This is a genomic window from Acinetobacter sp. SA01 (assembly GCF_011319235.1).
GTDB lineage: Bacteria > Pseudomonadota > Gammaproteobacteria > Pseudomonadales > Moraxellaceae > Acinetobacter.
The window spans coordinates 115,344-173,014 of the sequence record NZ_WXXM01000005.1 but is presented as its reverse complement, the minus strand read 5'-3'; the positions used below and the strand labels follow the sequence as shown (position 1 = coordinate 173,014).

At 43.1% G+C, this 57,671-nt stretch carries 45 protein-coding genes and 1 pseudogene (2 of these 46 cut by a window edge); 25 read left to right on the top strand and 21 right to left on the bottom strand.

Annotated features, from left to right (window positions below; translation table 11 throughout):
• Both pheT and pheS read right to left on the bottom strand, forming a co-directional pair.
• Positions 1-2,248: the 5' portion of a phenylalanine--tRNA ligase subunit beta gene (gene pheT, locus GTU69_RS07210; RefSeq protein WP_166169368.1), read on the bottom strand. Its footprint begins 134 nt before the window's first position; the window shows 2,248 of its 2,382 coding nt (coding positions 1-2,248); the start codon lies at positions 2,246-2,248; its stop codon lies off the left edge, out of view.
• A 124-nt stretch (positions 2,249-2,372) separates the two neighbouring features.
• Complete coding sequence (pheS, locus tag GTU69_RS07205) at positions 2,373-3,353, bottom strand: phenylalanine--tRNA ligase subunit alpha (protein ID WP_166169366.1); 981 nt, start codon at positions 3,351-3,353, stop codon at positions 2,373-2,375.
• 157 nt (positions 3,354-3,510) lie between these two features.
• Between pheS and GTU69_RS07200 the strand changes: the two genes are divergently transcribed.
• The gene (locus GTU69_RS07200; protein WP_166169364.1) at positions 3,511-4,554 is read left to right on the top strand and encodes a hypothetical protein; all 1,044 of its coding nucleotides are present in this window, start codon (positions 3,511-3,513) and stop codon (positions 4,552-4,554) included.
• 90 nt (positions 4,555-4,644) lie between these two features.
• Here the strand turns inward: GTU69_RS07200 and GTU69_RS07195 are convergent, their stop codons facing one another.
• Positions 4,645-5,421, bottom strand: coding sequence for a tRNA threonylcarbamoyladenosine dehydratase (locus GTU69_RS07195; RefSeq protein WP_166169362.1), 777 nt, complete (start codon positions 5,419-5,421; stop codon positions 4,645-4,647).
• A 148-nt stretch (positions 5,422-5,569) separates the two neighbouring features.
• Positions 5,570-6,124 carry an oligoribonuclease gene (orn, locus tag GTU69_RS07190; protein WP_166169360.1) on the bottom strand — a complete coding sequence of 185 codons (555 nt, stop codon included), beginning with the start codon at positions 6,122-6,124 and terminating at the stop codon, positions 5,570-5,572.
• Between the two features lie 125 nt (positions 6,125-6,249).
• On the opposite strand from orn, the gene rsgA reads away from it, so the two are divergent.
• The 4 genes from rsgA (at position 6,250) to secB (ending at position 8,578) form a co-directional block, all read left to right on the top strand.
• Entirely contained in the window at positions 6,250-7,308 is a 1,059-nt protein-coding gene (gene rsgA / locus GTU69_RS07185; RefSeq protein WP_166169358.1) for a small ribosomal subunit biogenesis GTPase RsgA, read from the top strand.
• Between the two features lie 94 nt (positions 7,309-7,402).
• Positions 7,403-7,810: a rhodanese-like domain-containing protein gene (locus tag GTU69_RS07180; protein WP_166169356.1), complete on the top strand. Its 408-nt coding sequence runs from the start codon at positions 7,403-7,405 to the stop codon at positions 7,808-7,810.
• Positions 7,811-7,828: 18 nt separating this feature from the next.
• Complete coding sequence (gene grxC, locus GTU69_RS07175; protein WP_086197473.1) at positions 7,829-8,083, top strand: glutaredoxin 3; 255 nt, start codon at positions 7,829-7,831, stop codon at positions 8,081-8,083.
• A gap of 39 nt (positions 8,084-8,122) precedes the next feature.
• The gene (gene secB, locus GTU69_RS07170) at positions 8,123-8,578 is read left to right on the top strand and encodes a protein-export chaperone SecB (RefSeq protein WP_166169354.1); all 456 of its coding nucleotides are present in this window, start codon (positions 8,123-8,125) and stop codon (positions 8,576-8,578) included.
• 153 nt (positions 8,579-8,731) lie between these two features.
• Here secB and GTU69_RS07165 read toward each other — a convergent pair whose 3' ends face one another.
• The 10 genes from GTU69_RS07165 to GTU69_RS07120 all read right to left on the bottom strand — a co-directional run bounded on the left by GTU69_RS07165 (position 8,732) and on the right by GTU69_RS07120 (position 25,216).
• The gene (locus GTU69_RS07165) at positions 8,732-9,538 is read right to left on the bottom strand and encodes an enoyl-ACP reductase (RefSeq protein WP_086197475.1); all 807 of its coding nucleotides are present in this window, start codon (positions 9,536-9,538) and stop codon (positions 8,732-8,734) included.
• Positions 9,539-9,711: 173 nt separating this feature from the next.
• Positions 9,712-10,446, bottom strand: a complete 735-nt coding sequence (locus GTU69_RS07160) for a Bax inhibitor-1/YccA family protein (RefSeq protein ID WP_166169352.1) — start codon at positions 10,444-10,446, stop codon at positions 9,712-9,714.
• A 174-nt stretch (positions 10,447-10,620) separates the two neighbouring features.
• The gene (locus GTU69_RS07155) at positions 10,621-11,442 is read right to left on the bottom strand and encodes a TatD family hydrolase (protein WP_166169350.1); all 822 of its coding nucleotides are present in this window, start codon (positions 11,440-11,442) and stop codon (positions 10,621-10,623) included.
• On the bottom strand, positions 11,442-12,437 hold the full coding sequence (locus GTU69_RS07150; RefSeq protein WP_166169348.1) for an RsiV family protein: 996 nt from the start codon (positions 12,435-12,437) through the stop codon (positions 11,442-11,444). The genes GTU69_RS07155 and GTU69_RS07150 overlap by 1 nt, the downstream gene beginning before the upstream one ends.
• A 67-nt stretch (positions 12,438-12,504) precedes the next feature.
• A complete protein-coding gene (locus tag GTU69_RS07145; RefSeq protein ID WP_166169346.1) occupies positions 12,505-13,329 on the bottom strand; it encodes a hypothetical protein in 825 nt (274 codons plus the stop codon).
• Between the two features lie 153 nt (positions 13,330-13,482).
• On the bottom strand, positions 13,483-15,072 hold the full coding sequence (locus GTU69_RS07140; RefSeq protein WP_166169344.1) for a peptide chain release factor 3: 1,590 nt from the start codon (positions 15,070-15,072) through the stop codon (positions 13,483-13,485).
• Between the two features lie 351 nt (positions 15,073-15,423).
• Positions 15,424-15,966: an OmpA family protein gene (locus GTU69_RS07135; protein WP_166169342.1), complete on the bottom strand. Its 543-nt coding sequence runs from the start codon at positions 15,964-15,966 to the stop codon at positions 15,424-15,426.
• A gap of 74 nt (positions 15,967-16,040) precedes the next feature.
• Positions 16,041-19,826 (bottom strand): autotransporter outer membrane beta-barrel domain-containing protein, encoded by a 3,786-nt coding sequence (locus tag GTU69_RS07130; RefSeq protein WP_166169398.1) that lies wholly within the window; start codon positions 19,824-19,826, stop codon positions 16,041-16,043.
• Positions 19,827-20,590: 764 nt separating this feature from the next.
• Positions 20,591-22,660: an EAL domain-containing protein gene (locus GTU69_RS07125; protein WP_166169340.1), complete on the bottom strand. Its 2,070-nt coding sequence runs from the start codon at positions 22,658-22,660 to the stop codon at positions 20,591-20,593.
• Positions 22,661-23,017: 357 nt separating this feature from the next.
• Positions 23,018-25,216, bottom strand: coding sequence for a carboxy terminal-processing peptidase (locus GTU69_RS07120; RefSeq protein ID WP_166169338.1), 2,199 nt, complete (start codon positions 25,214-25,216; stop codon positions 23,018-23,020).
• A gap of 199 nt (positions 25,217-25,415) precedes the next feature.
• On the opposite strand from GTU69_RS07120, the gene nagZ reads away from it, so the two are divergent.
• Positions 25,416-26,438 carry a beta-N-acetylhexosaminidase gene (nagZ, locus tag GTU69_RS07115; protein WP_166169336.1) on the top strand — a complete coding sequence of 341 codons (1,023 nt, stop codon included), beginning with the start codon at positions 25,416-25,418 and terminating at the stop codon, positions 26,436-26,438.
• A gap of 184 nt (positions 26,439-26,622) precedes the next feature.
• A complete protein-coding gene (locus GTU69_RS07110; RefSeq protein ID WP_166169334.1) occupies positions 26,623-27,483 on the top strand; it encodes a class I SAM-dependent methyltransferase in 861 nt (286 codons plus the stop codon).
• A 29-nt stretch (positions 27,484-27,512) separates the two neighbouring features.
• On the opposite strand, the gene GTU69_RS07105 is transcribed toward GTU69_RS07110, so the two are convergent.
• Positions 27,513-28,844 (bottom strand): alpha/beta hydrolase, encoded by a 1,332-nt coding sequence (locus tag GTU69_RS07105; RefSeq protein WP_166169332.1) that lies wholly within the window; start codon positions 28,842-28,844, stop codon positions 27,513-27,515.
• 303 nt (positions 28,845-29,147) lie between these two features.
• Here GTU69_RS07105 and GTU69_RS07100 point away from each other — a divergent pair, with 303 nt between their 5' ends.
• From GTU69_RS07100 to pta, 4 genes are all read left to right on the top strand, one after another.
• The gene (locus GTU69_RS07100; RefSeq protein WP_086197488.1) at positions 29,148-30,413 is read left to right on the top strand and encodes a glutamate-5-semialdehyde dehydrogenase; all 1,266 of its coding nucleotides are present in this window, start codon (positions 29,148-29,150) and stop codon (positions 30,411-30,413) included.
• Between the two features lie 126 nt (positions 30,414-30,539).
• On the top strand, positions 30,540-30,947 hold the full coding sequence (locus tag GTU69_RS07095) for a hypothetical protein (protein ID WP_166169330.1): 408 nt from the start codon (positions 30,540-30,542) through the stop codon (positions 30,945-30,947).
• A gap of 297 nt (positions 30,948-31,244) precedes the next feature.
• On the top strand, positions 31,245-32,468 hold the full coding sequence (locus GTU69_RS07090; protein ID WP_166169328.1) for an acetate kinase: 1,224 nt from the start codon (positions 31,245-31,247) through the stop codon (positions 32,466-32,468).
• Between the two features lie 55 nt (positions 32,469-32,523).
• Complete coding sequence (pta, locus tag GTU69_RS07085; RefSeq protein ID WP_086197490.1) at positions 32,524-34,665, top strand: phosphate acetyltransferase; 2,142 nt, start codon at positions 32,524-32,526, stop codon at positions 34,663-34,665.
• A 112-nt stretch (positions 34,666-34,777) separates the two neighbouring features.
• Here the strand turns inward: pta and GTU69_RS07080 are convergent, their stop codons facing one another.
• Positions 34,778-35,389, bottom strand: a complete 612-nt coding sequence (locus GTU69_RS07080; protein ID WP_166169326.1) for a class I SAM-dependent methyltransferase — start codon at positions 35,387-35,389, stop codon at positions 34,778-34,780.
• Positions 35,390-36,011: 622 nt separating this feature from the next.
• On the opposite strand from GTU69_RS07080, the gene GTU69_RS07075 reads away from it, so the two are divergent.
• Positions 36,012-37,538 (top strand): fumarate hydratase, encoded by a 1,527-nt coding sequence (locus GTU69_RS07075; protein WP_166169324.1) that lies wholly within the window; start codon positions 36,012-36,014, stop codon positions 37,536-37,538.
• A gap of 54 nt (positions 37,539-37,592) precedes the next feature.
• Here the strand turns inward: GTU69_RS07075 and GTU69_RS07070 are convergent, their stop codons facing one another.
• From GTU69_RS07070 to tig, 4 genes are all read right to left on the bottom strand, one after another.
• Positions 37,593-38,306 (bottom strand): DUF2846 domain-containing protein, encoded by a 714-nt coding sequence (locus GTU69_RS07070; protein WP_166169322.1) that lies wholly within the window; start codon positions 38,304-38,306, stop codon positions 37,593-37,595.
• Between the two features lie 186 nt (positions 38,307-38,492).
• Positions 38,493-39,803 carry an ATP-dependent protease ATP-binding subunit ClpX gene (gene clpX, locus GTU69_RS07065; protein ID WP_166169320.1) on the bottom strand — a complete coding sequence of 437 codons (1,311 nt, stop codon included), beginning with the start codon at positions 39,801-39,803 and terminating at the stop codon, positions 38,493-38,495.
• A 27-nt stretch (positions 39,804-39,830) separates the two neighbouring features.
• Positions 39,831-40,436, bottom strand: coding sequence for an ATP-dependent Clp endopeptidase proteolytic subunit ClpP (clpP, locus tag GTU69_RS07060; protein ID WP_086175809.1), 606 nt, complete (start codon positions 40,434-40,436; stop codon positions 39,831-39,833).
• Positions 40,437-40,627: 191 nt separating this feature from the next.
• Positions 40,628-41,959, bottom strand: a complete 1,332-nt coding sequence (gene tig, locus GTU69_RS07055; RefSeq protein WP_166169318.1) for a trigger factor — start codon at positions 41,957-41,959, stop codon at positions 40,628-40,630.
• A 720-nt stretch (positions 41,960-42,679) separates the two neighbouring features.
• Here tig and GTU69_RS07050 point away from each other — a divergent pair.
• The 10 genes from GTU69_RS07050 to rdgB all read left to right on the top strand — a co-directional run bounded on the left by GTU69_RS07050 (position 42,680) and on the right by rdgB (position 55,356).
• A complete protein-coding gene (locus GTU69_RS07050; protein WP_166169316.1) occupies positions 42,680-44,941 on the top strand; it encodes a TonB-dependent siderophore receptor in 2,262 nt (753 codons plus the stop codon).
• Between the two features lie 107 nt (positions 44,942-45,048).
• Positions 45,049-45,732 (top strand): Fe2+-dependent dioxygenase, encoded by a 684-nt coding sequence (locus tag GTU69_RS07045; RefSeq protein WP_166169314.1) that lies wholly within the window; start codon positions 45,049-45,051, stop codon positions 45,730-45,732.
• Between the two features lie 354 nt (positions 45,733-46,086).
• On the top strand, positions 46,087-48,336 hold the full coding sequence (locus tag GTU69_RS07040) for a catecholate siderophore receptor Fiu (RefSeq protein WP_166169312.1): 2,250 nt from the start codon (positions 46,087-46,089) through the stop codon (positions 48,334-48,336).
• 109 nt (positions 48,337-48,445) lie between these two features.
• Positions 48,446-49,129, top strand: a complete 684-nt coding sequence (locus GTU69_RS07035) for a Fe2+-dependent dioxygenase (protein ID WP_166169396.1) — start codon at positions 48,446-48,448, stop codon at positions 49,127-49,129.
• The gene (locus GTU69_RS07030; RefSeq protein ID WP_166169310.1) at positions 49,126-50,229 is read left to right on the top strand and encodes an alpha-hydroxy acid oxidase; all 1,104 of its coding nucleotides are present in this window, start codon (positions 49,126-49,128) and stop codon (positions 50,227-50,229) included. The genes GTU69_RS07035 and GTU69_RS07030 overlap by 4 nt, the downstream gene beginning before the upstream one ends.
• Before the next feature lie 269 nt (positions 50,230-50,498).
• Positions 50,499-52,196 carry a 2-isopropylmalate synthase gene (gene leuA, locus GTU69_RS07025; protein ID WP_166169308.1) on the top strand — a complete coding sequence of 566 codons (1,698 nt, stop codon included), beginning with the start codon at positions 50,499-50,501 and terminating at the stop codon, positions 52,194-52,196.
• A gap of 88 nt (positions 52,197-52,284) precedes the next feature.
• A complete protein-coding gene (locus GTU69_RS07020) occupies positions 52,285-53,445 on the top strand; it encodes a homoserine O-acetyltransferase (protein WP_166169306.1) in 1,161 nt (386 codons plus the stop codon).
• Positions 53,445-54,038 carry a methionine biosynthesis protein MetW gene (metW, locus tag GTU69_RS07015; RefSeq protein ID WP_166169304.1) on the top strand — a complete coding sequence of 198 codons (594 nt, stop codon included), beginning with the start codon at positions 53,445-53,447 and terminating at the stop codon, positions 54,036-54,038. The genes GTU69_RS07020 and metW overlap by 1 nt, the downstream gene beginning before the upstream one ends.
• On the top strand, positions 54,035-54,622 hold the full coding sequence (locus tag GTU69_RS07010; protein ID WP_086195405.1) for a tetratricopeptide repeat protein: 588 nt from the start codon (positions 54,035-54,037) through the stop codon (positions 54,620-54,622). Before metW ends, GTU69_RS07010 begins: the two co-directional genes overlap by 4 nt.
• Positions 54,623-54,729: 107 nt before the next feature.
• Entirely contained in the window at positions 54,730-55,356 is a 627-nt protein-coding gene (gene rdgB, locus GTU69_RS07005) for an RdgB/HAM1 family non-canonical purine NTP pyrophosphatase (protein WP_166169302.1), read from the top strand.
• Between the two features lie 174 nt (positions 55,357-55,530).
• Here the strand turns inward: rdgB and GTU69_RS07000 are convergent, their stop codons facing one another.
• Complete coding sequence (locus tag GTU69_RS07000; protein WP_166169300.1) at positions 55,531-56,412, bottom strand: permease; 882 nt, start codon at positions 56,410-56,412, stop codon at positions 55,531-55,533.
• A 192-nt stretch (positions 56,413-56,604) separates the two neighbouring features.
• Here GTU69_RS07000 and tatA point away from each other — a divergent pair, with 192 nt between their 5' ends.
• The 3 genes and pseudogenes from tatA to tatC all read left to right on the top strand — a co-directional run.
• Positions 56,605-56,838, top strand: coding sequence for a twin-arginine translocase TatA/TatE family subunit (gene tatA, locus GTU69_RS06995; protein ID WP_086195402.1), 234 nt, complete (start codon positions 56,605-56,607; stop codon positions 56,836-56,838).
• A gap of 6 nt (positions 56,839-56,844) precedes the next feature.
• A pseudogene (gene tatB, locus GTU69_RS06990) lies at positions 56,845-57,102 on the top strand (Sec-independent protein translocase protein TatB); the annotation flags it as partial.
• A 203-nt stretch (positions 57,103-57,305) separates the two neighbouring features.
• Positions 57,306-57,671: the start of a twin-arginine translocase subunit TatC gene (gene tatC, locus GTU69_RS06985; RefSeq protein ID WP_086195401.1), read on the top strand. It continues 414 nt past the right edge of the window; only the first 366 of its 780 coding nucleotides appear in the window; the start codon lies at positions 57,306-57,308; its stop codon lies off the right edge, out of view.

Genomic DNA, 57,671 nt, shown 5'->3' with positions numbered 1-57,671 from the left:
TCCCTTCTTCTACCCCTTGTCCAGTATACACATCGAATAACCATGTCGAGTCTAGCAGCTCTCCACCTGTTTTTTCGATAAGTCCCTGAATTTCTCTAACATTAATCTTATCACTAATTAAAAGCGCAATATCACGTCTTACTGATGGAAAACGTGATAATTCTGTAAAATTAGATACATAAGTTTGCAAAACAGCCTTTTGATCAAGTTCGGCAACCCAAGTCATGCCCAAATCAAGTTCGTCTTCCAAAGAGGGATGTAAACGACCCAGATAACCAACAGACTGACCATCAACCAGAATTTCAGCTGATTGTCCAGGATGCAACCAGCTACGCTCTGAACGAACATATTCCACTTGAACCCGTCCAGCTGCCAGAATTTCCTCAACTTCACCTTTTAAGTCAAAGAAATCCATCGGTAGAGCCTTGCCATGCCAAGATTCAGTTGTTTTAGCACCGACTGCAATTAAAGCCAAAGTCGGAATCTGTTTTAGATCATGAATGCTTTGTGCATCCTGATAATCAAAACGTAAACCCAGTTCAAAGAAACGTACGCGGTTTTGCTGACGGTTAATATTGTATTGCACACATGGAATCAAGCTGGATAACAAAGTCGAACGCATTGCAGCCAGTTCGCTTGAAATCGGGTTGGCCAACATCAACGGATTGACCGCAGGATTCAACTGTTTTTCAAGTTTAGCATCGGCAAAGCTAAAGCTAATCGCTTCCTGATAACCTAAAGTCACCAGGGTTTGACGAAGTTGTGGCAATTCAAACTGATCTTGATGTTTGGCAAGTTTGACATCAATCACTGGTAAGCTAATCTGAATGTTGTCATAACCATGAATACGGGCAACTTCTTCAATCAGGTCTTGATAGATTGCCATATCATAGCGATGTGATGGAGGAACTACAGACCATTGACCCTCTGCTTTTACAGTCACCACACAAGCTAAGCGTTGCAGTGCATCGGTAATAAAGTCAGATTCAACTTTGTAACCCAATAACTGATCCACTTGAGCTTGATTCAGCTCAATCGCTTCACGTTTTGGTAAAAGCTCAGTTTTTTCTGCAACAGTAATTGGACCAAACTCACCACCAGCAAGATCAGCAATCAGCTGTGATGCGCGGTGCATGGCAATAAGTGGTAATTCAAAGTCTACGCCACGTTCATAGCGCTGAGATGCATCGGTATGTAAACCAAAGCTACGTGCACGACCCGCAATATGTAAAGGTGCAAAGAAAGCAGATTCCAGGAAGATTTCCGTGGTTTCATCGGTAACAGAAGAAGATAAACCACCCATGATGCCGGCAATTGCCAATGCTTTCACATCATCAGCAATCACCATTACATCATCAAATAACTCAACTTCTTGTTCATTGAGCAACACCAGTTTTTCAGCAGCAGTGGCTTGACGTACATGCACTGAACCTTGAACCTTACCACCATCAAATGCGTGTAATGGTTGACCCAATTCAATTAAGACATAGTTGGTGATATCGACCAAAATGCTGTGCTGACGGATACCTGAACGAGCAAGTGCACGTTCCATCCATACCGGGGTCGCGGCTTTGGTATTGACGTTTTTAATCACACGACCCAAGTAACGTGGGCAGCCTTCAGTTTCTACAACTACTTGCTTCTCATCAGCAATAGTCGCAGCTACTTCCTTGATTTCCGGTGCAGTCACAGCAAGCTGGTTAATGACACCAATTTCACGTGCGATACCACGAATACTGAAACAGTCACCACGATTAGGCGTGATACTGATATCAATGACATTGTCATCAAGGTCTAGATATTCACGGATATTCATGCCCACCGATGCATCCGCAGGTAGTTCTAGAAGGCCATCAATTTTATCTTCAAGGTCAATTTCAGAAGCACCACACAGCATACCTTGGGATTCGATGCCACGAAGCTTACCTTTCTTGATTTTGAAATCACCCGGTAAAACTGCACCAATGGTGGCTACAGGTGCTTTCATGCCTGCACGTACATTCGGTGCACCGCAGACAATCTGTAAAGGCTCACCTGAACCGATGTTGACTGTAGTCACACGTAAACGGTCTGCATCCGGATGCTGTTCTACAGTGAGTACTTCACCAACAACCACACCTGTAAATGGTTTTGCCGCTGACGCAAGTTCATCCACTTCCAAACCGAGCATGGTGAGTTGGTCAGATAAGGTATCGCTGTCAATTGCTGGGTTGACCCAGGTGCGTAACCAATTTTCGCTAATTTTCATTTCTATAAAAACCTATAAATCTAATTTTTTGAATCCCTCTCTAACTCCAATCATTTCACGGAGTTCTCTCCTTTTTTAAAGGAGATGAGAAGCACTGCTTCGCAAGAGAGGTTAATAAATTCGTTTAAGCAAATTGGCGTAAGAAACGCACATCATTCTGGTAGAACATACGCAAATCATTAATGCCATAACGCAGCATGGCAAAACGCTCTACACCTAAACCAAACGCAAAACCTTTATATTTTTCAGGATCAATACCTGCTGCCTGAAGCACATTCGGATGCACCATACCGCAGCCTAAAACTTCTAGCCAACGACCACGTTCATCCATGATATCCACTTCAGCACTTGGTTCAGTGAATGGAAAATAAGATGGACGGAAACGAACAGTTAAATCCTTTTCAAAGAATTCGTTCAGCAAGTTCACCAGCAAACCTTTCAGTTCAGCGAAGCTGGTATTTTCAGCCACGTATAAACCTTCAATTTGATGGAACATTGGCGAATGCGTCTGATCCGAGTCACAGCGATATACGCGACCCGGGCAGACAATACGAATTGGCGGCTGATTCTTTTCCATAGTACGCACTTGCACACCTGAAGTGTGGGTACGAAGCAAGTGGTTGGCATCAAAATAGAAAGTATCATGCATTGCACGTGCAGGGTGATGACCCGGAATATTCAACGCTTCAAAGTTGTGATAATCATCTTCAACTTCAGGGCCTGTCGCAACAGTGAAACCGGCTTTGGTAAAGAACTGGCAAATACGTTCTTGCACTTGAGTCACAGGATGAATACTGCCTACGCTTTGACCACGACCCGGCAAGGTAATATCAATCGTTTCGCTGGCAAGTTTTTGTTCTAGTGCAGCTTTTTGTAATTCGGCCTGGCGTGTGGTTAATGCACCAGTGATGGCTTCACGCACAGCATGAATTTTTGCCCCGAAAACTTTACGTTCTTCAGGGGCCATTTTACCCAGTGCCTTGGATTGTTCCGCGAGCTGGCTTTTCTTCCCTGTAAATTGCACTCGTACTTGATCGAGTGTAGCAAGGTCCTCTGCTGCTGCAATCGCAGCGAGCGCTTCAGTGGTCAGGGCTTCCAGTGACATAGTAACTCTCAAAGCAACAATTTAAAAATATAATAAAACCCCATATTCTAACAGTTTTTAAGCGCATTGATGAAGTTCCCTGTAGAGGAAAAATTAGATTGGCAACCATATTTAGAAAAAGTATAAGATAAAGCCAATATTTATGAGATCAATAACAATGGCACTCGATCAGATTTGGAAACAGCAGCTTACTTTGGTGACCTATGGCAATGAATATCTCAGCCAGAATCTGAGCTTTAATCATTGGGTACAACATGCCATTTTTAACCAGCACAATTTGCGTTTCCGAGATCTGCTGTCACAACATTTATTGGCACAACATTTTCAAATCTGGTTGGAAGGTCTAAAAAAACAGGGAACGCTGCGCATCAGCCTGCACAGTTCCAGCCTGCTCAATGATGAACAGAATCCAAATGCCAATGTTGAACTGCTGGCCATTCCGCATTTTATTGTCAGCCATGAACAAAATAAGAAAACGGCCTGGATTTTCGGCAAGGAATTGGCGGAATGGTATAATGCAGATCATGACTATGCAGCGCCCAAGCCACAACAGGAACAGTGTCGTCAGGAAACCTTCTGGCGTTTCGAGCTGAATTCAAAACTGGCAAAGCGTATCGATGCCGATCTGCAACAGCCGAAGTGGGATGACATTCAGGTTTATACCAACAACGAATTATTTGACAGCAAGTTTGCCCAAGGCTTTGTCGAGCCTGCCAATCGTGATTTTCCATATTATGGAATGCCGCAAACTGCAACGGGAAATGCCGATGGCTCCCCATTATCCGAGAGTAAATATCTGCCTTTACTGCCAAGCGATTATCAGGCGGATTATACGCATACCACACTGCATCGTTTAGAAGCACTAGCTAGTTATATTCAGCAAAAACAGCAACATCCATATCATTCGGATGGCAGTGAACTGACAGCAGAAGAGCAGCTGAATCTACGCCATTTCTCGCAAAAACTGGATGATTTAACCGCAAAATTTATAGTTAAAGTTGCCAATCATTATCAATCCGCACGGTTAACCAAAGTTGAAGTCGCCAATCCTCTGGATGATGCACCCAGCACTCCACATAGCACCCCACAGGTAAAAAGCCATCCTGCGCATGCCTCGCACAAGGTCGGGACATCAGGCGTGATTAAACTGATTCTGCTGACCATTGTGATTTGTGTATTGGCTTATTATTTTGGACTTTAATTTTTATAAGGTTTCAAAATCTGGATGAACCCGATCACATCACATCGGATTCATCCTTTTTATAAGCTTCTAATTTTTATCGTGATGAGGTCATTGCAATTTTTTAGGCTTTTTTAGTACCAGTTTTTTTAACACTTCTGATACCGCTACCATAGCAAAACTTGAGGTCACTACCACTGCCGAGCCATAACCACCACAGCGCAGGCCGGCACTGGCACAAACTTCTGCGCCAGAGAACGGATTATCTATCGAATAGACGCAGGTAATACCAAATTTTTCTTTTGGCTTTTTGCAAATGCCTTTGGCTCGTAGCTGGCTACGCAGTTTCGCCAGCATCGGGTCCTGTTCAGTTTTAGATAAATCGGCAACACGGATTTTTAAAGGATCTAATTTTCCACCTGCTCCACCCGACACAATCAGCGGAATTTTATTAAAACGGCAATGCAGCATTAAGGCCAGTTTGGCTTTGACATCATCAATACAGTCCAGAACGACATCAGGGGTATTTTCTAACAGTTCTTTGACATTGTCTGGGGTTAGATAATCATCTACCAGATTGATCTTGATCCGTGGATTAATTGAATAACAGCGCTCAGCCATCACTTCTATTTTTTCCCGGCCCAAGGTTGAACTCATGGCCGGTAACTGACGGTTAATATTCGATGCAGCGACCACATCCATATCAATCAGGGTCAGTTCAGCAATGCCGGTACGTGCCAAGGCTTCAACTGCCCAGGAACCCACGCCGCCAATGCCGATGACCATCACATGGCTGTGTTCGTAGTGACGAAATGCCTCATCTCCATAAATTTTTTCTACCCCGGCAAAGCGGCGCTCATATTCATCATCTTCAGGAAGATCAGTCATTCATTATCTAACAGCTAAAAAACACCGACGCATTTTATCAAATTCCGGCTCAATTCGATAATCTATCTCTTTCGCATCATTCAATAACTGTAGCAGACATAAAAAAAAGAGGCTTTCGCCCCTTTTCTATTCATCTATCAATACTGCTTTATTTATTCATGATAAAGAAATATTCACGATAATATTTCAGTTCGGCAATCGAATCACGGATGTCATCCATCGCCAAATGTGAGGCATTTTTCTTCAAGCCACTCATAATTTCCGGACGCCAGCGTTTTGCCAGCTCTTTCACTGAAGATACATCCAGATTACGGTAATGGAAGTACTGTTCCATTTCCGGCATTAAACGGTGCAAGAAACGGCGATCCTGACAAATGGAGTTACCACACATCGGGGATGATTTTGGATTGACCCATTTTTTCAGGAATTCCAGGGTTTGCTGTTCGGCATCTCGTGCAGTCAATTTACTGCGGCGTACCCGTTCGATCAGCCCCGATTGACCATGCTGACGCGTATTCCATTCATCCATCGCATTCAGTACGCGATCCGACTGATGCACAGCCAGCACTGGACCTTCCGCCAGAATATTCAGGTTATCGTCAGTCACAATCGTTGCAACTTCAATAATTTGATCGTTATCCGTATCCAGACCTGTCATTTCAAGGTCAATCCAAATCAGGCGGGTATCAGGGGTGCTGCTCATAAATGTGCAATCTTATTGGGCTTAAAAACCGCTATAGTAGCAAATTTATTGCAACTTGGCTGTAACTCCTACCCCGCTTCATGCTATTTTTGCCATTCTTAGTCCATGCTTTTTTTAGGATATGAATGGCTTTAATTCGTAAACGTCGTTTAACTGAACAGCAGCAACGTCGCATTCAGAAACAACATCAAACACGTCAAGAAGAACCCGACACTTCAAATGATTTAGAAGGCCTGGTGGTTCAACATTATGGCCGTCAACTTGAAGTGCAAGCCTTATCAACGCCCGAAAATCACCCGAGTAAACCTGTCGTTGCAGCAGGTGAACCCGAACCGTTCTGGAAGCCGATTGAAGTCGGCAGTGTATGGCGCTGTCATACCCGAACCAATCTGGAAGCACTGGTCACAGGTGACCGGGTCAAATGGCAGGCCGATCCGAATACCGGACTTGGTATTATTACCGCCATTCATCCACGTAAATCGCTGCTAACCCGTCCCGACCGTTATCACAAGGTCAAACCGGTAGCTGCCAATGTCAGCCTGATTGTGATTGTGTTTGCCTCTTTTCCGGAAGTTTCCCCCAGCCTGATTGACCGTTATCTGGTGGCCTGTGCCGATGCCGATATTCCAGCTTTACTGGTACTAAATAAAGCAGATTTACTGCTGGAAAATGACCCGATTCTAGACTTGGTCAAAGAATATCAGGCCTTGGGTTATGAAGTGATGCAAACTCAATCTGATGGCGATTTAACTGAACTGGCAAAACGCCTAGCAGGTGAAACGGTCGCTTTTGTCGGTCAGTCTGGTGTCGGCAAAAGCTCGCTGATTAATGCTATGGTTCCTGAAGCGGCGCAAAAAACCAATATCATTTCGGAAAACTCGGCGCTGGGTCAGCACACCACCACCTCTACCCGTTTAATTGCCTTTGGTGAAGGCGCTGCACTGATTGACTCTCCGGGAATCCGTGAATTTGGTTTATGGCATCTGGACCTGGCCAAAGTGCAGCATGGCTTTCCTGAAATTGAAAACCTGCTGGGACATTGCCAGTTCCGTAACTGTACCCATAAGCATGAAAAGCAATGTGCTTTGCGTCAGGCTGTGGAATCTGGTGAAATCTTGCAACGCCGTTTAGACAGTTATTTGCGTTTAATCGATGAAATTACTGAAGCGCAGCAAAAAAATTAATTTTTCTTAACCCTTAGCCCTTGAAGCAGTGATTTTGATCGCCATATTTATAGGCTATACTCTACGCAATTTTGAAATTGTAATTAGGTGACTTGTGGAACGTTGGTTCGAATTTATGGGGAATCACCCCTTCTTGTTTGGAACACTCGGGGTGTTGGTTGTTTTGTTCTTTATTTTAGAAGGACAACGCAATGGCCGTAAAATTTCACCACAATCTTTAGGTATTTTAGTCAAAGCTAAAAATGCCATGCTGATTGATTTACGTGATGCTAAAGATTTCCGTGAAGGTCATATCAGCGGTAGCCGTAATATTCCCTATAGCCAGATTACCAGTCATATTGAAGAGTTAAAATCTGCCGATCGACCACTGGTGTTTATTTGTAACCTGGGTCAAATTGCAGGTTCAGCATTACAACAAGTGGGACATGCCGACAGTTACCGTCTAGACGGTGGAATCAACAACTGGAAAGTGCAAGGCTTACCCCTGATTAAAAGCAAATAATACTCTTGGAGATTTTAAATGGCTGAAGTAATTATTTATTCCACCACCGTATGCCCATATTGCATTCGCGCAAAACAACTTCTTGAGCGTAAAGGCGTGGCTTATAAAGAAATTAACTTATCTAACGAAGCGCCTGAAGTACGTGTGGAACTGATGCAACGCACCAATCATCGTACTGTTCCACAAATTTTTATTAACGACCAGTTTATTGGTGGTTTTGATCAACTTTATGCTTTAGAGCGTGAAGGAAAACTAAACGAACTATTGGCTTAACCCTATATTAAGTCAGCTCTTCATATTAAGGATTAAAGAATGAGTGAACAACAAGCTCAACCACAATTAGCACTAGAACGTATTTACACTAAAGATATTTCTTTTGAAGTACCTGGGGCGCAAGTATTTACTAAAGAATGGCAGCCTGAATTAAATATCAACCTGTCTTCTTCTGCAGAAAAAATTGATGCGACGCATTACGAAGTGTCATTACAAGTCGTGGTTCAAGCGAACAATGCAGGTGATACTGCATTTATCGTGGATGTAACTCAAGCCGGTATTTTCCTGATTGACGGTGTTGAAGAAGAACGCCTGCCATATATTCTGGGTGCTTATTGTCCAAATATCCTGTTCCCGTTCTTACGCGAAGCAGTCAATGACATGGTCACCAAAGGAAGCTTCCCGCAATTGCTGCTTACACCAATTAACTTCGATGCTGAATTCGAAGCAAATATGCAACGTGCGCAAGCAGCCGCTGCTGAAGGCCAAGCTTAATTGTTTAAGCCAACCTGATATAAAAAAGACCGCATATGCGGTCTTTTTTATTGCCATATTTCTCCTTCTCCCTTTGGGAGAAGGTCGGGATGAGAGGAAAAAGCAATCCCTCACCCTAGCCCTCTCCCACAGGGAGAGGGAATTGACAGATGATTATTCACCATCCATCATTAAATCGGCGCTCATACCCACAGTATTAAAGCCGGCATCAACATACATAATTTCGCCAGTAATACCATTAGCCCAAGGTGAGCACAGGAACAATGCCGCATTACCGACATCTTCAATGGTCACATTACGTTTCAGTGGCGCAACTTTTTCATTCAGGTCGAGCATTTTACGGAAAGACTTGATACCTGAAGCTGCAAGAGTACGGATTGGACCTGCTGAAATGGCATTCACGCGAATGCCTTCTGCGCCAAGGCTTGATGCCAAATAACGTACACCCGCTTCCAATGATGCCTTCGCCATACCCATAACGTTGTAATTTGGCATTACACGTTCAGAACCCTGATAAGTCAAAGTCAGTAAGCAGCCTTGGCGAACTTTTAATAAAGGTTTTGCAGCACGTGCCATGGCAATAAAACTGTATGCACTGATGTCGTGGGCAATGTTAAAACCTTCACGGTCGGTAACATCGGTAAAGTCACCATCTAAAGTATGTGCTGGTGCAAAACCGATTGAATGAACCACGCCATCCAGACCATCCCAATGTTTTGCCAATTCTGCAAAAGCCTGGTCAATTTCAGCATCTACCGCCACGTCACAAGGGAAAACCAGTGTTGAACCGAATTGTGCAGCAAACTCATCAACACGCTTTTTTAATTTTTCATTCGGATAGGTAAATGCCAGTTCAGCACCTTCACGATGCAAGGCTTGAGCAATACCAAATGCAATGGATAATTTACTTGCAATACCTGCGATGAGAAAACGCTTACCCGCCAATAGTCCTTGTGCCATGTGAATCTCACTCAAAATAATTTAGCAGCATAATGCCAAGTCTGAAGCATTTGCGAAATTGCATAATGCGCCTTTTTTTAACATGTTGTGTAAAAATCAAAAAAAATGCTCCGCCATTGCGGAGCATTTCTGAACTGATCGTGCTATCTAGCTCGCTGTCCTGGTTAAAAGGATTAATCATCCCCTTGTAATAAACCCAGCAAGCGCAGGAAGGAATAATACATCCAGACCAAGGTCGCCAACAAGGCAATACCACACAACCATTCCATCGCTTTTGGCGCATACTGTGCAGCAGATGATTCGATCAGGTCAAAATCGAGTATCAGGTTTAAAGAAGCAATGACTGCGACAAATGCAGCAAAGCCAATCCCCAGCCAGTTGCTTTCAAAAATATAGGGAATACTAGAACCAAAAGCCAAGCCCATAACCATTTGCACTACAAATACAATGGCAATGGCAATCGAAGCGGACATCACTACAGCTTTAAATTTTTCTGTGGCACGAATAATCTGGAAGCGGTATAAGCCAAACATGACCAGTATGGTAACAAAGGTTGCCAGCAAGGCTTGTAAAGGTACACCTGGAAATTTCAGCTGAAATACAACCGAAATTCCCCCTAAAAATGCCCCTTCAAACAGTGCATAAGGAATGGCCAATGTGGGGGCGGTATTCGGCTTGAATGTGACGATGAGTGCCAGGATAAATCCACCAATCGCTCCCACCATTGCGGCAGCATAGGCCATTGATATATTCAGGGTCAGAAAACTATATAAAAAGAGTGATATACCGACTACAGCAGCAATTACTGTCAATATCACCGACTTTTGGATGGCACCTTGCACCGTCATGGCATGGTTAAAATCACTCTGGGTTTCGACCCGGGTTAAAATAGGATTATTACTTTGCATAATTCCCTCATTATTGTCATTTAGATTTTTGAATTAGTATAAAACGCATTTAAGAACAGAAAATGAATCTTTGCAACTTTGCATAAAATATCGCTCAGACAAGCAAGCTGATTCATGGCACAACATACCCTAAAAACCCATATTGATGGATAAAATATGATTTTACAATGTTTTTCAAGATGCCAACTTTAAAGCATCCAGAGAGTTTTGCCAGAGTTGTGCGGCAAGAAAAGCCTGATCCAGATTCAGCGATTGTGCCAATCCATCCAGAACATAAGGTAAATTGACTGGCGTATTGCGGGTTCGATGTTCAGTGGAACTTTGACAGCATAAGGGTGTCATATCCGGACAATCGGTTTCCAGGACTAGATGTTCAGCACCTATAGCCTGAACCACGCGATGCAGTTTTTTGGCATTGGGATTGGTAATTTGCCCAGTGACGCCAATTTTAAAGCCCAGTTGAATAAAGGCCTTGGCCTCTTCTATCCCGCCACTAAAGGCATGGGCAATTCCCCCCAAGCTAAATTGCTGCTGTTTTAATATAGCCAGCGTTTCTGCATGTGATTTGCGGATATGCAATAACACCGGCTTATCAAACTGTTGCGCCAATTCCAGTTGTGCAGCAAAAAAATCTTTTTGCTTCTGAAACATGTCTGGCTGCTTGTGCTGTGTTAAAAAAGTATCCAGGCCAATTTCACCCACTGCAACACAATCTTCATTTTTCAATAATGATTCTAAATCGGCCAAATGTGCATTTTGATGCTGTTCAATATAAACAGGATGCAATCCCGGAGCCAAATAGCTTTGAGGAGCACCCTTTAACTGATTGAGAAAATGCTGCGTGTAGAGCAGATCCTGAAAACGCGGCTGAACAAAACCTATCAGAATCAAGCGTTCTACTCCAACTGCTTTGGCCGCATGCGCCAGTTGCTCCCGATCTGCATCGAAATCGGGAACATCAAAATGGGTATGGGTATCAAACAGTGAATAAGACATTAAGATTGAGCTTTATTTGCAATAGGTGTACTTGCCGATGCAGCATCATTTTTGACTTCAGCCTGAGGCAAGTACTCTTTCTTCAGTACAGTTTGCAACTGCTCATAAGGAATGGTCAAACGTGGCAATCCCACCACATAAGGCCCAATTTCATATTCGCCATATTGCAAAATCAGACCTTGAGTGGATAGGTAGAAATTGTCCGATAAAGTAAATTTCCACGCCTGTTCGTATTCTTCAACGCTATTTGCCAACTTGGAATCAATGACCCAACGTTTAAACTCTTCATGGGCTTTCTGTTCCAGTACAGCTTTCTGCTTGGGCGCCAGAATATCATCCAACTCGACCAATTTTTTCTTTTTCAAATCAAAGTTATAATAATACTGTGAGGATGAACCATGTGCGCCACCCAGATAACTGCTGGAATTTAACACCACAGTTGCCAAAGGTTGGCCTGCATTGAGAATCTTCGGCTTGATCATCAGGCTGATCTGATGATTGGCACTTAACGCTTTCAGTTCTTTATCCAGCGATAAAAAGGTCTGTAGATAAGGCGCCACCTGTTTTTCCAGTTTCTGTTTCGGCGTTTCAATAGTTTCCGATGCAGCAGCTTCAGATGCCTGAGCTGGATTTAAATCTTTCGAATTTCCGCTTGCTGTAGTCGCCTGCTGCTCTGTCTTCAACAATTTCGGCGAAATATCTAAAATTTGATCCAGCTGCTTTAAAACTTGTTGATCAATAAATTCATCAATAAATGCCTGGTTACTGGAAAGACGCTCGACATTTATTTCAGGACAACTATTCCCATCACATTCAGGCAAATTTAAAGTCAGCTTTTCCGTGTCGCCTGCCAATGTTAAAGCTTCGGCTTGAGCAGCTTGCGATTGGGCTACTTTGTCTTCTTTTTTAGGCTCAGGCTGTTTAGGTTGGCATGCACTCAAGGCAATTGCCGCCGCAACAACACTGAGAGTAAAGATCGTTTTATTTTTTAGCATCATCTGACCTATAAACTTAAATCTGGTAAATGGACGTCCACTCAATGTCTGAATTGATTACCTATAACTAAAACATATGCTGATAAGCATCAGCTTTCAATATCTGCTTGGTTTGTTCTTTGGTTAAATAAATATCCAGCTGGGCACCATCTTTAACAATTTCATGGGTACGATAATGCAAACCGATCCCTTCCTGATCAAAGAACCAGTCTGCCTGTCCCCAATACAGTTTCTTTGGCGCTTTCTGTCTGACTTCAGCCTTTTGTTGCTTTAACCATTTTTGATAAGCCTGCTGCACAATACTATTCATGGCGGTTTGCTGTTTCGGCTCAATCACATCTAATACAGTCAGCGCTTTCTGTGTTTTACGGTCAGCTACAAAGAAATAATATCGCTCTTTCACTTTTATTTCTTCTTGCATCGTGTCAACGCCTAATTGCATCAGCACATATTGATTACGCTGATAGGCAATTCGGGTATACATTGACAGTTCATAGGGCTTATTTTTGGCAAATTTTGCCTGCCAGGCATCCGACTTTTTCACATAGGCATTTACGGCCTGCTGCAGGCTCATGTTCTGTTTTAAACCGATTTGATCTTGAATAACCTTGGCTTGACTCTTGGCAATCCAGTCATTTAACCAGGCATCTTCGGTATGTACCGTTTGAATACTCAGGTCTATACAGTTCTTGGTTTCGCAAAAAGGCAAGGCAATTTTTGCCGGCTGTTCCTGAATATTTAAATACGGCAAGACATCCGCCTGCTCGGTTTTAAATACCGAAGTTGGCGACTGTTCCTGATCTGGTTGTTTGGATTCTTGTTTTGAAGCATCACAGGCACTGAGCATCAGCCCCATGACGATTACCGATGCAGCCCCGAGTTTCCCGTTCATGCTGACCACTCTTTTTCTCAAGTAATTCATCTATCTTTATGATTCTAATAGGGCAGTTGACACTTCATCTATGTTTGCGACGATACATATTGATGAAATGTCATCAACTCCCTAAAAAAACAGCTTCATAAAGAAGCTGTTTTATTGGTTGTCTTAGTGTTCACGGGTATTACGGAACACGATATCCGGATAACGCTCCTGCATCAGCTGCAAATTCACCCGGCTTGGTGCAAGATAAGTCAAGTGACCGCCCCCATCAACTGACAACTGATCATGGGCTTTTTTCTTGAATTCGTTGAATTTCTTCTCATCTTCACAAGATACCCAACGAACGGTATTGATGCTGACCGGCTCATAGACACAGTCCACTTTATACTCTTCTTTCAGACGGTACGCGACCACTTCAAACTGCAGCACACCGACTGCACCCACAATCAGGTCATTGCTGTTTTGCGGCATGAACACCTGAGTTGCACCTTCTTCTGAAAGCTCTTTCAGACCTTTTTGCAGCTGTTTCGATTTCAATGGATCTTTTAGACGCACACGGCGGAACATTTCCGGTGCAAAGTGTGGAATACCGGTAAACTGCAGTTTTTCCCCTGAAGTAAAGGTGTCGCCAATCTGGATGGTGCCGTGGTTGTGTAAACCGATAATATCGCCCGGCCATGCTTCTTCCAGGTGCTGACGGTCACCGGCCAGGAAAGTCAAGGCATCACTGATGCGCACGTCTTTATCAATACGTACATGCTTCATTTTCATGCCTTTTTCGTACTTGCCTGAACAGATTCGCATGAAAGCAATACGGTCACGGTGTTTCGGATCCATATTGGCCTGAATCTTGAAGACAAAACCGGTAAAACCTTCTTCAGTGGCATCTACTTTACGGTCTTGGGTCGGATGGGCTTTAGGTTCAGGTGCATAGTTACTGAAAGCCTCCAGTACATGATCTACACCAAAGTTACCCAGCGCCGTACCAAATAAAACAGGTGTTTGACGACCCGCCAGGAATTCTTCACGGTCTAATGGATCATTGGCCATTTGTACCAGTTCCAGCGATTCTTCAAATGCAGCCCAAGCCAGTTCCCCGACTTTCTCACGCAGATCAGCATGATCATAGCCATCACGCACTTCGATATCGGTAATCACTGAACCAAAACCGGCTTTATAAACGTAGAATTTTTCTTCCAGAAGATTATAAACACCGGCAAAATCACGGCCGGTACCGAGTGGCCAGGTTAATGGCACACATTTGATTTTCAGGACGTTTTCAATTTCATCCAGCAGCTCTAAAGGCTCACGGATTTCACGGTCCATTTTGTTGACGAAAGAAATGATCGGCGTGTCACGCATACGACACACCTCCATCAATTTAATGGTACGGTCCTCAACCCCTTTTGCACCATCAATTACCATCAGTGCTGAGTCGACCGCGGTCAAGGTCCGGTAGGTATCTTCCGAAAAGTCTTCGTGTCCCGGAGTGTCCAGCAGGTTGATCATTTTGTCTTTGAACGGGAACTGCATCACCGAGGTGGTGATCGAAATCCCACGCTCTTTTTCCATTTCCATCCAGTCAGAGGTGGCGGCACGGTCCGATTTACGGCTTTTCACCATCCCTGCAACCTGAATCGCCTGACCCCATAACAGCAGCTTTTCTGTCATGGTAGTTTTACCGGCATCGGGGTGGGAAATAATGGCGAACGTCCTGCGAGTCGCGACTTCTCTAGCGAGTTGCTCTTTAAACATAGGGAAAATCTTCAATATGTACACCGTTTTGTACACACGTATCAATGTGTATCAAGCCAGTGAAGTGATAACTTAAAATTGGCGCAATTGTAGCAGATTTATAGTTATTGTATCGGGGTGTTCACGATTAAAGCACTTTGATCCCCACTGATAGACGGTTCATATCTCTAGATAGCATCATTCTATCCCCTAGCTATCTATTCGGTGAAAATTAAGAAAAATTGCTGTAGGAGTAAAACTGCTGTTCATACATGAACATCATCAGCATGAGGGAATGATTCTACACAACAATAAAAGCTGTAGATAAACAAAAGCCCGGATGATTTCATCCGGGCCCAATTAACACTTAAATTATTCTGCTTTCTTCACACCAGTGACATCAACTTCTACCCGGCGATCCGGCTGCAAACAGGCAATCAGTGTTGCAGTTGCCTTATTGCCCACACAATTGGTGGTTTTAGGCTGACTTTCACCGGCACTTGCCACTTCCATCGCCACATTCACGCCTTGGCTCATCAGATAATCCTTGACCGTGGTTGCCCGGGCTAGACCCAGACGCTGGTTGTAGCTTTCCGAACCGAGACGGTCAGTATGACCGGTAATGCGAATCTGTTCAATCCGCACATAGCCATTACTGATGCGGCTGGCCAGTTCATCCAGCTGACGGCGTCCTTCAGGTAACAGATCCGCAACAGTGGAACGGTCGAACTTAAATAGGGCATCTGCAGACAGTTCCACACGCTCCATCTGTACAGGTGCTGGTGGAACCACAACTGGTGTAGGAGCAGCCTCTACCGGCGGACACCATTTATTATCAACATTCTGCAGGCTGGCACACGCTGTCAAACTAAGCAAAGCTGAAGCCACACATGTCATTATCAGTTTTTGTTTCATCACGATTTCCTTCTATTTCATGCTTGAATGATCATTCCCGGCATGGCATCTACCGGGAATGATCTGCTTCAGAATTACCAGCTGTGTTTCAGACCAATCGTGCCGGTGTAACCATTACGGTCTTCACCAGACAGCTCTTGCTGATAACGTGCATCTGCATAAACATAGGCAGATGTGGCAATCGGCAACTGCATCCCTAAACCAACCTCACCCCAAGTACGGCTATAGTCTTCATTCAACTTGTCACGGCCAATATTGACATCAGTCGGTTCAATAAAGTCACTCAGTACATTGGCAACTGCATAGAAAGTTTTGGTACGGTAGTCTGCAGTCGGTGCGTTATACGCCAAACGTGTACCGATACGGCCTCTCAGGCTGTGTTGATCATCCTGATCTACATGTGCACTGCCATCATTGAAGTCTTCCAGGCTAACAAACTGATAAGACAATTGAGCCTGCGGTTCAATCAGCCAGTGGCTGTTGCCCAATTTGTACGGACGACCCACCTCAGCGGATAAGCCAGCACCCCAACCGTCCTGATCAGCATTATGACCATCACGAGCTTTATATTCGTTTTGCAAATAAGACACTTGACCAACTAAATCCAGATAGCTGCCATTTTTGTCGTAATAAGTCGAGTACAATCCTACACTTGCTGTATCGGTAGTGCCTTCACCGGTAAATTTATCTGCAACGATCTGTGCATTTTCGGCGCGGTATTGGTCAAAGAAGTCGATCTTGCTTTGGCCATAGCCCAGCATGAAACCGGTATGACGACGTGAACCATTGTCCGGATTGTAGTTGACTGAAAAATCATAGCCCAGTTGCGCTACGAAGTTATCCATTTCCATATCCAGACGGTTATCACCCGTTAACTCGGTATTGCCACCACGTACTCGTGCCCATACCTGATTACCCTGAGTTTCCTGGCATTCACCACACTTGTCCCAAGCCCAAGTCTGCTGCTCACCGACACGATCATGCAAGGTGCCCAGCATGTCATAGCCCAGCAAGGTGTTGGCATATGGCATTTGGGTATAGCCCGATACTTCCGCTTTATAGATTGGAGTACCTTCTGCATTCAAGGCATTCAGCGTCCAGCTATATTCCGTCCCTAGTTCATTTGATATTAGTTGACCTTCACCAGCATTTGACGTTCCTGCCATTCCAGTAAATGTACCACCACCTGTTGGATCTGTAACAATGACCGTCGGAAGTTGAGTGATCTGATCTGCCGCAGTGACATCGCCTAAACCGTTAATCGCGGTCACATGGGTATTCCCTGTTGCAGTCCCATTAATCACAAGTTGGTCTGATGCACCTGTAGCCAGATTCACATCTACGATTAAATCTGAACCAGCAGCATAATTCCCTTCAACGGTTAACGTGTTGACAGGTGCTGCATCACCACGATGCAAGTCGATAGTACCAAAATTGTTCACATTCGCAGTTACTGTCGATGCAAGGGTGCCTGGTGCCAACGCGAGCGTACTACCCTCTTCAATATTCAATGTACCTGTTGTAGTTGGCGCGAGCGTCATGATTGTTGGCACAGGTTCAGAATCACCTGATAAATTAAGATCACCACTCAGGCTAAAGACTGCACTATCCTGCACATTAACGGTTTCCCAGCCTACCAGTGCGACATCACCCGCTGCACCTGGCAATATTGGGAATTCAGGGTAGATGGTCTCTGCTGGCTCGGCTTCAGAACGACCAGTCAAATCGACACCAATATTTAAGGTATCCGCTTGCGAACCGCCGTCCAGATAGCTAAGTTCTGAAACATCAGTTCCTGCTTTCAGGCTCAGGGTATCTGAACCAGCTTCCATCCAGATATCACCGACTATTTTACCGCCAGTTGCAATCAGCGTATCGTCACCTGCTTTCAGATTAATACCACCGATTAGCGTACCACCTTGCTGATTAACCGTTTCGTCACCAGCGCCACCTAAAATGGCGTACATATCTGCCAACTCCCAATTTGCAGGATTTTCTGGTTCGTTAGGGAAAGGTAAATCACCTTCAACTGGGACATAATCTCTAAAAGCAGCCGTAATATTTGCAGTATTGGTAATTTCAGCAGCACCCGCGGTATTGACGCGAATACCATTACCAATAGCACTGATTATATTTCCAGATGTATTGACGACAATTTTGTTGGCATTCACAAACTCAGTGCCATCGTCATTATGACCACCTGAGTGAGCATAGATTCCATCTTCATAGGCCAACAAATCACCTGAAGAATTTACTGTAACGGTTCCACCGCCAGAATGGGCATGAATCGCACGTCCACCATTGCTAATATACTGCATGGCAGTTGAACTATTGGCATAAACCACTTCATTATTGGTAGGCTCAAGCGTTGCAGCCACAATATCAGCAGCATTATTGACAATCACGTTACCACCACCGGAATGGGCATGAATGCCGGATTCAGCAGCTTGAATCGAGCTACCATCAGCGGTGACGACAGTCACAACACTTTTATTGCCCGATGCTAATCCATCTTCGCCTTTATAGTTGCTAGTATGGGCATGAATACCACTTTCACCAGCAACAATTTGCGCAGTTGAAGCCAGATTCACTGTTACATCGCCTGCGCCCGCATGCGCATGAATACCGTTACCGCCAGAATTAATCGTGCCAGCCATCGCTACAGTGACATCACCGGCTTCACCTTCTGCAGCGATACCACCATCACCAGCACCAATGACTGCACCCGCATCCTGACTAATACTTACGGTTCCCAAGCCACCTGCAACTCCCTTAATTCCAGCACCGCCAGCCGCAATGGTACTCGTAGACAGCTGTGTGATAGAAATGGCTTGTGGCGTTTCAGGATAAATTCCTGTTGGTGATAGAGTATCGACATAAACACCATGACCACCACCGGCGGTCACTACAGCTACTTCGCGGGTATCCCCGGTAGGCTCCATGACCTGAAGATAAACAGGATCACCATTTTCATCAAATACAGGTTTGTCGTGTTCAATTAACTGGACATAGACAGGATTATTGAACTCATCAAAAACCAATTCACCATTTCCATCGGTTTGCTGAACATAGAGAGGATTGCCGCTTCCATCCACAGCAGGGCCTAATACATTTCCGGTATACGTGGCACCAAACACACGATCTGGAGTATTGATATCTCCCGCAATGGTTACGTTCACATTACCGGTCTGGTTGGCTGCATAAATACCATGTGCAGTACCTGTAGCAGTCAAACTACTTTCAACACCTAAATGAATTAAAGTATTGCCTGCATCGGCAGCTTGCCCGACAGTTCTAAATGTACCATTGCCAACAATCTGTACAACACCGGCAGGAACAGCGGCGAGCTCTAATTCACCATGCTTGCCTTTGGTGGTCTTGGCCATATCGGTGGCATTCTTATCCAAATAGGCCTGCTGTGCTTGCGTTAATGTACCGCTTCCATCTCCCAATAAATTGAAAGCAGTTGATGCATAGTTATTGGTAGCTTCCAGCGATGAATAATTAAACTGTGCACCATTGGCCACGACAATGGTTGAATCTGGCTGAGGATCTGGCAAAGTTTCAGGATAAGATCCAATTTCAGCATCAATCGGTCCTACAACAACAGGCGTTGTTGCAGAAGTCAGAGTAACGCTCGCATCACTTCCATCTACAATAATTTGTGAATAACTGGCTGCTGGTAAATCAACTGCAAAAGCTGCAGAGCTGCCTACGGTTCCCGCCACAGCAAGGCTGGTCGCCAAAATGGTTTTTGCTAAACGTCCCCGGCTGCGCTTGCCCTTTGCCTGTGCTAGCTCACTAACAGCCACCCATGTACCTAATGCTTCATTATATATACAACGATAAATCTTATTCATAATCTAGTCCTCTCAACAAAATGAGGTGGAAATTAGATGCCTTTGACCAGCATCCTTTTTTTCTTAAATTGAAACGTTTTATTTAAAAGTTAATGATTTCGTGAAAATACATTTAAAGATTACTAAAGTGTTTCCTTCACTTTTTATTCATAATGTTTACAATTTAGAGCTTTTCCAACAACACAAATATGGCTTTTTGTATCATTTTTAGACAAAATCATCTAAGCCACCTAAATCGGAAACAATACTTTAAATTTTTATAAAATGTATAAATTTCAACCATATATATTATATTCGACTAAAGTTGCACAAAAAAGCCCATTGAATAAAAAATAATTATATTTATTTATATCAATAACTTAGTTAAAAAATAACTCTTTAAAGATGATTGGAACTGGTAAAAGCAATCATTATTATTTTTATCTTATATTTGTAATGCTGACATTTTATTCCATTGTAACTAGACCAAATCAAAAGCAGCTGAATATAGTTGAAATATAAAGTGGATTTTCAAACGACTCTTCAGCCAGACTATGAATTTATCAAATAAACTTAATGATATTATTCACCCTAGGTGGGAAATAATGGCAAATGTACGTCGCTGAACGACCTGCGCCGCTAACTCATCTTTAAAACTTATGGAAAATACTTACTGCAGAACCAGAGTGCTCAAGATCAAATATGATCAATATGAAAAATTGACCATATTGCAGCAGATCATAAAACTTTTGAAATAAACTAAACCTGTTCAACCCGCATCAAGTTTAAGTAAATAGTGCCTTGTCCATTGTTTCCAGACGGTTCACATCCATTGGCATTCCCAGCAGAAAACCCTGCAATTGCTGACAGCCTAAACGGGTCAGGATATCTGCCTGCAAAGGTGTTTCCACCCCTTCTGCAGTGACCACCAAACCCAGTTTTATGGCCAGCTGGATAATACTTGCCAGAATGATTTCATCTTTTGAGCCGACTGCCAGATCCCGGATAAATTCCCGGTCTATCTTCAACTCATCCACAGGCAGGTTCTTCAAATATAAAAAGCTGGAATGCCCGGTTCCAAAATCATCAATCGCCAGTTTAATCCCCATCTGACGTAACCGCTCAAAACTCCGAATGGTAGAGTCCACGTGATGCATAGCTGTCGATTCTGTAATTTCGATGGCTAAATGATTAGGATTAATCTGATATTGAGCAAATAATTTTTCTAGTGTTGTAAACAGATGTTTATGTTCAAATTGTACGGCGGATAAATTCACTGCGACTGGAAAATAGTTGGAATCGGTCTGTTCCCAGATTTGAATTTGCTTACAGGCTTGCTCGAGTGCCCAATAGCCCATTTGAATAATCAGCCCGGTTTTTTCAGCCCCCGCGATAAACATGTTTGGCGTCAACATTCCCAAGCTTGGATGATTCCAGCGGATCAAGGCTTCTACGCCACAAATAGCATAATCCCCAGTGGTAAATTTGGGCTGATAAAACAGAACAAATTGTTGTTCTTCAACTGCTTTATATAAATCATTAATCAGCTTGGTCTGACTTTTAGTCTCCTGCTGATCAGCACTGTAACTAAACAGCGAATAGGTATTTCTCCCTTGATATTTCGACGTCAACATGGCTGCATCCGCATTAATCAGCAGATCCTGCAAATTATTACCATGATCGGGATACAGGGCGATGCCAATGCTGCTGGAAATATTGATCTCTTTACCGGCAATCAAAAAGCTGTCCTGGATTTGTTCCAATAACTGCTCGGCCTTTTCAACTGCATGTTCGAGGGTAGCCTGTTCCAGCACCATCAAAAACTCATCTCCCCCTAGACGAAGCAGTTTTTCGTTTGGTTTCAGATTCTGCTGAATGCGGGTCGCCAGTTGCACCAGCAACTGATCACCGATATGATGCCCAAATACATCATTGACCGCTTTAAAACGATCTAAGTCGATATAGAGAAAGGCAATTTTATCATCCCTATAACGATGATCGGTAAATAAAAAATGTGAATATTCCGCCAGGAATAAACGATTGGGCAACTTAGTTAAATTGTCCTGCACAGCCTGATTGGCCAGTTCACGATTGGCTTTAGAAAGCTGTATATTTCGGATTTCCAGTCTTTGTTCCAGCACAGCGACACAGAATGCAGCGAGAAAAATTAAACTGGTGACTAAAATCACACTTAATAAAATTAATCCCCGGCCAGTTTGATAAGGTGCAATCTGTTGATCTGCAGAAACTTCATAAAAAGCGATTGCCCACATACCGACATAGTGCATCGCGACAATGGTTAGCGCCATCATCAATACCAGAAAAATCTTGATCATCAGCTTTTGCTGTACTGCATTTTTATATTTAAAGATAAGCCAGAACGTTAAACCTGAACCCGCGATTGCAATTAAAACAGAAAAAATTGTCAGCAAAGGATCATAATAAATCCGATGCTGATTGATGATCAGCGCCATCATGCCAGTATAGTGCATTCCGGCACTACCTATTCCCATCAGTACCGCACCTAAAACAAGCCGGCCAAAGGGTAAGGTTTCTCGTGTAGTCAACCAAATGGCAAAAGTAGATGCAATGAACGCAATAAGATAGGAAACAAAAGTAAGACTATAATCAAAAGAGTAATCTGCCGGTAAATGACAAGCGAGCACACCAGCAAAGTGCATACACCAAATTGCAGCTCCAAGCATCAGACCACTGATGACGAGAAGCATTTTTTCATATTTCTGACGCAGGCCACGGAATAATAATTGTTCGAATGAAACAGTAAAATAACAGACCAAAATAGTAACAACTATCGAAGCAATCACCAGACTAAAATCATAATGTATATGAACCATATTCAGTTCCGTATAAGGTATCTTTCTTGTTTTAATCCACGTGATTGATACTTTTCATACAAGCAAGAAAATTTTTATCTTTAAAGAGTGGTTATAAAAACAATCAATTAAAACAAGAATCTAATACTATTCCATTTTGGTCAAGTGATAATTGCTCTATTCTTTTTTATTTCTAATGTATTCATTTTACAATAGAAACATAGTTCAACATTTTTATCATTATCCTCACACCGTTCATATTTTTAAAATCATTTTAAAACTAATGCCTCTGTTTGCTCATGCATCAATAAAAAGCCAGTCAGATCAACTAACTGGCTTTTTCGGAAAATTTAAATGAAAAATACCAAATTATAGCGCCTACTGGCCAGCAGCCTTAGTGGATTGTAATTTTGCATAATCTAATAAAATATTGGCAGATTCCATAACAAAGCTTTCTTCTTCGGGCAAAGCAGGTCGTTGTGTTGCTTTCATTTTCGCACGCGACTCGATTAAAGCATCCATTGAGGCTTGATAACTTTCCCAATTAGCATAAGGCTTTTGCCCCGTCAGGCTGCGGCGCTGATTTTCCGCCTCTAAAGTTTTCTGCTCAAGTGCGTTCAGCTCGGCTTTGCGCTGATCAATATCCAGCACTACACGCTTTTGCTCATCGGTTTTTTTCGCAATCGCTTTACGTTGCTCCAGATATTTAAATTGCGGATCAACACTTACACGCTGTTGTGACATTTGTGCCAGATTTTGCACATAAGGTTGTACCGAACCTTCACGCTTAAATGGTGCAGTTGGAATGGTATCCCATTTCAAGGCATTCTTCGCCTTACGCTCACCAAACTCTTCATTGTAGATATCAACCAGCTTGATGTCAGGTACTACCCCTTTATTTTGGGTACTTCCACCCGTAACACGATAGAACTTACGCTGGGTCAAGGTTGCCTGACCATAGGCCAAGGTATCCAGTTGAACCTGGGCTGTACCTTTACCTGTGGTGGTACTGCCAATCACGATACCACGCTCATAATCCTGAATGGCAGCAGAATAAATTTCACTGGCAGATGCCGATGCCAGGTTGACCATGACAGCCAGTGGACCGGCATAGGTTTGTGCACCGCCGTCATCATCTTCAAATACGCTGACATTGCCATTACCATCACGAATTTGCACCACTGGACCAGATTTGATGACTTGTCCCAACATACGTGCAACTTCTTCCAGCGAGCCGCCCGGGTTATTACGCAAATCGATAATAATCCCTTCTACATTCTTGGCTGCCAGGCTTTTTAAAGCATTGTTGGTGTCTTCAGAAACCGAACGATAGTCCGCACCTGCACGGCGCGCACGATAATTCAAATAAAATGACGGAATTTCAATCACACCAAAGGTATGGTTTTTGCCATCCCGTTTGATCTCAACGGTACGTGAACGGACACCAGCATCTTCTTCCTGAATGACATCACGAATCAGGCTCACTGTGCGTGCCTGCCCCATGGATGCACCCGCGCCCAACAAACGTAGGGTGACCTTGGTTCCACGCTTACCACGGATCAGGCCGACCACTTCATTGCTGGCCCAACCGATCACATCGACCATTTTATCGCCGTCTTGTGCTACACCAATAATACGGTCTCCGGGTTTAATCTGACCTGATTTGCTGGCCGGACCACCTTCAACAATGGTTTCAATCTTGGTGTAATCTTCATTACCGCGTTCAGGACGAATCGAAACCCCGATCCCCTCTAGCTGCAAGGTGGTTTGACGGTTCAATTCCATCGCATCAACCGGCGGGAAATAATTGCTATGCGGATCATAGGTCAGCATCATCGCATTCAAAGTCTTGTCAAGGACATCATCACTTTTAACACGGGTAATGCGTTCAAGTTGACGGGTATAACGCTTGGTCAAGGTTTGGACAGGGGTTAAATCTTCAGGGCTAGCCAGATCCTGACCATTGGCCAGTGTCGGATCATCTTTTAAGGCTTTTTGCTTCGCAGACTCTTCTTCTTTACTAATGTTTAAGTTGATGAGTTGCGATACCAGCATTTTTTGCCAATGTGCGCGCTGCTCTGCTGCGGACTTGAAATAAGGCGCTTTTTCACGATCAGTATCAATATAGACATTGGTTTGTTTCAGGTTTTGCGGCTTTTTCAATTCTGCCAGCATGAACTCATAAAACTGTTTCAAGCGGTCACGATATTGGGCATGAATCAAGTAAGGGCCTGATAAATCGCCTGCTTTTAATGCAGCACCGAAATTTACACCATACTTTTTCTTATATTGTTCAACTTCAGATGCCAAAAATAATGAGTGATCTGCATCCAGACTATCTAGGTAAAAATCAAGAATACGATTGGAAGTCGCCGCGTCTAAACGCTGATTTAAATAATGCTGACGGTCAACCAAAGTCGCCAATTGGCGTGATACAAGGGCTTGTTCCTGCGTTGGCTGAATGCTTTGAGAAACTGCAACGGTATTGTTTGCAGCAATTGCCTCGTTTACTACATGAGTAAAGAAAAACCCTCCAGTCGCAATTGCAACTGCACAAGCTAATGATTGAAGTTTCATAAATAATTCGTACTTCCTTGGTCTTTGACCAATATTGCAACGTCGTTTTTCAACATGAACGCAGTATATTCAAAATCTTAAACAACTTAATATGTGTATGTCGTGTAGTTTTATCATATTCTGTACTGTCAAAATGTAGCAAATCATTGCAGAATTCGGGTATTGTTTTTCTTTATAAAATTCCAACACGGACACCGATATGATTGGCGCATTGATGCTAGACATCGCTGGCACAGAACTTACTCAAGAAGATATTGAACTATTACAGGCACCGCAAGTAGGTGGCATGATTTTATTTTCACGAAATATACAATCACCTGAGCAGGTTCGTGCTTTAACCGATCATATGCGTCGTATCAGACCCGATATTTTAATTGCTGTAGATCAGGAAGGCGGTCGGGTGCAGCGTTTAAAACAGGGCTTTACCTTGCTGCCTGCCATGGGTCGCTTAGGCGAACTTTATCTGACTGAACCTGAACGTGCTGTTGAATTGGCTGAACAATGTGGCTGGCTGATGGCCACCGAAGTGCTTGCTGTAGGTATTGATTTCAGTTTTGCCCCGGTACTGGATTTGAATGATGTCAGTGATGTGATTGGTGATCGCGGTTTTGCCAAAAACATTGATGATATTGTTCCCCTTGCCCGTGCTTTCATCAAGGGTATGAAACGTGCGGGCATGGCCAATACCGGTAAACATTTCCCGGGCCATGGTTCGGTTAAGGCCGATTCACATGTAGCCGCACCAGTAGATTCACGTTCTTATGAAGAAATCTATCATAAGGACATGCAAACCTTTATCCAGCTGATGCCGCAGCTGGATGCCTTAATGCCCGCCCATGTGATTTATGATCAGGTCGATCCGAACCCTGCTGGTTTCTCACCCTACTGGATTCAAAATATTTTGCGTCAGCAACTCAACTTTGATGGCGTGCTGTTCTCCGATGACTTGACCATGCAGGCCGCATGTGTTGCCGGCGGTGCCGATGCCCGTATTCAGGCTGCACTCAAAGCTGGTTGTGATATGGGTCTGGTCTGTAATGACCGCTCAGCAGCATGTACGGCATTAGAAGGGATTCGTGATTTGCCTTTACCGCATCAAACACGTCTGGAGCGTATGCGTGGTAAAATTCCAGAGATTAGTGTTGGGCAAGCGCTGAACTTGGGGGCAGAATGGCAAAAAGTTCGCGATACTATAGAAAACTTTAAAAAATCATTGAATTAATACGACAAAAGGAACACGACAAGGTGTTCCTTTTTCTTTATGATAAACAAAAATAAAAGTATGCTTAATTCAGCTCATTTTGCTTTGCATCAAAACTAAAAATAAGCAAAACGGGCAACGTAAGAGACTCGACTAATAAATAACCAACGTTAAAAACTAAAAAAACAGATAAGGTCAGGATGACATGACACAACAACTTTCAGAACATCGACATATTTCATTTACTGCCCATTACACCGGGTACATCTGGTATACCATGGGAATTTCTCATCCAGTTTTTGCAACTTCGAAAGGAAAAATGCTGGCCAAACTGCTGCATCCTTTAGAAAGCTGGGCAGAAAAATTTGTCGGCGGCAGTATGCGTACCACCTTAAAACAACGTCACCGCATGATTGATCAGCATCTGGCCCAACTGATTGAACAGCATCCAGATTTACAGGTGCTTGAAATTGCCAGCGGGCTTTCTCCGCGTGGCTGGAATTTCCGGCAGAAATTTCCTGATATTGATTATCGTGAACTGGATTTACCCGATATGGCAAAAATCAAAACCCAAGCTTTAAAACAGATTGATGCCCATAGTCCAGACGTTTTATCGGTAGACTTATTCACTGCAGATTTTGAACAGGCTTTTCATGTATTTGATCCCAAGCGCCCCTTAGTAGTGATTAGTGAAGGTCTGATCAACTATTTTAACCAAGACATGTTATTACAACTGCTACAAGCCATTAGACATTATGGTCAGAATTTCAAAGAACTGCATTACCTTACCGACATCTATCCAGAACCGGTGAAAAATAAACTGGCCAATTTTATTTGGGCTAGCAGTAAACTACTGAAATGGATGTCCAAGAGTGCATTTAGTTTCCATTTTATTAATCCCCAGCAAGCCCAGGCATTTTTCCAGCAAGCCGGTTTTGAACAGGTCAGTATTGTGCAACCACAGCAGTACTTTCAAAATTCAGCTGTGCCCCTCACCTCTAACGAGGAGCATTTAGGTGATCTGGTCTGGATGATTCATGCAAGCAAAAAAAACAGCGTTATATAACGCTGTTTTTTTTTGGGATGGATCACAAATTAACTGACCGATTCTAAAATCGTCATCACTTCTTTTTGTCGTTGCACATAACGCAATAAACGTTCCGCCACATCAAAACTGCCATGCTTGAATAAAGCCCGAACTCGTGTTGGATAAACTTCAAAAATTAAGCACTCAATTTTAAATTGACCTTCTTCATCTTCCAGATGCAAGGCCAAATCACGTGGATACTGTGCAACTTTGTCAGTCACCCCAGGAGTAAACTCGAGTAAAACGCCAAAAAAGTTTAAATCGACAATATGCGTGGAGAAGTGCAAATCTGAATGACGATGCATTAATACAGTCATCGGTTTTTGTACCGCAATACGTTCTTCAGCACGGCGCTCCAAAGTCGACAACTGGGCACGGCTCATGGGAATAATCCCTTCTACATTTTGAATGGATTGTCCCTGCAGGAATGTTGCGAACAGGCCCATGGTTTCCTTACGGCGCTGTAATTGCGGCACATGGTCGGCATTGGCAATCATGGCAAATTCCATATCCGGACATTGCAAAGCAAAATTGGCATTTTCATGTGGCAAGGTAAAACTGTCATATTGCCCACATGCCACCAGTACTTTACATTGTGGAATAGGGACATCGGTTAAACGTAGCAAACGGCTACAGTTAATTTCATAACGGTCTTGCTCGGTTGCGGTAAATTCAGCCATCTGTTTAAAGAATAAACGCTTTGCTGTCGGTGACATGCGGGTTTGGTCGATTTTGGCATGATTGACCAGATACAAAATCACCGCCTGACCAAACTCATCCATGCGCTGTTCATTCATTAAATGCAAAGACTCTTCCAGCAACATGCGCCAGCTTTTACGCGTCTTTTGCATCACACCCATCAGAATCATACGGTCGACCAGTTCCGGACGTTGCACGGCAAAACTTGAAGCCACAACCGAACCGAGCGACATACCCATGACTGAAACTTTGGATAAATTTTCGATATCGACCCACTCACCCAACATTCTAGCCAAATCAGGTAATTCCAGTGTTCCCGCAGAAATACCGGTATCGCGATTGGTAATTTGCTGATTGGCGCCCATGGAAGGCAGGTCAATTAGAATGATCGGGCCTGCACTGAGCAATTGCTCCACACAATATTTATAAGAATTAAAATTTTGAAAAGCACCGCCAATAATAACAATTGGAGTGTTGTGGATGGTTTCTGGCTGGGCAATGGCCATATATTCTATTTTCCAGCCATCAATCCAGGTAGTACGTGCCGGTTGTTTAAAGCTGTTCCTATGGTAAAGATCAAAAAAACCAGAATTTGAGTTTGATTCTTCTACTTCCGAGTCCATTTGGATCATGGAATTCATATCCCTTCCTCCATTCTTGCCTTATTGTTATTTTGCAAGAAAATAAATATAGAATTTCTGCGTCATGCTGCGTCCATTCTTCGCTGTAATTATCAGACTTCACTGTCTTTATCTTTTCATAATATACAGAGGACGCTTGCGCAAGCAACTGATTCCATAACCACTTATCTAAATTTAGCTAGAAAAGGATTTCAAAATATTAACAGACCGAAAGTTTCAGGGACTTTTTTCTGAGCAGATGCTTCATTGTCTGGTTCCAGGCTGTTACTATCGAAGATGTAATTTCTAAGTGATCAAACCGCTATGCAAGATTCGATTGAACAATATATGCAAACGGTAGGACAACAGGCACGCCAAGCTTCTCGCGTGTTAGCAAGCGCTTCTACCCAAACCAAAAACAATGCCTTATCTGCAATTTACACTGCATTACAAGACAGTGAAGCTGCAATTCTGGCTGCCAACCAAATCGATATGACCAATGGTCGTAACAATCATTTGGACAGTGCATTACTTGATCGTTTAGAACTTACCCCCAGCCGCTTTAAAGACATGCTGCATGGCTTGAAAGATGTGATGAACCTGGTTGACCCGATTGGGGAAATCACTGACCTTGCCTATCGTCCTTCAGGCATCCAGCTCGGGAAAATGCGGGTGCCTTTAGGTGTGGTCGGCATGATTTATGAATCGCGTCCGAACGTGACTCTGGAAGCCGCCTCACTTGCCTTGAAATCAGGCAATGCCATTATTTTGCGTGGCGGTTCGGAAGCGTTGCAATCCAACAAGGCGATTGCTGAAGCAATTCAGCACGGTTTAAAGGCTTCAGGCTTGCCTGAAACTTCGGTACAGGTAATCAATACGGCTGATCGTGCAGCAGTCGGCCACCTGATTACCATGTCTGAATATGTGGATGTCATTGTTCCACGTGGAGGCAAAGGGCTGATTGAACGGATCAGCAATGAAGCACGTATTCCGGTGATCAAGCATCTGGATGGAAATTGCCATGTCTTTGTTGAAGCACAGGCTGATTTGCAAAAAGCCCTGCCCATTGCACTCAATGCCAAGACCCATCGTTATGGCGTATGTAATGCCATGGAAACCTTGCTGGTGGATGAGAAAATTGCAGAAGATTTCTTGCCAAGCATTGCTGAACTGTATGCGGAAAAGCAGGTAGAACTGCGTGGCTGCCGTGAAACCCAGCGCATTCTCGGTTCAAGCGTCAAACCGGCCAGCGAAGAAGATTGGTACACTGAATATTTAGGTCCAATTTTGGCAGTTAAAGTGGTGAGCGGAATTGATGAAGCCATTGATCATATTAACAAATATGGCTCACACCATACCGATGCCATCATTACCGAAAACTTTAGCCTTGCGCGTCAGTTCCTGGCACGTGTCGACTCAAGTTCAGTAATGATCAATGCCTCTACCCGTTTTGCCGATGGTTTTGAATATGGTCTAGGTGCTGAAATCGGCATTTCCACCGACAAGATTCATGCGCGTGGCCCAGTTGGCCTGGAAGGTCTGACTTCGCAAAAATGGGTGGTATTTGGGGATGGTCAAATTCGCCAATAATTCCTCTATCTAAAGTATCTTTAAGTGTTCAGTTTCAACCCTGAAGCTGGACACAGCGACTACACTATCCCTGCCCTAAATTTTGTAACATGATAAAAAAACTGAAAAAGATAAAAGGGAAATCACATGTTTTATTATTTGATCATTTGTACCTTTTTACTGGCATTACTGGTTTCTTTTACAGTGATGAAAATTTTTTCCAATTCGATTAATGCCATTCTGGCACGCATTATTCACGATCCGATTCATGAAGCCTGGGCAAAATACACCAAATTTGCCGGCATGGTGGTCGGAACATCTTCAGGCATTCGTATTTACGATATGGAAAAATATATCACGCCGCTGACTTATACTGAGAATGACAAAAAAATTGTGATTGAACTGACCCAAGAGCGCTGGGTACTGGAAATTTACCGGACGATTATTGAAACCTTACAAGGTCTGGCCTGGATGATGCTAGTCTTTTTTATGGTGGCATTGATTGCCTATGTCATTGTACGCTGGTCAGAAATCAAGTATCAAAACCAAGCATAAAAACAACACTTAGCTCCTGCTCAAAATTCATTTCTCATGCTAGGGTTAAATGCGTACAGGAAAGAGAGTTTATGCTTGAGTACTATTTCATTAATAAATGAAAACCATCAACCAATAAATTCTATTTATTATTATTTCACTGGTCGATAGTGCTTAAGTCTAATCTCCTAAAGTCTATCTAGGACAGAAAATCAACACATGATACAACATGCAGACTGATCTGAATTGCATTGAAATGTACTGCATAAAGATCACTTTAGGGACGACTTATTTCAATTAAAATTCGGGTATTAAAACGTGTCTACATCAGTATTAGTTATTAACTGCGGCTCATCTTCTATTAAATATGCACTCGTTTCAGAACGTCGTGAAGATCGTATTTTTGGTTTAGCAGAAAATTTAGGTTCTGCTGAAGCACGCATTAAGGGTGTCACTGTTGGTGGCGCGCCACTCGAACTGTCTATTCCACATGCCGATCATGAAAAGGCTTTGGAAACCATTTTAGAACGTCTTTCTCATTATAATCCTCAAGCGATTGGGCACCGTGTCGTACATGGTGGCACATTGACCAAAGCTGAGTTATTAACACCAGAAATCATTGATCGTATTCGTGAAGCGACGCCACTTGCCCCGCTTCACAACCCTGCTCACCTTGTAGGAATTGACGCGACCATGCGTTTGTTCCCGGACCTTCCACAAGTGGCAGTATTCGATACAGCATTCCACCAAACCATGCCAGCGCATGCTTACCGTTATGCCGTACCAAAATTCTTATATACAGAGCACAACGTGCGTCGTTATGGCTTCCACGGTACCAGCCATGCTTACGTGTCTGAACGCGGTTCAGAATTGGCAGGCAGCTTAAAACAAGGCGGCTGGTTAACTGCACATTTAGGCAATGGTAGCTCGACCTGCGCCATCTGGAATGGTCAAAGTGTTGATACGTCAATGGGCTTAACCCCGCTTGAAGGCATTGTCATGGGCACCCGTAGTGGTGATGTAGATCCAAGTTTGCACAGCTTCCTGGCTGCCAACCTGGGCTGGGATGTGTATAAAATTGACAGAATGCTGAACAAAGAAAGTGGTTTGCTCGGTCTATCAGACAACCTTTCAAATGACATGCGTACCCTGATTGAAGCATCAGAACAAGGCAATGAAGATGCAACGCTGGCCATTGAAGTATTCTGCTACCGTTTGGCTAAATCTCTGGCTGCTTTAAGCTGTGGCCTGCCACGTCTTGATGGTCTGTTCTTTACTGGCGGTATTGGCGAAAACTCGGCTTATATCCGTGAAAAGACCATGGCTTACTTACCTCACTTCGGTTTCAACTTAAGCAAAGAACAAAACAATAATTTGAAACGCGGTACAGAAGGTCGTATTGATGCTGGCACAGGTCCTCAAATCTGGGTCATTCCAACCGATGAAGAAGGCCGTATTGCCAAAGAAACAGCACACGTTGTAGAAGGCGAGGTAAATCAGTCAGCTGCAAAAAAGCCTGAATGTGAGGCTACGATTGCTTAAGCAATCGTAGTCTACGTATGCTTTCAATAAATCCCTTTATGATTTAGAAAAAATTATGAAAACAATACTTTTGGTTCCTACAGAAATTGGTGTTGGCTTAACGTCTGCATGTCTTGGTTTAATTTATGCATTGGAATGCCAAGGTGTAAAAGCAGGTTTTCTAAAGCCTTTCTCTCAAGAATTACAGCCTGAAGCAGATCGCACCACTGCACTGTATCGTCACCTGTTCAAGCATGAAACCGTTGAACCGATTTCCTATGCGGCCCTGACTGAACGTTTAAAAAATGATGAAAATGACGAGCTGCTTGAAGATGCAGTACGTTTACACCGTGAAATTTCCAAACATCACGATGTCATTATTGTAGAAGGCGTGCTACCAAACGGACGTGATCCTTTTGCGACAGAGCTCAATGCCACTCTGGCGAAAGCGCTTGATGCCAAAGTGATTATTGTCAGCAATGCCGACATTAACAACGCGGCAAAAACCGCGGCAAAAGTTGACAATCAATTACGCTTCTTTGGTGGTGCAACTTGCGAGCGTACTGCAGGCGTATTGTTCATGCGTACTAAAGGTTTGCCGGAAGATTCTGCACAAATTCCGGTTACGCTTGATCCAAACCTGCGTTTAATTAGCGATACCAACCGATTTGTGAGTGCGATTCAAAGCACGCACCCAATGATTGGTAAAGACTGTATGCCAGTCATTGGCTTAGTTCCATTCAGCAACACTTTAAGTGTGCCACGTATGTCTGACTTGGCTGTGCACATTTCTGCAGAATGGATTAATCAAGGCGAAGCAGCCCAACGCCGTGTATTACACAGCAGCTTAATTGCATCGAATATTGAACACGAAATGCATAAATTCGTGGCAGGTGAACTCATCATCAGCGGTTCTGATCGTGTTGATGTCTTGCTTGCAAGTAGCTTGGCAAGCAGTAATGGCATTCCACTGGCAGGTTTGGTTTTAACTGAACATCAGGCACCAAGCACTCAAGCTTTAGAATTCTGTCAAACAGCAATCAAAAATGGCTTGCCAATTTTACACACCAAATTGAGCACTTTTGACACAGCACAACAATTGCTGAATTTAAGCAATGAAATTCCGGTAGATGATACCGAGCGTGCTGAGCAGGTGACCCGTTTCGTGGCCAGCCACATCAATGCAGACTGGTTAACGCAGTTAATCAGCGATACACATAAACCACGTTTGTCCCCTTCTGCATTCCGTCATGAACTGGTACAAAAATCAATTGCAGCGAAAAAGCGCATTGTTCTTCCTGAAGGGGACGAACCACGTACCATTCAGGCCGCAGCAATTTGTCAATCTCGTGGAATTGCCCACTGTATTCTACTGGCAAAACCTGAAGCTGTGGTTGAAGTAGCAAAAGCACGTGGAATTGAATTACCGCATGATTTAGAAATTCTTGACCCAGACCTGATTCGCGAGAATTATGTCGGGAAAATGGTTGATCTACGTAAAGGTAAACTCAACGAGTTACAAGCGCGTGAACAGCTACAAGACACGGTAGTTTTAGGCACCATGATGCTGGCTCTTGATCAGGTTGATGGCTTGGTATCTGGCGCAGTACACACGACAGCCAACACGGTTCGTCCTGCATTCCAGTTAATCAAGACTGCACCGGATTACTCACTGGTATCTTCAGTATTCTTTATGCTGTTGCCAGATGAAGTTTATGTCTATGGTGACTGTGCGATTAATCCTGATCCAGATGCAGAACAACTGGCTGAAATTGCAATTCAATCTGCAGACTCTGCTAAAGCGTTTGGTATTGACCCGCGCATCGCGATGATTTCTTATTCAACCGGTACTTCAGGTGCAGGGGCAGATGTAGAAAAAGTAGCCAAAGCGACTGAAATTGCCAAGCAACGCCGTCCAGACTTACTGATTGATGGTCCATTGCAATATGACGCAGCTTCGGTTGAAAGCGTAGGTCAGTCTAAAGCACCAGGCTCGCCAGTTGCAGGTCGCGCGAATGTATTTATTTTCCCTGACTTGAACACAGGTAACACTACCTATAAAGCAGTGCAACGTTCTGCCAATGTGGTGAGTGTTGGTCCAATGTTACAAGGCCTGAACAAACCTGTGAATGACTTATCACGTGGTGCATTGGTCGATGACATCGTGTTCACGATCGCACTGACTGCAATTCAGGCAGAGCAACAAGCGGCTCAATAATTCGTAAATTTAAGTTTTCCAAACCATCTGATTGAAAAATTGGGTGGTTTTTTTTTTGATATTTTAAAATTTAACTTATCTATTCACCGACATTTTATTAAGCATGGCTTAATCAAAACTTTTGCGCCAACCACACCGTATGTCCTGTACAGTCCTGATCTTCCGCGACTATCTTTACCACTTCAAAACCGTGATCTTTCAATAATTGGCGATATTCATCTTGCGACAAACTGGCATGATACAGTACATCACCAAACAGATCTCCAAGAGCCTCTCCATGACTTGGCCCACTGGTGAACATCAAAGCTGCCCCTGTTTCAGCCAACTTAGAAAACTGAGCAAACATCTTGCGCTGATCATCTTGAGTCAAATGAAAAAAACTGTCCCACGCTAAAATCCCTTGAAACTTTTGACCTAAATCCAGCTGACGCATGTCTGCCTGAATCCAGTGCTGTTTAGGAAAGTTGTGCTTTGCCATTTCAATCATCGTATCTGAGCTATCCACACCCGTCACGGCATGACCTTGTTCAATTAAATAAGCCGCAACTGGTTTTCCCGAGCCACAGCCCAAATCCAGTATTTGAGCATGTTCAGGAATCAACGAAAGAAAATGATCGAGCCAGGTTTTTTCATACAGAAACTGGCCGCGTAATTCTGTCCATGCACGTGCATGTTTCTTATAAATTTTAATGATATTTTTCGCAAACTCAGACTGATCGTTCATGAGCAGTTTTTCTAAATGTTATTCTCAAGAGTATAGGCAGATTTAGATCCAGATTTGAAGATTTGAAGATTTGAAGATTTGAAGATTTGAAGATTTGAAGATTTGAAGATTTGAAGATTTGAAGATTTAGAATGTTTTTATTTTTGAGAAAATTTAAAGCAAAAAAAGAAGATAAAGCCTGTGCCTAATCTTCTTGCTGACCGAAACCCTATCACTGCAGGATATAAAGAAAAATTCATGACGGGAGCAATTGAAGGACGTCTGTATTTATCAGATGAGATTTGATGCACTTATGATGTAAAAATTTTAGGGCAAATTTATGACAACTTGACCACCTTTAACCCGAATAAGAAAACAGAAAAATTAAATTTTACTTTTCAATAATTCCAGATAAGAAATAAATTAAAACCATGTTAATCAATATCTTAAATGTAATTTTTACCCGAAACAAGGATTACCCTTATCATCTCTATGACAAAAATCACTCAAAAAACGACCATTCATTTGTGCTGAAATTCACCATTAAACTTTCGGCCAAAAAGCATTCAAAATGCCCACAAAACCTGCTTTTTATCTTATAATTTAGCCCGCTAGCTAACAGCCCGCTCAAGAGATATTTGATATGACAACTATTATCAAGCAAGATGACTTGATCACATCGGTAAAAGATGCGCTTCAGTTTATTTCTTACTATCATCCACAAGACTTTATCCTAGCGATGAGCCGTGCCTATGATCGTGAAGAGAACAAAGCCGCAAAAGATGCTATTGCACAAATCTTAATTAACTCCCGTATGTGTGCAGAAGGCCACCGTCCTATCTGTCAAGATACCGGGATTGTGAACGTATTTCTTGAAGTGGGTTTAGACGTTAAATTTGATTTAACCATGAGCCTGGACGATGCAATCAATGAAGGTGTACGTCAAGGTTACCTGGAAAGCTCTAACGTACTTCGCGCATCAGTTTTAGCTGATCCTGCATTTGGCCGTAAAAACACCAAAGACAACACCCCTGCAGTAATCCATTACAAACTCGTACCAGGCAACAAAGTCGACATTACTGTTGCTGCCAAGGGCGGTGGTTCAGAAAATAAATCTAAACTTGCCATGTTGAACCCATCTGATTCAATCGTGGACTGGGTACTGAAAACTGTTCCAACCATGGGTGCAGGCTGGTGTCCTCCAGGTATGCTCGGTATCGGTATTGGTGGTACTGCTGAAAAAGCCATGATGCTTGCCAAAGAAGCATTGATGGAAGAGATCAATATGGACGAATTGCTTCGTCGTGGTCCACAAAGCAAAATGGAAGAACTCCGTATCGAGATCTTCGAAAAAGTAAATGCCTTAGGTATTGGCGCTCAAGGTCTTGGCGGCTTAACCACTGTTCTTGATATCAAAATCAAAGATTATCCATGTCACGCTGCGGGTAAACCGGTCGGTATGATTCCGAACTGTGCTGCAACTCGTCATGCACACTTCCAGTTAGACGGTAGCGGTGTTGCACATATTCAAGCACCTAAACTTGAAGACTATCCGGCTGTAACTTGGGATTCTTCATCTTCTAAACGTGTTGACCTGGACAACATCACACAAGAAGAAATGAACTCGTGGAAACCAGGCGATACTTTATTGCTTAACGGTACAATCTATACTGGTCGTGACGCTGCGCACAAACGTATGGTTGACATGTTGAACAAAGGTGAAGAGCTTCCTGTAGATCTTAAAGGAAAATTCATTTACTACGTTGGCCCAGTTGATCCTGTAGGTGATGAAGTAGTTGGTCCTGCTGGTCCGACAACAGCTACACGTATGGACAAATTCACTCGCCAAGTGCTTGAAGCAACTGGCTTGTACGGCATGATTGGTAAAGCTGATCGTGGTCCTGCTGCTGTTGAAGCGATTAAAGACAACAAAGCAACTTACTTGATGGCTGTCGGTGGTGCTGCTTACTTAGTATCAAAAGCAATTCGCGAAGCTGAAGTTGTGGCCTTTGCTGACTTGGGTATGGAAGCAATCTACAAATTTGTCGTTAAAGACATGCCTGTTTCTGTAGCTGTAGATGTGAACGGTACTTCAATTCACGCGACTGCTCCAAAAATCTGGCAAGCAAAAATTGGTAAAATTCCAGTAGTTGACGCTGCTGCGAACTAATCATTCCAAGCTAAAAAAAGCACCCATTAGGGTGCTTTTTTTATATTAAGATGATTACCATGTCAGTGGATTCCAAATCTTAAATGGCTGAGTCAGTTGCACATCTTCTGCTGGATCATATTTTGCAGGTTTCAGCTTTTGCGCTTTCTTACGCAACTTCCCACTATTTTGATCGAGCGCAACAAAGTTATAACTTTCTGACTTCAGCTGAGTATAGGCGATTTCATTTAAGCCCGTTTTTTCCGGCATCAAGATTAAAGGCCCCGAAACTTCACGACGGGTAGTTAAGTTTTCTTCATCATACTTAATAAAATAAGACTGTCCTGCCTGCACGGTAAAATCCAGATATTTGGGCTTTTGGAAATGCTGTACCCCCACAGGGCGGCTAGCGGATATGCGATAGGTTCCGGCAGGCAGTTCTACCCAGTAATAATGATTGTTTAATAAACTTGGAATACGTTCACTATTGATAAACAAGCTGGATGCCACAATTTCCTGACGGTTCCACTTACTATCAGGACGGTATAAATAAACAATCGCAGCCTGATCATTCTGTGCCTGAACTGGCTGAAAGCGCTGTCCTATCTTTTGATTAACCCAAGCACCAATGCTAAATATGCCAAAATGGTACTGTTCCAACAATCCCGGTTCATGTTCAGTATTGACAGGTTTTAAGGTCGATGTCGCTTGAGTGTGTTCCATAGCAGATTTGCCATGGCATCCCAATAAAATAAAGCTTGCACAGACTGCAATACAGACTCCACGCATGATTTTCCCTCACCGCGTATTTTTTTATTTTTGTACTAAACTGAATTAAGCACTTCATTGTTTGCTATATATTGATTTTATTTCGGCGTCCACGCCGAGTTCTTCAGATTAACATTAGGTTTTATTTTTGGAAATAAAAAACGCGCGAAAACACAAGTTTTCCGCGCGTTTCTGACGAATAGCGAATTAAGCAGATTTAGAATTTATCACTTTTAAATCTACTTTAGCCTCATTTTCAGTCTCTGATTTAGGCTGACGTTCTGCTTTTAACACTGGTTTTGCTTCACCTGCAATCACTGCATCATTCACAATCACAGTCCCGACATCGGTACGGCTTGGTAAATCATACATGGTTTCAAGTAATGCATTTTCTAGGATTGAACGCAGACCACGTGCACCGGTATTACGTTCCAAAGCTTTTTTTGCCACGGCACGTAATGCTGAATCTTCAAATACCAGATCCACATGCTCCATATCAAACAAATATTGATATTGACGGGTTAAGGCATTTTTTGGCTCAGTCAGAATCTGCATCAAGGCTTCTTCATCCAGCTCATCCAGAGTTGCGATGACCGGCAAACGACCAATAAATTCTGGAATCAAGCCAAATTTCACCAAGTCTGTTGCTTCAACCTGACGGAACAAATCAGACAACTTTCGGGTTTCATTTTTGTTCTTCACTTCAGCAGTGAAACCGATCCCGCCTTTTTCCTGACGCTGTTGTACGATTTTCTCTAGGCCAGAGAAGGCACCGCCACAGATAAACAGGATATTTGAGGTATCAATCTGAATGAACTCTTGCTGCGGATGCTTGCGACCACCTTGTGGCGGGATTGAGGCAACCGTACCTTCGATCATTTTCAACAACGCCTGCTGAACACCTTCACCAGATACATCACGGGTAATTGATGGGTTTTCAGATTTACGGGTAATCTTGTCAATCTCGTCGATATAGATAATACCCTTTTGCGCTTTTTCTACATCATAGTCGGCTTTTTGCAACAGCTTCTGTACGATGTTTTCCACATCTTCACCGACATAACCCGCTTCAGTAAGCGTGGTTGCATCGGCCATGGCAAATGGAACATCCAGCAAACGCGCTAAAGTCTGTGCAAGTAGGGTTTTACCCGAGCCTGTTGGCCCAACTAAAAGAATGTTACTTTTCGCCAGTTCAACCGCATCATCATGCTTATGGCCGCTATGGGTCACTTTTAGACGCTTGTAATGGTTATACACTGCAACTGAAAGCGTTTTCTTGGCAACATCCTGACCAATGACATATTGATCAAGTGCGGCACGAATTTCGTGTGGCTTAGGCAACGGTTTGCTCGCCCAATCGCCTGATTCAACTTGCTGGCTGGTTTGGACTAAATCTAGGCATACGTCCACACACTCATTACAGATGTAAGCGTCCTCACCTGCAATCAGTTTCCCGACTTCAGACTGCGTTTTACCGCAAAATGAACAATGCTTTTGTCCTTGAGGATGATCGGACATATTCACTCCAATATAAAAATCTGAAAATTATGGACGTTTAGTAAGTACTTCATCCACGAGACCGTATTCTTTGGCAGCCTGTGCTGTCATAAAGTTATCACGGTCAGTATCTCTGGCAACAGTTTCATAGTCTTGACCACTATGCTCTGCCATTAAACGGTTTAAACGTTCTTTAATAAATAGAATTTCACGCGCATGAATTTCAATATCCGATGCCTGACCACGGAAACCACCAAGTGGCTGGTGAATCATCACACGGGCATTTTCCAGGCAATAACGTTTACCCTTAGCACCTGCATTAAGCAGGAATGCACCCATAGAGGCTGCCTGTCCCATACAATACGTCACGACATCAGGTTTAATGAATTGCATGGTATCGTAAATGGCCATACCTGCAGTTACTGAACCACCTGGTGAATTAATATAGAGGTGTATATCTTTATCTGGGTTCTCTGCTTCTAAAAACAACATTTGAGCAACAATTAAATTTGCCATGTTGTCTTCAACTTCACCGGTTAAGAAGATGACGCGTTCACGCAAAAGACGTGAGAAAATATCGAAAGAACGCTCACCACGAGACGACTGTTCAACCACCACTGGCACTAAAGCGTTATCAATTGTTGGAACATACATACGTTATTTATTCCTAAATTTTTTGTTACTCAACTCATAGTCACAATATGAGGGATAATTGCCGAAAATGCAAAATATTCCCAATTAAATAACAGATATTTTTTATATAAGCATTGTGAATTCAGGACAGGTCACGATAAGCCTGTACATAAAAAAAGGCGCATGATGCGCCTTTTTTCGGTCAGCTAAGCTTAGCCTTGTTGACGAGCTTGTTGCTCTTTCAATAAGTCTTCATAGCTTACTTTTTTGTCAGTCACTTTAGCAGATGCCAAGATGTGATCAACTACTTGATCTTCTAATACAACAGCTTCGATTTGAGCACGTTGCTGTTTGTCATTTTTGAAGTATTCAATCACTTCAGTTGGGTCTTCGTAAGAAGAAGCCATGTCTTCGATGTAAGCTTCAACGCGAGCAGCATCAACTTCAATTTTAGCATCAGCTAAAACTTTGCTTACTAACACGCCAAGTTTTACAGATTTTTCAGCTTGTTCTTTGAACAGGTCATCTGGAAGCATGCTGCTGTCAAATGCTTTTGCACCTTGAGCACCAAACTGTTGAGTGAACTGTTGAATCATTTGCTGACGTTGACGATCAATTTCTTGAGACAACATAGAAGCAGGAACTTCAACTTCGTTTGCAGCTACAAGTGCATCGAAAGTCGCGCCTTTCACTTGGTTACGAAGACCGTTTTTCACTTCACGTTCCATGTTTTTACGAACGTCAGCTTTTAATTTTTCAACGCCTTCTTCTTCAGTTAGACCAAAGATTTTCAAGAATTCAGCATCAACTTCTGGAAGTTTTTGTTTTTCAACTAGCTTCACAGTGATTTTGAATTGAGCAGCTTTACCAGCAAGGTTTTCAGCCTGGTAGTCTTCAGGGAAAGTAACATCAATTACTTTCTCTTCGCCTTTCTTCATACCAACGATACCGTCTTCGAAGCCAGGGATCATACGACCAGAACCTAACACCAGTTTAAAGTCAGTTGCAGAACCGCCTTCAAATTTTTCGCCATCTACTGAACCTTCAAAGTCGAAAGTAACTTGCATGTCTTTTTTAGCCATGCCTTTGGTTTCAGTCCAGCTTGCACGTTGCTTTTGAAGGTTTTCGATCATTTGATCAACGTCTTTGTCGTTGACTTCAGTTGCTTTACGTTCAACTTCTAGACCGTCAAATTTAACTTCAACTTCTGGATAAACTTCTACAGTTGCTTCATAAACAAGAGCGTCTTCTTTATTTTCAACTTTTTCAATGTTTGGCATGCCAACAGCATTGATTTTCTCTTGTTGAATCGCTTCGAATACTGTGTCACGAATTACATCGTTCACAACTTCTTGATAAATGCCTGCGCCATATTCACGACGTACTACATTTAAAGGCACTTTACCTGGACGGAAGCCGTTGATCTTCACAGTTTTAGCAGTGCGTTTTAAACGAGCTTCAAATTGCTCGTTCACACGGCTCGTCGGTACAGATACATTTAAACGACGGGCAACGCCCGAAACCGCTTCAGAAGTTACTTGCATGGCTTCCTCGATATAGAAATAGTAATTGCAATTTTGAAAGTGCCACATTATATGACAACATGGAAAGATATACAAAACCGGATGTTTTAACCATTAAATTTTAAGTATTCTGATCATAAAAGTCTGGCTTAATTACAACTTTGAACATCTGTAGTGTATAAACATCGCCATTTTCTATATTTTTTTTACCGCTTTCGCCTATTTTTCGCTGTTTGATACTTTTTATTTCAGTATTTTTTCTGGCTATCTTTTGTGGTTCTCATTCAGCCCTATTTTAGCCACAGTTCATAATTTTTGTCTAAATTCCCTGTTCTTCCTGCAAAAAGCTCTTTTGAGTAGAAATTTCATGATCACGTTCCCTATTTTTATTTTTTACGGAAAAGATTATGTACTTAAAACCAAGAATAGCCTTTAAAAGTAGAATTACACGCTTGGACTCAGCATAAACATTGAGTACAAAATGAAATTTTTGTTGGTGATTTGCCATATCACTGTTAAAAAAAATTAGCATCAATATTCTCAATTAAAAATATAAAAACCATAGAAATATAAAATATACATATAAATCAAATATTTAAATTAGAGCAATTACATTATTTGATTCAAAAAACAAATTGATAACTTAAAAATGATTACCAATTACAATTGTAACTCGTGGTGATAAAAAATAAGAATCATTATTATTCTCATACGTTTTCACAGTACCCTTTTGAGTTCGAAATGGCCTTCATTAAAACACGCAAAAAAATCGTATCTTCTGCGATTGTTTCCTCACTTTCAGTGATGGCAGCGAATGCATTTGCACAAGATCAAGTTGCTCAACTTGAAACTATTCATACTCAGGCGGAAGCAGAAACAACTCAAGGTTTAAAAGTAGACCAATCTGCCAACTCCAAGTTTGTTGCTCCTTTGCTGGATACGCCTAAATCAGTTTCTGTAATTTCAAAGCAATTGATTGAAGATACTCAAGTGACAACTTTAAGCGATGCTTTGCGTACAGTGCCTGGTATTACTTTAGGGGCTGGTGAAGGGGGTAACCCGAATGGCGACCGTCCATTTATTCGCGGTTATAACTCAGAAAGTTCCATGTATGTCGATGGTGTGCGTAATGCCACTTCACAAAACCGTGAAATGTTTGCTGTAGAACAGGTTGAAGTGACCAAAGGTTCTGCATCTGCAATGGGCGGTGCAGGTACGACTGGTGGTAGCGTTAACATGATTTCTAAAGTTGCCAAAAAAGGCGACTCATTAGAAGGTTCTGTTGGTGCAGGTACGGACAATTACCAACGTATTACTTTAGATGGCAACAAAGATTTTGGTAATGGTATTGCTGCCCGTGTGGCAGTAATGGGCCACCATAATGAAAAAGCCGGTCAAGCCGATGGGACTGAATACAAACGTGCCGGGATCGCTCCAAGTATTACTTTTGGTTTAGACACCCCTACCCGTGCAACTTTAAGTTATTACTACCTAAAAACAGATGATACCCCTGATTCAGGTGTACCCTACAACAACCCAACTGGATATTCCCAATATTCAGGAAAACCAATTGATGTCAAACAAGGCATTTACTACGGTTGGGAAGATCGTGATTTCCAAAAACAGGAAAATCAGGTGGGTACAATCAAGTTAGAACATGACCTGACTGATAATCTAACCATTTCAAATACCGCAGTTTATAACAGCTCTAAAAATGATTATCTGTGGACCAACCCAGATGATTCTCAAGGAAACATTTATAAAACCGGTAATGTATGGGCACGTGTAAACTCTCGTGTTGCCGATACAGATACCTTTACCGACCAATTAGCATTAACCGGTAAATTCAATACTGGTGCGCTCAAGCATAGTTTTAACTTAGGTGCAGAGTATTCAGATCAAGAAACAGATCGTACCCAATACATTATTGATGGTGTTAATGCTACAGGTAATGTACATAATGCCTGTAATGCTGGCGATATCACTTCGGGCTGGTGTACTTCCGTACAAAACCCAAACCGAGGCCCATGGAACGGCTCTATTAGCACAGAGGGGGCTGATCAGTACAATATTCAAAGCAAATCAACATCTGTTTATTTCTTGGACAGTATTGAATTCAATCCACAATGGATTTTAGATTTGGGCGTGCGTTGGGACAAATTTGATACCCAGCAAACCATGATTGCAGGTAGTAAAAATACTGTTGTTCCCCCAGGCACTGTACGCAAAGCAGAAAATGACAATGATTTCTTCAACTATCAAGCCGGCATTACTTACAAACCTGTAGAAAATGGCTCTATTTATGCAAGCTATGCGACTTCAGCGAATCCGGTTGGTGTTGATGGAGGTGATGGTTCTGAATCATTCAGCAATCAAAGCAGCTCTACTAGCCTAGAACAGGCAAATTACCTCAACAATCTAAAACCTGAAGAAGTTCGCACCATGGAACTTGGCACGAAGTGGGATTTATTTAATGATAAATTAAACTTAACTGCAGCAATCTTCCGTACCGAGAAAACAAATACACGAGCTGTTGATACAGATGGTTTTACACGAAATATTGGTGAAACTCGTGTAGATGGTCTTGAGCTGGGTGCAAACGGCAACATCACGGATAAATGGGCAGTTTCTGCGGGTTATACTTATTTAGATAGTGAATTGGTTGATGATGGTGCTGGTACAAATGATGGCAAGCAAGTTCAAAACGTTGCAAAAAATTCAGCCACCCTGTGGACCACTTACCAAGTACTCCCACAGTTAACTTTCGGTGCTGGTGCAACTGCAATGGATAAAGTTTATGCGAATGCAGCTAATACCAAATACGTTCCAGGTTATGTACGTTACGATGCCATGGCACGTTATAACGTTAACGAAAATGTTGACCTGCAATTGAATGTCAATAACCTGTCTGACGAACGCTATTTCACTAAAGCGTATGCCTCTCACTACGCCACTGAAGCAGAAGGTCGTAGTGCAGTATTATCGCTAAATTTCAAATACTAAGCTCAATTAAAACCATAAATTAATTATGGATTTAATCTAAAATAGCCTCATAATAATGAGGCTATTTTTATAGCTAAAAGAATTCATTCTTCCAAAGGTGTATTGTCGTGATCCATCATATTCCTAACGTCCTGAGTAAAGAACAAGTTCAATATTTCCGTGATGAAATGGCAAAAATTGAATGGGTCAATGGTAAAGTCACTGCCGGTACACTGTCTGCCACAGTCAAACAAAACCAGCAACTGCCTGAAGATCATCCCCTGACTCATCACTTAAGTACCATCATTTTAGAATCATTGGGTCAGCATCCCTTATTTTTATCTGCGGCCATTCCTCTCGACATTATTCCGCCACTGTTTAACCGTTATGAAAACAATGAAGCTTTTGGTTTTCATGTCGACAATTCCATCCGTCGCATCCGTGGCAGCAATGACCGCTTACGCACGGACTTGTCCTGCACGGTTTTTTTAAGCGACCCGGAAGAATATGAAGGTGGCGACCTGGTGGTTGAAGACACCTATGGCTATCATGAGGTTAAACTACCCGCGGGCGATATGATCCTCTACCCTTCCACCAGTGTGCATGAAGTCACGCCAGTAACTTCAGGCTGCCGTCTCGCATCTTTCTTTTGGGTACAAAGCATGATCCGTGATGATGCGGAACGCCATATGCTGTTTAATCTGGATCAGTCCATTCAGAACTTGCGTATGCAGTTGGGTGACAAGCACGAAGAGGTCATTAAACTCACCAATCTCTATCATAATTTAATGCGTAAATGGGCTGAACTCTAATGTCGAAGCAATAATAGGCTCAGCATTCAAATATCCCTCTACTCATGATGGTTTTTATTTGGCTAAAGCTGAGACATTTCAGTATAAGTGAGTATAAAAATCTCAGCCTAATCATCATTCTTTTTCATTAGTGCAATGGATTCAGCACATCCACTGCGCTTTTTTAAACAGCATTTTAAATAAAAACCAATAATCTTCTATAAATTTATTGCAAATAATAATTATTATCATTAATATTTACATCACTGTTACAATCCATAACAATCTATCCACTTTTAGTTCCAGATTACTGACCACAAAAGTTGCAAAACAGTATTGGAATTCCGTCATATACGAAACTAGGGATGACTGACCATGGCACACATCAAAAGCCGTAAACACCACAGAAATGCTCAACTGGTTGCCTTAGCGGCCTCGTTCCCGCTCATGACTCATGCAGCAGCAAACAATGGTGTCACTCAGCTGCCAACCATTACCGTGGAATCTAAAGCAGAAAATAAATATAAAGCCGATAGCGTCAGCTCCCCAAAATATACCCAGCCACTGGTAGATACCCCGCAAACCGTTTCCGTGATTAAAAAAGAACTATTAAAAGAACAAGGTGCGACGTCTTTAGTTGAAGCCTTAAGAAACACACCGGGAATTACCCTGCAACTGGGTGAAAATGGCAATACCAGTGCCGGCGATGCCTTTCAAATGCGCGGTTTTTCTACGCAAACCTCTACCTATGTCGATGGTATCCGTGATTTAGGTGCAGTCACCCGCGATATCTTTAACGTGGAACAGATTGAAGTGGTCAAAGGCCCTTCTGGTGCGGAAGCTGGTCGTGGTGCAGCATCAGGGTATATCAACCTGGCCAGCAAACTGCCTCAAACTGAAAATAACCGTGAAGTTTCTGCCACTTACAATACTGCAGAGCATGCCCGCCTGACTGCTGATATCAATCAGGCGATTAATGATGGCATTGCAGTTCGTTTAAATGCCATGGGACAGGACGGCGGCGTTGAAGGCCGCGACTTTATTGAAAACAACAGCTGGGCCATTGCACCCTCGATTGCTTTTGGCCTGGATAGCGATACGCGCCTGTATCTCTATTCACAGCATATTCGTCAACGCAATATTCCGGATGGCGGTATCCCAACTATTGGTATGAAGGGTTTCTACAATGCCGATTCTGCTTTAGCTTCAGCGCCTCAAGTCAACCGTGAGAATTATTATGGTCACGTCGATGACCATGAAGATGTCGATGCAGATATGTATACGGCAAAAATTGAAAGTGATCTGGCTGAAAAGGTCAAACTGACCAACATCACCCGTTTGGGTAAAACTAGTATGAACCGTGTTTTAACCGGGATAAATACCGGTTCAGCCGGTTTAAGAACCAATGGTTCAACTGACCCGAAAGACTGGGAAGTTAACCGTTCACGTCAGGGTGTCGATCAGGAAAACAAGATTCTGGCTAACCAAACGACGTTGAACCTGAATTTAACAACCGGTGCGATTGAGCATGATGTGGTTGCAGGTTTGGAATTCTTAAAAGAACAGCAACATACAAAAACTATGGCTACACAAATGCCGGGACAAACGACGGTAGCCACATCTTGGGCCAATCTTTATGATCCAAATCGCAATGAAGCAATGCCCGGCCTGATGTATAACGGGGGCTATACCCAGGGTGAAACCGATACAGCTGCTGCCTATTTATTTGACACGCTTAAATTTGGTGAGCGCTTCCAGCTGAATGGTGGAGTACGGGTCGACTATTACGACACCGAATATGATGCTTTGACCTTGCCATCGGGTAGCAGCAGCTTGGTCCCTGCTAGTTTTGGTGCGAATGACACCTTGGTCAGCTGGAAACTGGGCGGCCTATTTAAACCTACGGCTAAAAGTAGCGTATATGCTTCTTATGCCAAATCCCTGACTCCTCCGGGAAGCGCTAACTTTAGCCTTTCAGCAACCGGAATTAACAGTGCTGCTGCCAAACCGCAAGAAACCCATCACTATGAAATTGGCACCAAGTGGGATGTGTTGAATGATCAACTGGCGATCAATGCTGCTGCCTATTACACTGAAAATGAAAACCAGTTTACTCAGGATGCCATTACCCAAGAATCCATTCAACAAGGTAAAACGACCGTCAAAGGGGTTGAACTCAGTGCTGTGGGTAAAATCACGGATGCATGGAATGTATCTGCCGGCGTGGCTCATATGAAAACTGAACAAGAAGACCAGCTCAGCGTGAATGCAACCACTGGAGCAATTACCCGAACCAACAATGTGCGCTGGTCACCGGAATGGACAGCAAGCTTATGGTCTACTTATGATGTTGCCGGCTTTAAACTGGGCTTGGGTGCACGTTATGTCGATGAGCAAAAACGTGTCATTACCGACAGCACGGCAGCGGCGAATATGCCTAACATTCCAGGCTATGTGGTATTTGATGCCATGGCGGGCTACAGCTTGAATAAGAACGCTTCGGTCAACTTGAATGTCTATAATCTGGCAGACAAGGAATACATCAGTACCCTCAATAATGGCGGTGGCCGTGTGATATTAGGACAACCGCGTTCTGCAGCACTGACCTTTAATTATAAGTTTTAAGCAAAACAGTTCATTCTGCCCACTTTAGACCAGATGTAGTGTGTTATATCTAATGCACTACATTATTTATTTTTGAATCCAATTAATGTTAGGGATGCAGATCAAGCTGATGATGTTACATATTCCTGAAATTCTAAGCAAACAGCAGGTTGTCGAGCTACGACAACAATTAGATAACAGTCAGGCCTGGATTCAGGGTCAGCACAGTGCCGGCTTTCAGGCACAAAAAATAAAAAATAATCTACAGATTGATCCCAACAGCATTGCTTATCAATCCTTTGCGGCCAAAATTCTTCAGGCCTTGCAACACAACATCATGCTCAAATCTGCGGCATTGCCCAAGCATATTCTTCCGCCTTTATTTAACTGTTATCAAGATCAGGGGCATTATGGCAACCACGTCGATAATGCCGTGCAATATTCCAGCAGCATCGGACAAGCTATTCGGACTGACGTTTCCATCACCGTGTTTTTATCTGAACCCGATGAATATGCAGGCGGTGAACTGATTGTGGAAGACAATTATGGCAGTCATGAAGTCAAGCTCGATGCGGGAGATGCCATACTCTACCCGGCCACCAGTTTACATCGGGTGGAACCGGTGACCCAAGGCAAACGGATCGCGGCATGTACCTGGATACAAAGCATGGTCAAAGATGACTGGCAACGCAGCATGCTATTTAACCTCGACATGAACATTATTAAATTGCGCCAGCAGATTGGCGATAATGAAGAAATTCTGGGTTTGACCAGTCATTACCATAACCTATTACGCCAATGGGGAGATCTATGAAAACCGTTGCACCCCTTGCTCCCCTCTCGCAGATTCCGCCCTATTTACAGACCCTTGCTGATTATGAAATTCAGGCACAAAAGCATCTGTCTGATATGGTGTGGCAGTACTTGCAAGGCGGCTCTATGGATGAGGTCAGTGTTCGCGACAATCTGGATCAGTTTCAACAGATTCATCTACTACCCCGCATGCTCAAAGACCTGACTCAAGGTCATACCCGCTGTAAAATTTTAGGGCAGGAATATCCGCACCCGATTTTTCTGGCCCCGATTGGACACCAGCAGCAGTTCCATCCTGAAGCTGAAGCAGCAACCGCACTGGCAGCAGAAGTATTGGGCAGCAACATGGTACTCAGTACCTTTAGCAATACCGACATGCGCCAACTGAAACAGGACAATCCGTACAAGTGGTTTCAGCTGTACTGGCAAGGTGACCGGGAAAAATCGCTTGCTTTGGTAAAACTGGCCGAACAGCACAATTTTAAAGCCTTGGTGATTACCGTAGATTCCCCTCATAGCGGTATCCGTGACCGCGAACGCCGGGTATTTTTCCATTTGCCGGAAGGTATGCAGCATCCGCATACAGCGGCGCATATTCCCTTGCCTGAACTGCGTGAGGGAGATCATCCCGTATTTAATGGTTTGATGAAAATTGCACCTACTTGGGAAGATATTGCCTGGATGGTTCAACAAACCTCATTACCCGTTATTTTAAAAGGAATCGTCAATCCGCAGGATGCGCTGCTGGCCATACAGCACGGCGTACAAGGCCTGATTATATCCAATCATGGCGGTCGTGTATTAGATACTTGCATTCCTCCACTGACTGCATTGCAGTTGATTAAAAAAGTGCTGCCGGCCGATTTTCCGCTGCTATACGATGGCGGGATTCGCCGTGGTTCAGATGTGTTTAAAGCCATTGCCCTGGGCGCTGCGGCGGTTTTCATCGGGCGTCCTTATATTTATGGACTGGCAACTGCGGGAGCACTAGGTGTGGCGCATGTGATTAAAATACTGAAGGAAGAATTTGAGATTACCATGGCATTAATGGGAACAGCCACGCTAAATGACATCACTAATGAGTATATTTTCCATAAATAGTGCTGCTTATGGAAAATATTTCCCACACTCCAGTTTTATATGCAAAAAAAGAAAAATATTTCCAGAATAAATCCAGTAAGATTAAGTTATAGCTTTGCAAAAGCTGCGATAAAGCCAAGTGATAGGAATTGATGGTTTTTTTATAACTTTCGACCAATCCTTTTAGGTACCCAGCTTGCAAATTAATAGAATAGACACAATCTATATTTAGTAGTACGTTGCCGTGATCTACCACTGAAAGCAACTGGTGCTACACAAGGAGTTACCTCATGATGTTGGCTGATCCAAGTAAAAAATATCGTCGCATGTACCAGCGTGTAGACTTGCCAGACCGTCAATGGCCAAATAACGAAATTACCAAAGCGCCAATATGGATGAGCACCGACCTTCGTGACGGTAACCAAGCCATTTTTGAACCGATGGATATGGATCAAAAATTCAAGATGTTCCAGATGTTGGTGAAAATTGGTTTCAAGCACATCGAAATCGGTTTCCCGTCTGCATCGCAAATTGACTTTGACTTCACCCGTAAATTGATTGAAGAAGGTCATATTCCGGATGACGTGTACATTGAAGTTTTAGTGCAGGCGCGTGATCATTTAATTCAGCGTACCTTTGAATCTTTGCAAGGTGCAAAACGTGCCATCGTGCATATCTACAACTCAAACTCTCCGACTTTCCGTCAAAAAGTCTTGAATGTCGATGTAGATGGTGCACGTCAGTTAGCAATTAATGCTGCTCAAAAAGTGAAACAATACGCAGCACAATATCCTGAAACTGAATTTGTATTCCAGTACAGTCCAGAATGTTTCTCTGCAACCGAATTGGAAGTGGCAAAAGCGGCCTGTGATGCTGTCACTGAAATCTGGGAAGCATCACCTGAAAATAAAGTGATTTTAAACTTACCTGCAACCGTAGAGGTATCTAGCCCGAATATCTATGCCGACCAAGTGGAGTGGATGCACCGCAATATCGAGCGTCGTGATGGTGTGATTATTTCCGTACACTGCCACAATGACCGTGGTTGTGGTATCGCAGCGACTGAATTGGCGATTATGGCGGGTGCAGACCGTGTCGAAGGTTGTGTGTTTGGCAATGGCGAACGTACCGGTAACGTCGATGTGGCAGCTGTGGCCTTGAACATGTATACCCAGGGTGTTGCACCGCACCTAGATTTCTCCAACATTAACGAAATTATTGCTACTGTGGAAGAATGTACCGGTTTGCCAGTCCACCCTCGCCATCCATATGCAGGCGACTTGGTGTTCACCGCATTCTCCGGTTCACATCAGGATGCGATCAAGAAAGGTTTTGAATTCCAGAAAAATGAAGAAATCTGGGATATGCCTTACTTGCCAATCGATCCTAAAGACTTGGGCCGTGATTACGATGCCGTAATTCGTGTGAATTCACAGTCGGGGAAAGGTGGTATTGCCTACTTGTTAGAATCCAATTACAACGTGGTGTTGCCGCGTCGTTTACAGATTGAATTTTCGCAAGTGGTTCAACAGGTGACTGACGAGCAAGCCAAAGAAGTTTCTGCACAAGACATCTGGGCATTGTTTAAAGATACTTATGTGGCCGTGAAAGATTCCCATTACTCTGCCAAAAACTACAAATTGTCCGATGAAAATGGCAATCAAGTCATTGAGTTAGATATTGAAGTAAACGGCGAAGTTCAGCACTTGCGTGGTGAAGGTAACGGTCCGATCTCAGCCATCTTGAATGCATTACAGTTGCCAATTGATGTGTTGAACTATGAAGAACGCAGTATCGGTTCTGGTGCAAATGCCAAAGCCTTGGCCTTGGTTGAGCTTCAGGTCAAAGGTGCCGGTAAATCAGCCTTTGGTGCTGGAGTGCATGACAACATCGTGACCTCATCTATCGAAGCGATTATTGCCTGCACCAACCGCTTGATTGATCAGGGTGTATTAAGTACAGATCAGGTCATTGCTGCTGCAGTATAAGCTTTATCAAATAAAAAACTTTAGAAAGGATACCCGCAAGTGGTATCCTTTTGTTATTCATCCTAAAGATTTAAGGCGAAAATTTCCTGTGTCTTTTCCAGCTGACTCAGTGGGCTTAGTTACCCCGCAAAAGTTTATTTTCGAAGAGCCGTTAGAGCTCGAATGTGACCGAATTCTTCCACGTTTTGAGCTCATGGTCGAAACTTATGGCGAACTCAATGCCGACAAATCCAATGCCATTCTGATTTGTCATGCCTTGTCTGGCCATCACCATGCGGCAGGTTATCATCATGAAGATGACCGCAAACCGGGTTGGTGGGATGCATGTATTGGACCAGGTAAAGCCATTGATACCTCTAAATTCTTTGTCGTCGCCCTGAATAATATTGGCGGCTGCAGCGGTTCGACCGGCCCGATTTCGCCCAATCCGGAAAATGACAACCGTCCTTATGGACCGGATTTTCCTCTGGTCACCGTGCGTGACTGGGTCAAAACCCAGGCCCTGCTCTCTGACCGTATGGGCATTGATGTCTGGTATGCCATTATTGGCGGTTCTCTGGGCGGCATGCAGGCTTTGCAATGGTCGGTGGATTATCCGGACCGTTTAAAAAAATGCGTGATCATTGCCAGTGCTCCAAAACTATCGGCACAGAATATTGCCTTTAACGAAGTGGCACGTCAGTCGATTCTGTCTGATCCCGACTTCCATAATGGCCGTTATCTGGAAAATGATAGCTATCCTAAACGTGGCCTAATTCTGGCACGTATGGTCGGTCATATTACCTATCTGTCTGAAGAAGCCATGAAACAGAAATTTGGCCGTGACTTGAAGTCGGGCAAATTTATGTACGGTTTTGACGTTGAGTTCCAGGTCGAAAGTTATTTGCGTTATCAGGGCGAGCAGTTCAGTCGTAACTTTGATGCCAACACTTACCTGATTATGACCAAGGCACTGGACTACTTTGACCCATCACGCGAGTACGAGCAGTCCTTGAAAAAAGCCATGGCCAATACCCAATGTAAATTTCTGGTGGTGTCCTTTACCACAGACTGGCGTTTTACCCCGCAGCGTTCACAAGAAATTGTCGATGCCCTGATCAGCAACCATAAACCTGTCAGCTATGTCGATATTGATGCAGAACAGGGTCACGACTCGTTCCTGTTCCCGATTCCGCTTTACGTTAAATCATTACGTGCATTTTTAGGTGGTGCAGAACACCTCAAAGCCACACCTAAGGAGACTGTGTAATGCGTATCGATCATCAACTGGCGGAAAAATGGATTAAACCCGATTCCAGCGTACTGGATTTAGGCTGTGGCGATGGCGAACTGCTGGCCCATATGAGCAAAAAGCACAATATTCGTGCATATGGCCTAGAAATTGATCAGGAAAAGATTGCAATTGCGGTAAGTCGGGGGTTAAATATTATCCAACAAGACTTAAACCTTGGTTTAAGCCGCTTTGCTGACCAGTCCTTCGACTATGTGGTGATGGCACAGGCCTTGCAAGCTGTAGATGCACCAGACGTATTATTGCGTGATATGGTGCGTGTGGGGAAACAGGCGATTATCACCTTTCCTAACTTTGCCCACTGGAAGACCCGTTCTTTCTTGGCATTAAAAGGAAGGATGCCGGTTTCGGAAGCTTTACCGTATATGTGGTATAACACGCCAAATATTCATTTATGTACTTTCCGTGATTTTGAAGCACTGTGTGCGGAAAATGATATCCGGATTATTAATCGACTTGCCGTGAATGGGGATCAGCAAGGTAGTTTACTTAGTAAACATATCCCGAATCTGTTTGGTGAAGTCGCTATTTATCGAGTGAGCACACTATGAAAAAAATATTATTAAGCACACTATTGGCTGGACTGTTTAGCATTCAAGCCCATGCAGAATATGTTGCACCTACGGCATCGGTTTCAAGCCAGGCTGCGCAGTATTCTGTTATGGATATTAACAACCTGACCAAAGCTGCCAAAGCCGGTCAACCCGCTGCACAATTTTATCTCGGTACCCGATATCAGCAAGGCAGAGAGGTCCAGAAGGATGAGCAGCAAGCTTTTTCCTGGTACAAAGCTGCTGCCGATCAAGGTCTGACTGCTGCACAATTGAATGTCGGTCGTATGCTGGCTGATGGTATTGGCACCAAAAAAGATGAAGCTTTGGCACGTAAATATTTTGAAAAAGCAGCAAGCCGTGGCGATAACCGCGCCAGCTTTAATCTGGCCATGATGGAAGAGCAAAAGAAAAACTATGTCGGCGCTTACCAATGGTATGAACTTTCAACCCGTGATGGCATGCTCGACAACAAAGTCATTTCACTGTCTGAAGGTAAGAAAACCGCTTTGGCTGCCAACTTGAGCCAAGAACAGATTCGTCAGGCACGTGACCGTGCGGACAAGTGGATTCAGGCACAGTAATTCTGCCTAATTCTATAAAGCACCTTCGGGTGCTTTTTTATTGGCTGATTGTTAGTCCCCATTTCAGGTAAAATTGAACTTATTTTTAAGATTAGAGTTTTTATAGAATGTCTGCACAAGATTGGTTATCTCAAGGCACACTTGTTCTTGCGAGTAACAACAAAGGTAAAATTGCTGAATTTGAAAAAATGTTTGCCGAGTTAAATCTCCCTGTAGAGGTAATCCCTCAAGGTAAACTGAATATTGAAGATGCGATCGAAGATGGATTGAGCTTTGTTGAAAATGCCATTATTAAAGCCCGCCATGCCTCTAAAATTTCAGGTAAGCCCGCAATTGCAGATGATTCTGGAATTTGTGTTCCAGTCCTCGGTGGTGCGCCGGGCATTTATTCTGCACGCTTTGCCGGTGAACATGGCAATGATGCAGCCAATAATGAAAAACTGTTAACCCGACTTAAACCACTGCGTAAAGAAGGCGAAACTATTGAAGGCATGTTTGTCTGCGTGCTTGCCCTGGTTCAACATGCTGAAGATCCACTGCCTCAAATTTTTCAGGGCATCTGGACAGGTGAAGTGCTGGAAGCGCCTCGTGGCGAAAACGGTTTTGGTTATGACCCGCTATTCTGGTTGCCTGAACTGGGTATTTCTAGTGCCGAAATGAGTAAAGAAGATAAAAATAAAATCAGCCATCGCGGTCAGGCGATGCAGTTGTTTAAGGCGAGCCTAGAGAAGTAATTTCCGCCTCTTATTACCCCCTCTCCCTTTGGGAGAGGGCTGGGGTGAGGGATTTTTAAAATACATCTCTCCCTAAAACTCTCCTAGTAGGAGAGAAAAAAATTATCTTTCTCTAAAGCTTTTAGACCCTCTCTCTAACTCTCTCCCACAGGGAGAGAGGACTTTTTTATATTTTTATAAACCCGACACCAATGCATGCAACATTACGCCATAAATCCCGATCAATATCGCACTGGCCACAGTACCCGACGCAATATATTTTGCTGAATAACCCGTCCCCTGATAATGCGTTTCCAGCGCCACAATATTGGCCGCCGGCGGCAATAGAAAGAACATCAACATCACGGCATAGGTCAGTATTTGATGCGGAATAGGCAAAAACAGATAAGCTGCTATACACAATAAAACAGACAATAACATACGGCTACTGATGATCAATAAGCTACGGTTCAAATCACTCCAGCCAATCCTGACCTTACTCAGCCACATACCCAAAACACACATACCGGCAAAGGTCACCAAGACTTTATTGGCCTGGTAAATCAGCTGTATTACGGGATGAGATTCATAGCTGCTAAAGTCCCAGAATGACAAAACAGCAGCCGTGGTCAAGGCAATGACAGGAGGCGAAAGCATTACATTTTTAATAATAAATCCCCTATCCTGCGGGGTTTCACTCACCGCCATCACTGCACAGATATTGCCAAATAAAGAACCGCCGATATACAAGGCCACAATGGTGCTGCTGGCTTCCGGTCCAAAGACGGCTAAAGCAAAAGGAAGGCCTAACCACGCACCATTCAAGTAACTAAAACACAGGGCACGTAATTTGTCTTTTTGAAAATAATAAAAACCACTAAAGAAAATAATCGAACTGAACAAGCTGAAACCGATCAGCCACAGACTGCCTTCTTTATAAAACACCATATTGTAAATGATCAGCAGGGGTATAAAGAGACGGGCCAGCAAAGCTGCCAATAATGGCCGGATCGACTTTAAAACATGCACTCCCCAATATCCGGCAAGAAAAGAAATAAGAGGAAGAATCAGTGCCATGAGGGTGCAAACTTGGTTTTTTACTGAAGAAGTCCATCCTAGCACAGCTGATATTCAAACATGATCTTGCAGGGCTCATTTTTCATATTCATCTAGCCATGAATCGCTTTGTCTTAAAACCGAAACAGAAACGTCACGGCAATGTCATACAGACCTGTTGAGATAGTTCTCAATAAAAATGAGGATATTTTCATGGCAGGATTATCAATTTGGCACGTTGTCATTTTTGCAATTGTAGTGATTTTATTGTTTGGCACATCCAAACTGAAAAATCTGGGTAAAGATGTCGGTGGTGCCGTTAAGGATTTTAAAAAATCGATCAAAGATGATGAAGTCACTACTTCTGCATTAAATGAACCGCGTACCATTGAACATCAAGGCAATCCTGCAGATGTTAATTCCACAGCAAAAACACATTCAGGCTAAAACGTTATGCTCAATATCGGTATGACTGAACTGCTGGCTTTTGGCATCATTAGTTTATTGGTGCTTGGACCGGATAAGCTGCCGGAAGCTGCTCGTTTTGTTGGCAAATGGTACGCCAAAATCAAGCGCACCATCAGCAATGTGCAAAACGATATTGACCGAGAGTTACGGGTGTCCGAATTACGTGAACAGATGCAACAGGAAATGCAGCGTATTCAAGCTCTCGAACAGAAAATACAAGCTCAAATGCAGCAACTACAACAATCTCAGCCTGCTAAAGAAAATATCTTACAAAATGCAGTGCCACATAATAAAAATGCTTCTACTGTTTATATTTTTATTCAATCACAACAGTCTTGTCATATTTATCTAAAAATACCGGATTGTGCCAAGCAGACAATGGTTCAACCCGCACCATTAAATAACATGCCTGCAAGTACACAGTTCAATCCGTTAAAGGTGGCCGTATGAGTACTCCCCTAGAGCACCAGTTACCCGCTCCCCTAGCAACGCAACAGCAACCACCACTTGAAGAAATGCCTATTACCAAACATTTAATGGTATTGCGTAAACATCTTTTTAAAATGATGGCCTTACTGATTGGCTTATTTTTTTGTTTATTGCCTTTGGCCAATAAAACCTACCAAGTTTTGTCAGAACCATTACGCGCACAGTTGCCTAGTACCTCGACCATGATTGCTACCGATGTCACGGCAACATTTATGGCCCCATTTAAACTGAACTTTTTTGTGGCCTTGTTATTGGCCATGCCTTATATCCTGTATCAACTGTGGGCATTTGTAAAACCGGCCTTATATGAAAAAGAAAAGAAT

Bases quoted from the DNA above. Each gene is read 5' to 3' on its own strand.
- pheS (WP_166169366.1), bottom strand. From the start codon at position 3,353: ATGTCACTGGAAGCCCTGACCACTGAAGCGCTCGCTGCGATTGCAGCA.
- GTU69_RS07200 (WP_166169364.1), top strand. From the start codon at position 3,511: ATGGCACTCGATCAGATTTGGAAACAGCAGCTTACTTTGGTGACCTAT.
- GTU69_RS07195 (WP_166169362.1), bottom strand. From the start codon at position 5,421: ATGACTGATCTTCCTGAAGATGATGAATATGAGCGCCGCTTTGCCGGG.
- orn (WP_166169360.1), bottom strand. From the start codon at position 6,124: ATGAGCAGCACCCCTGATACCCGCCTGATTTGGATTGACCTTGAAATG.
- rsgA (WP_166169358.1), top strand. From the start codon at position 6,250: ATGGCTTTAATTCGTAAACGTCGTTTAACTGAACAGCAGCAACGTCGC.
- grxC (WP_086197473.1), top strand. From the start codon at position 7,829: ATGGCTGAAGTAATTATTTATTCCACCACCGTATGCCCATATTGCATT.
- secB (WP_166169354.1), top strand. From the start codon at position 8,123: ATGAGTGAACAACAAGCTCAACCACAATTAGCACTAGAACGTATTTAC.
- GTU69_RS07165 (WP_086197475.1), bottom strand. From the start codon at position 9,538: ATGGCACAAGGACTATTGGCGGGTAAGCGTTTTCTCATCGCAGGTATT.
- GTU69_RS07160 (WP_166169352.1), bottom strand. From the start codon at position 10,446: ATGCAAAGTAATAATCCTATTTTAACCCGGGTCGAAACCCAGAGTGAT.
- GTU69_RS07155 (WP_166169350.1), bottom strand. From the start codon at position 11,442: ATGTCTTATTCACTGTTTGATACCCATACCCATTTTGATGTTCCCGAT.
- GTU69_RS07150 (WP_166169348.1), bottom strand. From the start codon at position 12,437: ATGCTAAAAAATAAAACGATCTTTACTCTCAGTGTTGTTGCGGCGGCA.
- GTU69_RS07145 (WP_166169346.1), bottom strand. From the start codon at position 13,329: ATGAACGGGAAACTCGGGGCTGCATCGGTAATCGTCATGGGGCTGATG.
- GTU69_RS07140 (WP_166169344.1), bottom strand. From the start codon at position 15,072: ATGTTTAAAGAGCAACTCGCTAGAGAAGTCGCGACTCGCAGGACGTTC.
- GTU69_RS07135 (WP_166169342.1), bottom strand. From the start codon at position 15,966: ATGAAACAAAAACTGATAATGACATGTGTGGCTTCAGCTTTGCTTAGT.
- GTU69_RS07130 (WP_166169398.1), bottom strand. From the start codon at position 19,826: ATGAATAAGATTTATCGTTGTATATATAATGAAGCATTAGGTACATGG.
- GTU69_RS07125 (WP_166169340.1), bottom strand. From the start codon at position 22,660: ATGGTTCATATACATTATGATTTTAGTCTGGTGATTGCTTCGATAGTT.
- GTU69_RS07120 (WP_166169338.1), bottom strand. From the start codon at position 25,216: ATGAAACTTCAATCATTAGCTTGTGCAGTTGCAATTGCGACTGGAGGG.
- nagZ (WP_166169336.1), top strand. From the start codon at position 25,416: ATGATTGGCGCATTGATGCTAGACATCGCTGGCACAGAACTTACTCAA.
- GTU69_RS07110 (WP_166169334.1), top strand. From the start codon at position 26,623: ATGACACAACAACTTTCAGAACATCGACATATTTCATTTACTGCCCAT.
- GTU69_RS07105 (WP_166169332.1), bottom strand. From the start codon at position 28,844: ATGAATTCCATGATCCAAATGGACTCGGAAGTAGAAGAATCAAACTCA.
- GTU69_RS07100 (WP_086197488.1), top strand. From the start codon at position 29,148: ATGCAAGATTCGATTGAACAATATATGCAAACGGTAGGACAACAGGCA.
- GTU69_RS07095 (WP_166169330.1), top strand. From the start codon at position 30,540: ATGTTTTATTATTTGATCATTTGTACCTTTTTACTGGCATTACTGGTT.
- pta (WP_086197490.1), top strand. From the start codon at position 32,524: ATGAAAACAATACTTTTGGTTCCTACAGAAATTGGTGTTGGCTTAACG.
- GTU69_RS07080 (WP_166169326.1), bottom strand. From the start codon at position 35,389: ATGAACGATCAGTCTGAGTTTGCGAAAAATATCATTAAAATTTATAAG.
- GTU69_RS07075 (WP_166169324.1), top strand. From the start codon at position 36,012: ATGACAACTATTATCAAGCAAGATGACTTGATCACATCGGTAAAAGAT.
- GTU69_RS07070 (WP_166169322.1), bottom strand. From the start codon at position 38,306: ATGCGTGGAGTCTGTATTGCAGTCTGTGCAAGCTTTATTTTATTGGGA.
- clpX (WP_166169320.1), bottom strand. From the start codon at position 39,803: ATGTCCGATCATCCTCAAGGACAAAAGCATTGTTCATTTTGCGGTAAA.
- clpP (WP_086175809.1), bottom strand. From the start codon at position 40,436: ATGTATGTTCCAACAATTGATAACGCTTTAGTGCCAGTGGTGGTTGAA.
- tig (WP_166169318.1), bottom strand. From the start codon at position 41,959: ATGCAAGTAACTTCTGAAGCGGTTTCGGGCGTTGCCCGTCGTTTAAAT.
- GTU69_RS07050 (WP_166169316.1), top strand. From the start codon at position 42,680: ATGGCCTTCATTAAAACACGCAAAAAAATCGTATCTTCTGCGATTGTT.
- GTU69_RS07040 (WP_166169312.1), top strand. From the start codon at position 46,087: ATGGCACACATCAAAAGCCGTAAACACCACAGAAATGCTCAACTGGTT.
- GTU69_RS07035 (WP_166169396.1), top strand. From the start codon at position 48,446: ATGATGTTACATATTCCTGAAATTCTAAGCAAACAGCAGGTTGTCGAG.
- GTU69_RS07030 (WP_166169310.1), top strand. From the start codon at position 49,126: ATGAAAACCGTTGCACCCCTTGCTCCCCTCTCGCAGATTCCGCCCTAT.
- leuA (WP_166169308.1), top strand. From the start codon at position 50,499: ATGATGTTGGCTGATCCAAGTAAAAAATATCGTCGCATGTACCAGCGT.
- metW (WP_166169304.1), top strand. From the start codon at position 53,445: ATGCGTATCGATCATCAACTGGCGGAAAAATGGATTAAACCCGATTCC.
- GTU69_RS07010 (WP_086195405.1), top strand. From the start codon at position 54,035: ATGAAAAAAATATTATTAAGCACACTATTGGCTGGACTGTTTAGCATT.
- rdgB (WP_166169302.1), top strand. From the start codon at position 54,730: ATGTCTGCACAAGATTGGTTATCTCAAGGCACACTTGTTCTTGCGAGT.
- GTU69_RS07000 (WP_166169300.1), bottom strand. From the start codon at position 56,412: ATGGCACTGATTCTTCCTCTTATTTCTTTTCTTGCCGGATATTGGGGA.
- tatA (WP_086195402.1), top strand. From the start codon at position 56,605: ATGGCAGGATTATCAATTTGGCACGTTGTCATTTTTGCAATTGTAGTG.